At 72.4% G+C, this 57,369-nt stretch carries 52 protein-coding genes, 1 tRNA gene and 1 pseudogene (1 of these 54 only partly in view); 30 read left to right on the plus strand and 24 right to left on the minus strand.

Annotated elements, in window-relative coordinates; all coding sequences use genetic code 11:
* Positions 1-142: 142 nt before the first annotated feature.
* From HHX33_RS20080 to HHX33_RS20110, 8 genes are all read right to left on the minus strand, one after another.
* A complete protein-coding gene (locus tag HHX33_RS20080) occupies positions 143-511 on the minus strand; it encodes a DUF5615 family PIN-like protein (protein ID WP_182875955.1) in 369 nt (122 codons plus the stop codon).
* Positions 508-948, minus strand: coding sequence for a DUF433 domain-containing protein (locus tag HHX33_RS20085; RefSeq protein ID WP_182875956.1), 441 nt, complete (start codon positions 946-948; stop codon positions 508-510). Before HHX33_RS20085 ends, HHX33_RS20080 begins: the two co-directional genes overlap by 4 nt.
* Positions 949-1,042: 94 nt before the next feature.
* Positions 1,043-1,115 (minus strand) — tRNA-Ala (locus HHX33_RS20090).
* 116 nt (positions 1,116-1,231) lie between these two features.
* The gene (locus HHX33_RS20095; protein ID WP_182875957.1) at positions 1,232-1,948 is read right to left on the minus strand and encodes an HAD family hydrolase; all 717 of its coding nucleotides are present in this window, start codon (positions 1,946-1,948) and stop codon (positions 1,232-1,234) included.
* 40 nt (positions 1,949-1,988) lie between these two features.
* Positions 1,989-2,108: a DLW-39 family protein gene (locus HHX33_RS35030; protein WP_208802288.1), complete on the minus strand. Its 120-nt coding sequence runs from the start codon at positions 2,106-2,108 to the stop codon at positions 1,989-1,991.
* A 306-nt stretch (positions 2,109-2,414) separates the two neighbouring features.
* Positions 2,415-2,801, minus strand: coding sequence for an ATP-binding protein (locus HHX33_RS20100; RefSeq protein ID WP_165900432.1), 387 nt, complete (start codon positions 2,799-2,801; stop codon positions 2,415-2,417).
* A gap of 146 nt (positions 2,802-2,947) precedes the next feature.
* Positions 2,948-3,853, minus strand: coding sequence for a helix-turn-helix domain-containing protein (locus HHX33_RS20105; protein WP_182875958.1), 906 nt, complete (start codon positions 3,851-3,853; stop codon positions 2,948-2,950).
* Between the two features lie 77 nt (positions 3,854-3,930).
* Positions 3,931-4,170 (minus strand): DUF397 domain-containing protein, encoded by a 240-nt coding sequence (locus HHX33_RS20110; RefSeq protein ID WP_182875959.1) that lies wholly within the window; start codon positions 4,168-4,170, stop codon positions 3,931-3,933.
* Between the two features lie 295 nt (positions 4,171-4,465).
* On the opposite strand from HHX33_RS20110, the gene HHX33_RS20115 reads away from it, so the two are divergent.
* The 3 genes from HHX33_RS20115 (at position 4,466) to HHX33_RS37290 (ending at position 6,319) form a co-directional block, all read left to right on the plus strand.
* Positions 4,466-4,873, plus strand: a complete 408-nt coding sequence (locus HHX33_RS20115) for an ATP-binding protein (RefSeq protein WP_182875960.1) — start codon at positions 4,466-4,468, stop codon at positions 4,871-4,873.
* 104 nt (positions 4,874-4,977) lie between these two features.
* Entirely contained in the window at positions 4,978-5,799 is an 822-nt protein-coding gene (locus tag HHX33_RS20120) for an SAM-dependent methyltransferase (protein ID WP_182875961.1), read from the plus strand.
* 286 nt (positions 5,800-6,085) lie between these two features.
* On the plus strand, positions 6,086-6,319 hold the full coding sequence (locus HHX33_RS37290; protein ID WP_182875962.1) for an STAS domain-containing protein: 234 nt from the start codon (positions 6,086-6,088) through the stop codon (positions 6,317-6,319).
* Positions 6,320-6,354: 35 nt separating this feature from the next.
* Here the strand turns inward: HHX33_RS37290 and HHX33_RS20130 are convergent, their stop codons facing one another.
* The 3 genes from HHX33_RS20130 to HHX33_RS20140 are packed head-to-tail and all read right to left on the minus strand — an operon-like array spanning position 6,355 to position 8,580.
* On the minus strand, positions 6,355-7,272 hold the full coding sequence (locus tag HHX33_RS20130) for an SRPBCC family protein (RefSeq protein WP_182875963.1): 918 nt from the start codon (positions 7,270-7,272) through the stop codon (positions 6,355-6,357).
* On the minus strand, positions 7,269-7,598 hold the full coding sequence (locus HHX33_RS20135; RefSeq protein ID WP_182875964.1) for an ArsR/SmtB family transcription factor: 330 nt from the start codon (positions 7,596-7,598) through the stop codon (positions 7,269-7,271). The genes HHX33_RS20130 and HHX33_RS20135 overlap by 4 nt, the downstream gene beginning before the upstream one ends.
* 46 nt (positions 7,599-7,644) lie before the next feature.
* Positions 7,645-8,580: an aldo/keto reductase gene (locus HHX33_RS20140; protein WP_220502004.1), complete on the minus strand. Its 936-nt coding sequence runs from the start codon at positions 8,578-8,580 to the stop codon at positions 7,645-7,647.
* Positions 8,581-8,706: 126 nt separating this feature from the next.
* On the opposite strand from HHX33_RS20140, the gene HHX33_RS20145 reads away from it, so the two are divergent.
* The 6 genes from HHX33_RS20145 (at position 8,707) to HHX33_RS20170 (ending at position 15,382) form a co-directional block, all read left to right on the plus strand.
* A complete protein-coding gene (locus HHX33_RS20145; protein ID WP_182875965.1) occupies positions 8,707-10,023 on the plus strand; it encodes an NUDIX domain-containing protein in 1,317 nt (438 codons plus the stop codon).
* Positions 10,024-10,142: 119 nt separating this feature from the next.
* Complete coding sequence (locus HHX33_RS20150) at positions 10,143-10,580, plus strand: CBS domain-containing protein (protein ID WP_111697468.1); 438 nt, start codon at positions 10,143-10,145, stop codon at positions 10,578-10,580.
* Positions 10,577-11,860 carry an ArsB/NhaD family transporter gene (locus HHX33_RS20155; RefSeq protein ID WP_182875966.1) on the plus strand — a complete coding sequence of 428 codons (1,284 nt, stop codon included), beginning with the start codon at positions 10,577-10,579 and terminating at the stop codon, positions 11,858-11,860. The genes HHX33_RS20150 and HHX33_RS20155 overlap by 4 nt, the downstream gene beginning before the upstream one ends.
* 308 nt (positions 11,861-12,168) lie before the next feature.
* Positions 12,169-13,227 carry a PASTA domain-containing protein gene (locus HHX33_RS20160; RefSeq protein ID WP_182875967.1) on the plus strand — a complete coding sequence of 353 codons (1,059 nt, stop codon included), beginning with the start codon at positions 12,169-12,171 and terminating at the stop codon, positions 13,225-13,227.
* A complete protein-coding gene (locus HHX33_RS20165; RefSeq protein ID WP_182875968.1) occupies positions 13,224-13,823 on the plus strand; it encodes a hypothetical protein in 600 nt (199 codons plus the stop codon). Before HHX33_RS20160 ends, HHX33_RS20165 begins: the two co-directional genes overlap by 4 nt.
* A gap of 131 nt (positions 13,824-13,954) precedes the next feature.
* On the plus strand, positions 13,955-15,382 hold the full coding sequence (locus tag HHX33_RS20170) for an alkaline phosphatase PhoX (protein ID WP_244301685.1): 1,428 nt from the start codon (positions 13,955-13,957) through the stop codon (positions 15,380-15,382).
* Between the two features lie 80 nt (positions 15,383-15,462).
* Here the strand turns inward: HHX33_RS20170 and crcB (HHX33_RS20175) are convergent, their stop codons facing one another.
* Genes crcB (HHX33_RS20175) through crcB (HHX33_RS20185) form a run of 3 tightly spaced genes read right to left on the minus strand, consistent with a single transcriptional unit; the run spans position 15,463 to position 16,756 of the window.
* Positions 15,463-15,834 (minus strand): fluoride efflux transporter CrcB, encoded by a 372-nt coding sequence (gene crcB, locus HHX33_RS20175; protein ID WP_138459737.1) that lies wholly within the window; start codon positions 15,832-15,834, stop codon positions 15,463-15,465.
* Positions 15,831-16,184 (minus strand): DUF190 domain-containing protein, encoded by a 354-nt coding sequence (locus HHX33_RS20180; protein WP_182875969.1) that lies wholly within the window; start codon positions 16,182-16,184, stop codon positions 15,831-15,833. Before HHX33_RS20180 ends, crcB (HHX33_RS20175) begins: the two co-directional genes overlap by 4 nt.
* Positions 16,181-16,756 (minus strand): fluoride efflux transporter CrcB, encoded by a 576-nt coding sequence (gene crcB, locus HHX33_RS20185; RefSeq protein WP_182875970.1) that lies wholly within the window; start codon positions 16,754-16,756, stop codon positions 16,181-16,183. The genes HHX33_RS20180 and crcB (HHX33_RS20185) overlap by 4 nt, the downstream gene beginning before the upstream one ends.
* A 424-nt stretch (positions 16,757-17,180) precedes the next feature.
* Between crcB (HHX33_RS20185) and HHX33_RS20190 the strand changes: the two genes are divergently transcribed.
* From HHX33_RS20190 to HHX33_RS20200, 3 genes are all read left to right on the plus strand, one after another.
* Positions 17,181-18,419, plus strand: coding sequence for an ATP-grasp domain-containing protein (locus HHX33_RS20190; protein ID WP_182875971.1), 1,239 nt, complete (start codon positions 17,181-17,183; stop codon positions 18,417-18,419).
* 38 nt (positions 18,420-18,457) lie between these two features.
* Entirely contained in the window at positions 18,458-20,266 is a 1,809-nt protein-coding gene (locus tag HHX33_RS20195) for an AfsR/SARP family transcriptional regulator (protein ID WP_182875972.1), read from the plus strand.
* A 174-nt stretch (positions 20,267-20,440) separates the two neighbouring features.
* Positions 20,441-20,653: an aroma-sacti cluster domain-containing protein gene (locus HHX33_RS20200; protein WP_111697459.1), complete on the plus strand. Its 213-nt coding sequence runs from the start codon at positions 20,441-20,443 to the stop codon at positions 20,651-20,653.
* 34 nt (positions 20,654-20,687) lie between these two features.
* Here HHX33_RS20200 and HHX33_RS20205 read toward each other — a convergent pair.
* A pseudogene (locus HHX33_RS20205) lies at positions 20,688-21,905 on the minus strand (RNA-guided endonuclease InsQ/TnpB family protein); the annotation flags it as partial.
* 149 nt (positions 21,906-22,054) lie between these two features.
* On the opposite strand from HHX33_RS20205, the gene HHX33_RS20210 reads away from it, so the two are divergent.
* The 4 genes from HHX33_RS20210 (at position 22,055) to HHX33_RS20225 (ending at position 27,025) form a co-directional block, all read left to right on the plus strand.
* Positions 22,055-25,129 (plus strand): AAA family ATPase, encoded by a 3,075-nt coding sequence (locus tag HHX33_RS20210; RefSeq protein WP_182875974.1) that lies wholly within the window; start codon positions 22,055-22,057, stop codon positions 25,127-25,129.
* Complete coding sequence (locus HHX33_RS20215; RefSeq protein ID WP_111697457.1) at positions 25,126-26,013, plus strand: S8 family peptidase; 888 nt, start codon at positions 25,126-25,128, stop codon at positions 26,011-26,013. The genes HHX33_RS20210 and HHX33_RS20215 overlap by 4 nt, the downstream gene beginning before the upstream one ends.
* Positions 26,000-26,626 (plus strand): GAF domain-containing protein, encoded by a 627-nt coding sequence (locus HHX33_RS20220; RefSeq protein ID WP_182875975.1) that lies wholly within the window; start codon positions 26,000-26,002, stop codon positions 26,624-26,626. Before HHX33_RS20215 ends, HHX33_RS20220 begins: the two co-directional genes overlap by 14 nt.
* Before the next feature lie 114 nt (positions 26,627-26,740).
* Positions 26,741-27,025 carry a DUF1540 domain-containing protein gene (locus HHX33_RS20225; RefSeq protein ID WP_182875976.1) on the plus strand — a complete coding sequence of 95 codons (285 nt, stop codon included), beginning with the start codon at positions 26,741-26,743 and terminating at the stop codon, positions 27,023-27,025.
* Between the two features lie 72 nt (positions 27,026-27,097).
* Here HHX33_RS20225 and HHX33_RS20230 read toward each other — a convergent pair whose 3' ends face one another.
* The 5 genes from HHX33_RS20230 to HHX33_RS20250 all read right to left on the minus strand — a co-directional run bounded on the left by HHX33_RS20230 (position 27,098) and on the right by HHX33_RS20250 (position 33,520).
* Positions 27,098-28,987 (minus strand): IucA/IucC family protein, encoded by a 1,890-nt coding sequence (locus tag HHX33_RS20230; RefSeq protein WP_182875977.1) that lies wholly within the window; start codon positions 28,985-28,987, stop codon positions 27,098-27,100.
* Positions 28,984-29,577, minus strand: coding sequence for a GNAT family N-acetyltransferase (locus HHX33_RS20235; protein WP_182875978.1), 594 nt, complete (start codon positions 29,575-29,577; stop codon positions 28,984-28,986). The genes HHX33_RS20230 and HHX33_RS20235 overlap by 4 nt, the downstream gene beginning before the upstream one ends.
* The gene (locus HHX33_RS20240; RefSeq protein ID WP_182875979.1) at positions 29,574-30,869 is read right to left on the minus strand and encodes a lysine N(6)-hydroxylase/L-ornithine N(5)-oxygenase family protein; all 1,296 of its coding nucleotides are present in this window, start codon (positions 30,867-30,869) and stop codon (positions 29,574-29,576) included. The genes HHX33_RS20235 and HHX33_RS20240 overlap by 4 nt, the downstream gene beginning before the upstream one ends.
* Positions 30,870-30,886: 17 nt before the next feature.
* Positions 30,887-32,371 carry a pyridoxal phosphate-dependent decarboxylase family protein gene (locus tag HHX33_RS20245; RefSeq protein ID WP_220502005.1) on the minus strand — a complete coding sequence of 495 codons (1,485 nt, stop codon included), beginning with the start codon at positions 32,369-32,371 and terminating at the stop codon, positions 30,887-30,889.
* Between the two features lie 84 nt (positions 32,372-32,455).
* Positions 32,456-33,520: an ABC transporter substrate-binding protein gene (locus HHX33_RS20250; RefSeq protein ID WP_310741450.1), complete on the minus strand. Its 1,065-nt coding sequence runs from the start codon at positions 33,518-33,520 to the stop codon at positions 32,456-32,458.
* Positions 33,521-33,640: 120 nt separating this feature from the next.
* Here HHX33_RS20250 and HHX33_RS20255 point away from each other — a divergent pair, with 120 nt between their 5' ends.
* From HHX33_RS20255 to HHX33_RS20290, 8 genes are all read left to right on the plus strand, one after another.
* Positions 33,641-34,693: an iron ABC transporter permease gene (locus HHX33_RS20255; RefSeq protein ID WP_310741451.1), complete on the plus strand. Its 1,053-nt coding sequence runs from the start codon at positions 33,641-33,643 to the stop codon at positions 34,691-34,693.
* Between the two features lie 46 nt (positions 34,694-34,739).
* Positions 34,740-35,783, plus strand: coding sequence for a FecCD family ABC transporter permease (locus HHX33_RS20260; protein WP_310741452.1), 1,044 nt, complete (start codon positions 34,740-34,742; stop codon positions 35,781-35,783).
* Between the two features lie 28 nt (positions 35,784-35,811).
* Complete coding sequence (locus HHX33_RS20265; protein WP_310741453.1) at positions 35,812-36,651, plus strand: ABC transporter ATP-binding protein; 840 nt, start codon at positions 35,812-35,814, stop codon at positions 36,649-36,651.
* Positions 36,648-39,173, plus strand: coding sequence for a penicillin acylase family protein (locus HHX33_RS20270; RefSeq protein ID WP_182875982.1), 2,526 nt, complete (start codon positions 36,648-36,650; stop codon positions 39,171-39,173). Before HHX33_RS20265 ends, HHX33_RS20270 begins: the two co-directional genes overlap by 4 nt.
* The gene (locus tag HHX33_RS20275) at positions 39,163-39,726 is read left to right on the plus strand and encodes a GNAT family N-acetyltransferase (protein WP_182875983.1); all 564 of its coding nucleotides are present in this window, start codon (positions 39,163-39,165) and stop codon (positions 39,724-39,726) included. Before HHX33_RS20270 ends, HHX33_RS20275 begins: the two co-directional genes overlap by 11 nt.
* Before the next feature lie 17 nt (positions 39,727-39,743).
* Positions 39,744-40,568 carry a (2Fe-2S)-binding protein gene (locus HHX33_RS20280; protein WP_182875984.1) on the plus strand — a complete coding sequence of 275 codons (825 nt, stop codon included), beginning with the start codon at positions 39,744-39,746 and terminating at the stop codon, positions 40,566-40,568.
* A gap of 113 nt (positions 40,569-40,681) precedes the next feature.
* Positions 40,682-41,035 (plus strand): YciI family protein, encoded by a 354-nt coding sequence (locus HHX33_RS20285; protein ID WP_111697446.1) that lies wholly within the window; start codon positions 40,682-40,684, stop codon positions 41,033-41,035.
* Between the two features lie 33 nt (positions 41,036-41,068).
* On the plus strand, positions 41,069-42,313 hold the full coding sequence (locus HHX33_RS20290; protein WP_182875985.1) for an RNA polymerase sigma factor: 1,245 nt from the start codon (positions 41,069-41,071) through the stop codon (positions 42,311-42,313).
* Positions 42,314-43,003: 690 nt separating this feature from the next.
* On the opposite strand, the gene HHX33_RS20295 is transcribed toward HHX33_RS20290, so the two are convergent.
* From HHX33_RS20295 to HHX33_RS20310, 4 genes are all read right to left on the minus strand, one after another.
* Positions 43,004-44,068 carry a glucose 1-dehydrogenase gene (locus tag HHX33_RS20295; RefSeq protein ID WP_182875986.1) on the minus strand — a complete coding sequence of 355 codons (1,065 nt, stop codon included), beginning with the start codon at positions 44,066-44,068 and terminating at the stop codon, positions 43,004-43,006.
* The gene (locus tag HHX33_RS20300; RefSeq protein WP_182875987.1) at positions 44,068-45,864 is read right to left on the minus strand and encodes a glycoside hydrolase family 15 protein; all 1,797 of its coding nucleotides are present in this window, start codon (positions 45,862-45,864) and stop codon (positions 44,068-44,070) included. Before HHX33_RS20300 ends, HHX33_RS20295 begins: the two co-directional genes overlap by 1 nt.
* A gap of 184 nt (positions 45,865-46,048) precedes the next feature.
* Entirely contained in the window at positions 46,049-46,612 is a 564-nt protein-coding gene (locus tag HHX33_RS20305; RefSeq protein WP_182875988.1) for a dihydrofolate reductase family protein, read from the minus strand.
* A 32-nt stretch (positions 46,613-46,644) separates the two neighbouring features.
* Complete coding sequence (locus HHX33_RS20310; protein WP_182875989.1) at positions 46,645-47,232, minus strand: NADPH-dependent FMN reductase; 588 nt, start codon at positions 47,230-47,232, stop codon at positions 46,645-46,647.
* 112 nt (positions 47,233-47,344) lie between these two features.
* Between HHX33_RS20310 and HHX33_RS37295 the strand changes: the two genes are divergently transcribed.
* The 6 genes from HHX33_RS37295 to HHX33_RS20340 all read left to right on the plus strand — a co-directional run.
* Complete coding sequence (locus HHX33_RS37295; protein ID WP_182875990.1) at positions 47,345-50,608, plus strand: BTAD domain-containing putative transcriptional regulator; 3,264 nt, start codon at positions 47,345-47,347, stop codon at positions 50,606-50,608.
* Positions 50,609-50,817: 209 nt separating this feature from the next.
* Positions 50,818-50,907, plus strand: a complete 90-nt coding sequence (locus HHX33_RS20320; RefSeq protein WP_111697438.1) for a potassium-transporting ATPase subunit F — start codon at positions 50,818-50,820, stop codon at positions 50,905-50,907.
* Positions 50,907-52,607: a potassium-transporting ATPase subunit KdpA gene (kdpA, locus tag HHX33_RS20325; protein WP_182875991.1), complete on the plus strand. Its 1,701-nt coding sequence runs from the start codon at positions 50,907-50,909 to the stop codon at positions 52,605-52,607. The genes HHX33_RS20320 and kdpA overlap by 1 nt, the downstream gene beginning before the upstream one ends.
* 59 nt (positions 52,608-52,666) lie before the next feature.
* The gene (gene kdpB / locus HHX33_RS20330; RefSeq protein ID WP_259402681.1) at positions 52,667-54,733 is read left to right on the plus strand and encodes a potassium-transporting ATPase subunit KdpB; all 2,067 of its coding nucleotides are present in this window, start codon (positions 52,667-52,669) and stop codon (positions 54,731-54,733) included.
* A complete protein-coding gene (locus tag HHX33_RS20335) occupies positions 54,734-55,585 on the plus strand; it encodes a potassium-transporting ATPase subunit C (RefSeq protein WP_182875993.1) in 852 nt (283 codons plus the stop codon).
* A 9-nt stretch (positions 55,586-55,594) separates the two neighbouring features.
* Positions 55,595-57,369: the 5' portion of a sensor histidine kinase gene (locus HHX33_RS20340; protein WP_182875994.1), read on the plus strand. Its footprint extends 784 nt past the window's final position; 1,775 of the gene's 2,559 nt are visible here — the first part of the coding sequence; its start codon is at positions 55,595-55,597; its stop codon lies off the right edge, out of view.

The raw sequence follows: 57,369 nt of genomic DNA on the forward strand, positions 1-57,369 counted from the left end.
ATGAAGCGTCGAGAACTCCATGATCACCGATGTGGTCTCACCCGCTTTACCTGCCGTCGAAGATGCCACTCACACCACAGATTCCCAGATCAGGGCCAGCGCCCACCGACTACGCAATCACCCTGGCCCTTCAACGGTGCGCTCAACGGAGAGGCAGCGCCCGTACACGGATGCCTGTCGCGGTGAACGTCGCAATCGCTCCCGCTCGCAAGTGTGGTTCGAGCACATCGAGGTGCCCCAGGATGACGTTCACCATGTCAGGTGGCCGAAGTTCCACGATCTCTCGTACGAGGACAACCGAGGGCTCCTTTGCGCGGGCGTAAGCCAGGAGGGCGCCGAAGTCGGTGTCAGCGGAGACGATGACCCGTGCGTCCGCTGCAGCAAGGGCCATGATCGTCGAATCTGGTGCGCTCGTCGCTTGGAGGTCACGGACGTGCACCGTGTCATGGCCGGCTTTGGCCAACAGCTCAGCGACGCGAGGGGAGAGGTTCTCGTCAACCAGAAAGTTCACGCCGTCTCGCGGAGCCGGTAGTAATGGACGTTTGTGGAGGCAGCAGCGTACTCGAGAGCCTGCTTGATATCCGCACGTTCCAGGTCTGGGTAGTCCGACACGATGTCATCGAAGGACCATCCGGCGGCAACGAGTCGGACCACCGTCTCGACAGTGATGCGGAGTCCTCTGATTGTTGGTCTGCCTTCGAGCTTGTCCGGCTCAGCAGTGATGCGATCGAAGTCCATGGTGTCTCCCCTCATCTCCGATAGTGCCAGGCCGAGCGCGGATCGGCGACCGAGAACCTCAGCCTCGATCCACGCGCCCGAGTCCCGCCTCTGGCGTACCCAGGACACAGGCGACGTGATCACATGTGCTCCATGAACGTCCACCAGCATGCGGTGGACGAGCGACGGCACCAGGTGGCCAAGCAGCTCGACAGCCTCGCGCGGGGACAACTCAAGAGCGGATCGGGCACGCAAGAGCGCGAAGGCCGAATAACGGTCAAAGCCCAGGCGGGAAAACAGCCCTTGACCTGGGCTTTTGAGTGGGTGGAGCCTAGGGGATTCGAACCCCTGACTTCCTGCTTGCAAAGCAGGCGCTCTGCCAGCTGAGCTAAGGCCCCTGGGCGGGCGCGAACTGCGAAGACAGGCAGATCTTCGAGCCCTCCGGTGCGTACACCGTAGCAACAGCCCGTGTGCGAGCGCCACTCGACAGCGCGCGGGGCATGGCTGCGGGGGGTCAGGAGGCGGAGGTGACCACCGAGGGGGCGCCGACCTCGTTGCCCAGGACGAGGCCGGGGAACTCGGCGATGGAGTCGAGGATGTGGGTGGCGCCGCCGCCGAGCAGGCGCTCCCTGGTGTGGACCCCGGTGAGCACCCCGGCGACGATGGAGGCGCCCGCGCGCCGGCCGCAGAGCATGTCGCTCTCGGAGTCGCCCGCCACGGCCACCTGCCGTACGTCGTCGACGCCGGAGCGCAGGACGGCGGTGAGCACCATGTCCGGGTACGGACGGCCACGTCCGGCGTCCTCCGGGCACAGCGCGAGGTCCAGCATGTCGACCCAGCTGAGGGAGCTCAGCACCCGTCCCAGGGTGGCCCGGCTGAAGCCGGTGATCAGAGCGATCTTCAGGCCGGCCTGACGCAGCTTCTCGATCGCCTCGATGGTGCCGGGGATCGGGACCAGGCCGGCCCGCTCGATGGCTCCCTCGTACGAACGCTCGAAGGTGAGGTTGGCGGCCTGCGCCTGTGCCTCGTTGCCGGGGAAGATGCCGCGGAAGACTTCGATCTTCGGGCATCCCCGGGACCTGTGCACATGCACCATCGCGCGGGCATAGGCGCTGGTCCCGGGGACGATGCCCTGCGTGGCGATCGCCTCGGCGAACGCCCGTTCCACCATGTCGGTGTCACCGATCGTGGTCCCGGCCAGGTCCAGACAGGCCAGCTTCACGGGAGTCATTCCCCGCACCTCTGCCACGATCAAGCACCATCCCTGGTGGTCAGTTCTCGCTGCCGGTCGCCTCGGTCCACAGATCGAGCTCGGCCCGGTCGGCCTGCACCTTGCGCCAGACAAGGAGCCCGCCGACGGCGACCAGAGCGAGAACAAGCAGCTTCTTCACGGTGTGACCCCACTTCTTCGACGGTCTCACCTGCCGGGTGAGACAACGCCCGGTTCTACGGTTCCCTGCAGCCTAGCAAGGCTTCGGCGTCCGGCTCGGCCTGCCGGTAATTTCGGTGAACCTGAATACTGGTTTCGGATTTCCTGCCGAGTCCGTCGTACGACTGCGACGACAGGATGACGAGATCAGAACTGCCCAGCTCCCACCGGCGCTAACCCTGACGGCCGGGGCTATGGGCTGTTGGAGGACACGTGGTTTCGGACAGGCGGGGGGCGCTCCGCTCTCAGCGGAAGCCACTCAAACCACTCAGGGAAGGGTCACGCAGAGACGGATGGTCGTTCCGTCGGCCCCGGTGCGCACGGCGAGGTCGGCCAGGCGGTTCATCAGCCACAGCCCCCGTCCGCCGAAGTCGAATTTCGTCGCGGGCTCCTCACGCTCCAGGACCTCGGCCGGGATGCCGGGACCCTTGTCCGTGATCTCGCATACGAGGGAGCCGGCCTCGCTCCACATGGCGATGCCGCGCGGCGGTGAGCCGTAACGGACGGCGTTGGCGACGGCCTCGTGCACCGCGAGGACGAAGTCCTCCAGCACGATGCCCTCCAGACCGGCCTCCTGCGCGGACACCATGACCAGATGTCGTACCCGGGTGACCGAACTTCGGTCGAACTCCAGGCTGAGCAGGCTGCCCGCCACGGTTCTCCACCACCCTTCTGCTTCCCCCGCGCTACTACACCACTTACCGCCCATACGGACCTGACACGTGTTTTCCGGTACGGCTTGCGCCACCGTTCCAGCGGACCGCGGGCAGCGGAGGTCGCGCACGTGACGCTAGCGCATCGTCACAGCTCCGTCAGGAGCAGGCTCAGCATCCGCTTGGTGTCGGCAAGCGGTCTGGCCTGGATGCACAGGCGTTCCATGACCGCGAGATAGCGGTCGATGTCTTCGCGTTTCTCCAGGTAGATGGCGCTTGTCAGCTGTTCGAGATAGACGACGTCGGGCAGGCCGACGCCCGCGAAGCGCAGGATGCTGAACGGCCCGCCCGCGGCCGCGTGCCCTCCGGCGCTGAACGGGATGACCTGGAGCGTCACACGGGGCAGGTTGACCATTTCGAGCAGGTGCTCGATCTGGGCCCGCATCACCTCCGGGCCGCCGACCGGGCGGCGCAGCACGGCCTCGTCGATCACCGCCCACAGGTTCGGGGCGTCCGGCCGGGCCAGCAGTTCCTGGCGGTCCATCCGCAGCCGTACGCGGCGCTCGATCTCCTCCGCCGGGGCGTCCGGATGTCCGAGCCGCACCACCGCCGCGGCGTACTCGGGAGTCTGCAGCAGCCCGGGGACGAACTGCACCTCGTAGCAGCGAATGGTGCTCGCGGCCTGCTCCAGGCCGACGTACGCCTCGAACCAGGAGGGCAGGACGTCGTCGTACTTGTGCCACCAGCCCGGCGCGTTGGCCTGGGCGACGAGGGACAGCAACGCCTCGCGCTCCGCCTCGTCGCTGACGCCGTACAGGGTGAGGAGATCGGCGACGTCGCGGCGGCGGAAACCGACGCGCCCGAGTTCCATCCGGCTGATCTTCGAATGCGAGGCGCGGATGGCGTGCCCGGCCTCCTCCAGCCGGATGTGCTTGCTTTCCCGCAGGCGGCGCAGCTGGGTGCCGAGGAGGAGACGCAGAACGGTGGGACTACGGCGTGACTGTGACGCCAGGTCAGGGAGTTGAGGCACACCCTCCGCAGGGGCCGCAGTCATATGAGGTCCTTTGAGGTGCACCGGTGTTTACGCCCTGTTAACGATACTCTCCCCGTCGTCTCGCGCAAGCGGTGCGATCAGTTCTGCAGCAGATCGTCGAATTCGCCCTCTTTGGCGGAGCGGACGAAAGCGGCCATGTCCTTGACGGGCAGGACCAGGGCGGGGCCGGACGGGTGCCGGGAGTTGCGCAGCGCCACCAGACCATCGGGAAGCGCGGCGATCTCGACGCAGTTGCCGCTCGGATTGCTGTGCCGGCTCTTGCGCCAGCCCACCCGGCCCAGATGAGATGAGGGCATCCCGTTGTAGATCACGGACATGTGGGGCCTCGTTTCGGATTCCCCGCTCATGCAAGGACTTTCAAGCGCTTGCACGTGCATCTGTACTTGCACAGCAGCACCAATGGGAGCAGTATGACTTACTGAGTCATCCCGCCACACGGTCGACATCAACCTCATAAGGCTCTCAATGACTGGTTATCGGACAGACCGCGCTTCACTCGCAGAAGCCGATAGCGGTGCCCGTGATCCCTGGCTGGGTACGCTTGAGCAGGTCTTTCCGGACGGTGTGCGGTGGCCGTGGACCAATGGAACGGAGCCCGACGGCGCACCCCAGGTGGCGGTGCACGAATTCCACCGCGAAAGTCTCGCCGCACGCACCGCGCGCCACTTCACGACGGGTGTGCTGCGCACCTGGTCGATGGACGACGTCTCCGACGACGCCGCGCTCGCGGTCTGCGAACTGGTCACGAACGCCCTGCGGCATGGTCTGCGCCACCAGGCGATCCACCCCGTCCCGGTACGCCTGCTGATGTTCCGCTCGACCCGGGCGCTGCTGTGCATGGTCACCGACCCCAGCAGCGCCGCCCCGGTGCTGCGTGAGCCCGACTACGTGTCGGAGACGGGACGCGGCCTCCAGGTCGTGGCGGGGGTCAGCCGCATGTGGGGCTGGACGCCCCTGCGTCCCGTGGGCAAGGCGGTCTGGGCCGGCTTCACGGCCGAGCGCTCCGGCTCGCACCGCTGACCCACCGGGCCCTCCCCGCCCCCGTCAGGCGCCCACCCGGCCCTTCCCCTCTCTTCAGCCCGATTTTCCTCGGTAGTATCGCCGTCTGGGCTGAACGGAGGATCATGCCGGGTTTCCCCCCGGTCGAGCCAGTGGGTTTCGACCCGTCCATCCCGAACGAGGCCCGGGTCTACGACTACTGGCTCGGCGGGAAGAACAACTTCGCCGCGGACCGCGAAGCCGCGGAGATGGCGCTGCAGATCGCGCCCGAGCTGCCGATGATGTGCCGCGAGGGACGCCAGTTCATGCGCAGGGCCGTACGGTTCCTGGCCGAGGCAGGAATACGGCAGTTCGTCGACATCGGGTGCGGCCTGCCGACCCAGGGCAACGTCCACGAGGTCGCGCAGCGGTACGCCCCCGACGCCCGGGTGGTGTACGTGGACTACGACCCCGTCGTGGTGAACCACGGGCAGGCGCTGGTCGAGGACGACGAGCGCGTGGTGGTGATCCACGGCGACGTGCGCGACCCCGACGGGCTGTTCGCGCACCCGCGGCTGCGCGGGCTCGTGGATCTCGACGAGCCCGTGGCCGTCCTGCTCGTCGGCCTTCTCTCCACCATCAACGACGACGATCTGACGCTCGCCATCACCCGGCGGTTACGCCAAGTGATCGCCCCCGGCAGCTACATCGTCATCAGCCACGCGGTCTCCGACATCCGGCCGGAGGTGACGGACAAGCTGTCCCTCCTGTTCGCCAACGAGTGGGCCGCCAAGGACGACGGCCGCACGCGCCTGCCCACACGGGCGGAGATTCCTCGGCTGTTCGGAGACCTTGAGCTGGTGGAACCCGGCCTCGTCCTGCTGCCGGACTGGCGCCCTGAGCCGGGCAGGCTGCGGCCGCCGAAGAACGCGGTGTGGTCGGTCGGCGGAGTCGGCCGCAAATCCTGACGCGGCGCCCTTGTTAGATCTTCGTTGAATATCAACGTGCCTAACCATTGACAGAAGTAGCGTCGGACGACGACGCTCAGTGAATAATCCAGCTTCCCTAGGGAGGTGGGACAGCGATGGTCATCGCCATGTCCTGCTCCATGACCGCCCGCCCGTGCGCGGCGAGCGGTGGATCGACCACCGGCGTGCTCAGCCGGTGCACTTCGTGACCTCCGCCGCGGATCAGTGCGGAGTTCTCTACACAGACACTTATCTCAGCGTCAGGTGGTCCCCGGCGGACGCGTCGGTGATCATCGATGGCGAGGTCGACGTCTCCAACAGTGAGGCCCTGGCGAGCGCGCTCGCCGTGGCGAGGAAGGCGAGCGGCGAGATCGTCATCGACACGGGCGACCTGCGGTTCATCGATCTCGCGGGGCTGCGGGCCCTGCTGGCTCCCGCCTCCGTCGTCACGCACGACGCCCCACGGCTGCGGAACGTGCCGCCGTACCTGGGCCGTCTGCTGCGGATGCTCGACTACTGACGACCACCAAGGACTACGAAGGACTGCCGAGGAGCTCAGCCGACGAGGTCGCGCGCCAGCGTCTCTATCCGGTCCCGCCACTCCTCCAGCACGGAGGTGTGGCCGGTAGCGCCGGTGTCCGTGACGACCAGCCGCGCGCCGTGTCCGGTGCCCCTGGACAGTTCCCAGCGCACCCGTCGCCCGTCTTCGGCATGAATGGCCCCGGGCCGCTCCGGCCCCGCCGGTGCGACCGTGAACTCCACGTACGCCGGCGTCTCCGCGCCGGGCCCCGCGCCCGGAGCCCCCGGCGTACGGACGGCCGTGACGGTCCCCTCGCCGAGGCGGTCCGGCACCGGGGCGCCGATCGTCGCCCCGGCGGCCCCCACGGCGTTCCAGACCTCCTCCACCGGCCGCGTGAGCTGCCGTTCGAACCGCACCTGCCGGCCGCCCGGCCCGTCCGCTCGTCCGGCCACCGCCTCCGTGAGCCCGAACGCCTCCACGTACGCCTGATGGAGCTCCGGGAAGTTCCCCTCCGGCCACTCGGGTGACCGTCCGGCGACGACCGCTTCCAACGCGCCAAGACAGACCTCCCACCCGGAGGCGTAGCTCGCCGCGGCCGGGCGGTCGTCGAAGACCTGCGTGAAGACGAGCAGGCAGCCGCCGCCCTCCTCCGGCGACAGCTCGAAGCGCAGCAGGTTGTCGCCCTCGCGGGGCATCTCGGGGGTGGAGCGCTGGACGAAGGCGAACACGCGGGGCGGGTCCAGCTCGGTGATCTCGGCGTCCAGCGTCATGCCGCCACCGAACACGATCTTCCCGCCCACCCGCAGGTCCATCTCGGCGACCGTGAACGGGAACCACCGGCCGAGCCGCTCAGGCTCGGTGATCGCCCGCCAGACCTTCTCCCTCGGGTGGGACAGCCTGCGCTCCATCCGCAGCACCGGCCGTCCGTCGATCTCGTCGAGCGTCGCCTTCACGTCATCTCCTCCGGGTCGTCGCCGGGCGTCTCGTCCAGATGCCTCTCCAGCGCGTCGAAGCTCGCCGACCACAGCCTCCGGTACGGCGCGAGCCACGCGTCGATCTCGGCGAGCGGCTCGGGGCGGAGCTCGTACCACCGGCGCTGGGCGTCCCTTCGCACGCGGACCAGCCCGGCCTCGCGCAGCACCTTGAGGTGCTTGGAGGTGCCGGGCTGGGTCAGGCCGAGCCGCTCGGTGAGCTCCCCGACGAGGCGGGGGCGTTCGAGCAGCAGGTCGAGGATCCGCCGCCGCACGGGCTCGGCGAGTACGTCGAAGGTCGCTGGCACGACCCCGAACATACCCGCTCGGCTATATTCCCGCAAGGTTATGTAATCAGCTGAGGATCTCGTCGAGCTCCTTCAGGGCCACGTCGTCCGGCCGCCATCCGGCCGCCGCCGCGTTGGCCGCGACCTGCTCCGGCCGGGTCGCGCCCGCTATCACCGACGACACGGCGGGCCGCGCGAGCAGTCCCCCGATGGCCACGTCAAGCAGGGTCACGCCCTGCCGCTCGGCGAACTCCCGCAGCCTCTCCACCACGTCGAACCGCTCGCCGGTCAGATACTGCGGCCGGCCGGCGAGGCGGCTGCCCTCCGGCGGCCGCTCCCCGCGCCGATACTTGCCGGTCAGCAGGCCGTTGGCGAGCGGGAAGTACGGCAGCAGGCCGATGCCGTGGTGCGTCAGCGCCGGGACGAGCTCCTGCTCCACCCGGCGGTCCAGCAGGCTGTACTCGTTCTGGGCGCTGACGAAGCGCTCCAGACCACCGGTGCGGGCGATCCAGTCCGCGTCGGTGACCTGCCAGGCGGCGAAGTTGGACGAGCCCAGGTAGCGGACCTTCCCCTCCCGCACCAGGTCCGTCAGGACCGACAGGGTCTCCTCGACCGGTGTGGACGGATCGGGGAAGTGCAGCTGGTAGAGGTCGATCCAGTCGGTCCCGAGCCGGCGCAGCGACCGTTCGACCGCCAGGCGGACGTAGCGCCGCGAGGCCCGCGCGCCCCAGTCGGGCCCGTTGGCGCCGTGCACGTCCCCGCCGAACTTGGTCGCGAGGACGACCTGGTCACGCCGCCCCTTCAGCACCTCGCCGAGCAGGGCCTCCGACTCCCCGTAGATGTCCGCGGTGTCGATCAGCGTGACGCCGGCGTCGAGCGCGGCGTCGACCACGGCGCGCGTGGCGTCGAGGTCGATCCTGCGGCCGAAGTTGTTGCCGCCGAGGCCGACGGCCGAGACGACGAGCCCCGAGTCCCCCAGCCGCCGATAGGTCATCTCCGTCATGGTTCCCCTCACAGTCCCCTCACCGTCCGCCTCGCCGGCGGCGGAAGCATCACCTCACCGTATTTCGCGCCACAGGAGAGGCCGTCCGGGGGGCGCACGGCGGACGCCCGCGAGAGGATGCCGGGCATGACCACCGTGCGGCACGCTGTCCGGGCCATCCTGTTCGACGGGGACGACGTCGTCCTGTTCCGCCGGGTACGGCCCGAGCGTGAGCCTTACTGGGTCACGCCGGGCGGCGGGGTGGAGCCGGGCGACGTCTCCCTGGACGCGGCGCTGCGCCGCGAGCTCGACGAGGAGCTGGGCGCCACGGCGGGACCGGCGCTGCACGTGTTCACCCTCGCCGAGCCGGGCCGCCTGAGCACCGTCTTCGCCTGCCGGCTCGTCTCGCTCGACCTGTCGCGCCGCAGCGGCCCGGAGTTCCTCGAACCGGACGTCGGCCTGCACCAGATCCGGCGGGTCCGCCCCGCGGACGTGCGCACGCTGAACATGGTGCCGCCGGAGCTGGGGGAGTTCATCTCGGCGAGCGCCGCCACGCTGCCCGCGCTGCTCGACGCCGCGACGTACGCCCCGGGCCGGTACCGGCCGGTCGTGGACGTGCATCTGCTGCTGACGGACGGGGACAGGGTGCTGCTCGGCCGCCGCCACGGCACCGGGTACGCCGACGGGGAGTGGCAGATCATGCCGTCCGGGCACCTGGAGGACGGGGAGACGGCCGTCGACGCCACGGTCCGCGAGGCGCGCGAGGAGCTGGGCATCGAGCCGTACGGCTGCGAGGTGGTCCACGTGATGCACCATCGCAACCCGGGCGGCACGGCCCGCGTCGGGTTGTTCCTCGTGCCCATGGGATACACCGGCACGCCGGTCAACGCCGAGCCGCACAAGTGCGCGGAGCTGGGCTGGTTCCCGATGGACCGGCTGCCCGAGCGGACGGTGCCGTACACGCGGGCGGGCGTCGAGGCCGTGCGCCGCGTGCTCGCCCACGGCCGGACGGCCGCCGAGTCGAACGGGTCCCGCCCGCCGGTCTTCTCCCTGCACGGGTGGGAGACGCCGGGCGCGGCGGAGGCGGCGGCCGAGGCGGCGCGGTCCGGCTTCGAGGAGGTCACGGTCTGTCTCGTCGGCTGGCTCGACGGCACGCCGCTCGTGCGGTCCGACGAGGAGACCGACCGCCTGCCCTCGACGGTCGTACGGCCGGGGGAGGACGCCGAGGCGGCGCTGGCGCGGATCGCGGCGGCCGGGGCGATCGGGGAGACGTGGTTCGCGGGCGCGGACGACTACGTCTCACCGGCCGGACGCCCCGGGCGGCGGCTGGCCTTCGCCGCCCGCCTGACCACCAGGCCCGAGGGCGTGGTGCCGCTGCCGGCGGGGTCGCTCGGCCGTCTCCCGTACGCCGAGCGGGCGTTCGTCCGCTCTTCGGGACTTCTGTACGGCGTGTCCGGCCGATAGCCTGGTCCGGGGCGTGCCGGGAAGTCTGGTCGGCGAAGGGGTCTCCCATACCCGGGAGGCCGGACCGCCGACCGGAGGGCAGCCGTGAGCACAGCCGTACGTCCTGGGCAGGTGAGATCATGCGTGCCCGGGATCTCCTAGTGCCGTTCCCCACGGTAGGGCTCGACTCCCCCGTGGCCGAGGCCGCGCGTCTCATGGCCGAACGCGAACTGCCGGGGCTGATCGTGCTGGACGAGCACGGCACGCCGGTGTCGATCCTGCCCGGCACGCAGGTGCTGCGCCTGGCCGTGCCCCGCTACTGCCAGGACGACCCGGCGCTGGCCCGGGTGATCGACGAGGCGCACGCCGACGCGTTCGTACGCGCGCTGGGCGGGCGCACGGTCCGGCAGGCGTTGCCGGAGCGTCCGCGCGAACTGCCGGTCACCGACCCGGACGCCACCCTCCTGGAGATCGGCGCGCTGATGGCGCGCACCCGCAGTCCCCTGGTCGCGGTGCTGGACGGCGGCCGGCTGCTGGGCGCGGTCACGCTCTCCGCGCTGCTCAAGCGGCTCGCATGACGGTGACCGCCTGGGTGGCGGCGATCGTCTTCGCCGCCACGTACGTCCTCATCGCGACCGAGAAGATCCACCGGGTCAAGGCCGCCCTGGGCGGCGCCGCGATCATGCTGCTGGTCCACGCGACGGCGGCCGGCTCCGCGTTCTTCTCGCAGGAGTCCGGCGTGGACTGGAACGTCGTCTTCCTGCTGCTCGGCATGATGGTCATCGTCGGCGTGCTGCGGCAGACCGGCGTGTTCGAATACCTGGCGATCTGGGCCGCCAAACGCGCCAGGGGACGGCCGTTCCGGCTCATGGTGCTGCTCCTGGTGATCACGGCCCTGGCGTCGGCGCTGCTGGACAACGTCACGACCGTGCTGCTGATCGCGCCGGTGACGTTCCTCGTCTGCGAGCGCCTCGCCCTGCCGGTCGCGCCGTTCCTGATCGCCGAGGCGATGGCGTCCAACATCGGCGGCACCGCGACGCTCGTCGGCGACCCGCCGAACATCATCATCGCCTCCCGCGCCGGGCTGACCTTCAACGACTTCCTCGTCCACCTGGCGCCGCTGGTGATCGTGCTGACGGCGGTGTTCATCGGGCTGTGCCGGGTGCTGTTCCGCCGCGCCTTCCGGTATGACCCGGAACGGGCCGCCGAGATCATGCAACTCGACGAGAAGGCGGCCATCGAGGACCGGGTCATGCTCGTGCAGAGCCTGTCCGTGCTCGGGGTGGTCGTCGCCGCGTTCGTGCTGCACCCGGTGCTGCACTACGAACCGTCCGTCGTGGCGCTGCTCGGCGCGGGGCTGCTCGTGCTGGTCACCAAGATCACCACGGACGAGGCCCTGCGCGAGGTGGAGTGGCCGACGCTGGTGTTCTTCGCCGGGCTGTTCGTGATGGTCGGCGCGCTCGTCGAGACCGGCGTGATCGCCCAGGTGGCGGCGGCGGCGGAGGCGACCGCCGGGCGGCCGGGCGTGACGGCCATGGTCCTGCTCTGGGCCTCGGCCGGGCTGTCGGCGATCGTGGACAACATCCCCTACGTCGCCACGATGAGCCCGATCGTGGCCGACCTCGCCCAGCACGTGCCGGGCGACCACGACGTCCTGTGGTGGGCCCTCGCGCTGGGCGCGGACCTCGGCGGGAACGCCACCGCCGTCGGCGCCTCCGCCAACGTCGTCATCCTCGGCATCGCCGAGCGCAACGGCGCGCGCATCAGCTTCTGGGAGTTCACCAAGTACGGCCTGATCGTCACCGTCGTCACCGTGGCCCTGGCCACGCCGTACCTCTGGCTGCGCTACCTGCTCTGAGCCCGGCTCAGTGAAGCCGGAGTGCCGGGCGATCGCCCGACAGCTCCAGCGATTTCGCCCATATGCGCATTTCGGCCTGATTTCGGGAATCCGCGTCCCCGGTCCGCTCATCGGACCGGGGAATTGCGCTCGCGAATATGAGTAGGGGGATACTTACGCGAGCCGACCGCGATTCTTCGTAACGTTTCTTCGAGGAGCCCGTCATTCGGGAAGCCCGCCCCCGTTCCCTTCGGACGACCCGGCCCAGCCCGTCCGGGCGACCCCGACCCGTTCCCCTCGGATCACCCCGACTCGTTCCGGAGACGATCATGCCGGTACGCCTGATCGTGGCCCTCGCCGTGGCCGCCGCCACGTTCTGGGCCACGCCGGCGCGGGCCACGAGCTGCCCACCCCCGCCCAACGTGATCGGTCAGACGTACGAGCAGGCGTACGCGACGCTCAACGGCCATTTCGGCTATGGGGTCGTGACCGTCCCCGATCCCGTGCCTCCCGGGACGAGTTTCGTGAGCAGCGCGGTGACGTTGTCGTGCATCGAATTCAAAATCACGGGTGTCCGGGTCTACCTGGAAGGGCAGGTGCCCGACCTGACCGGGATGACGCTGACCGCGGCCACCGCCGAAGCGGAGAAGGCCGGGTTCGGCGTGACCACCGGGCAGCCGGAGGCCACCGGCGAGTGGAAGGTCGCCCAGCAGACTCCCGCGCCCGGCGGGCGGCTCGCCTACGGGCAGGCCGTCAGCCTGCTCCTCGACGGCTCGATCGAGGTGCCGTACCTCATCGGCCGTTCGGTCGGGGAGGCGCGGCAGATGACGGCGGACCTGGGGCTGATGCTCGGAGGGGTGGACGACGCGCGCGACGACCAGATCGTCGAGGACCAGAGCCCGCCCGGCGGAGGCGAGCTGACCATCGGCGACGCCGTCTACGTCGTCCTGAGCGAAGTGTCCCCGGTGAGCCCGCCTGTGAGTCCACCGCTGAGCCCGCCTGTGAGTCCACCGGCGAGCCCGGACGACAGTCCCGCACCGAGCCCCCCGGAGTCGCCGCGGCCGGAGGAGTCGCCCGAGGCGAGCCCTGAGCCGGTGCCGACGGTCCCGTTCTCCGGCGAGGAGACGGGCTCCGACTTCGGTGTGCAACCGTGGCTCGCCGTCGTCGTGGTCGCCGCCGCGCTCCTCGGCCTCGCCGGATGGAAGGCCCGGGACGGCCGGCGCGCGCCCGACCGGGACCACGACCGCCGCCGGGAGGTACGACTCGTCTCCCGCGCCGATCCGTCCCCGAACGTGCGCATCCACGAGAGCCGCGACTCCCGCCCGGCCGTACGCCTCCACGCGGTCGCGGACCCGGGTCGGCAGGAGATCCGGGAAGGCCTGTCATGAACCTGACCATCAACCCGAATCCGGGCACGGCCGCCCTCGCGCTCTGTGACGGCGTGCGCGGCGCGGTGGTGGCGGCGGCACGCGTCGTCCGCGACCCCCAGGTGATGAGCACGATCTGCCGCGACGCCCCGGACCTCGCCGGACAAGTCATCGCTCAGCTGCCCGAGGCCGGCGCCGGCCTGCTCCACGGGATCACTCTCGGGACGGTCCTGGCGGCCGGGTGGCAGAAGTCCCGCGAACTGCGGGCCGCCGCGGTGCGCAGTCACGAGGACGGCAGCCGTGGGAAGACCGCGCAGGTCCTCCTGGCCGCGCACTCGGTCACCTCGGAGCACCGCCCGTACGTCGAGGTCTACACCGACGAGCGCAGGGTGCTCACGATCACGTTCTCCGTCGACCTGACGTTCACGATCGGGCTGCTGTACGCGGGAATCCGCGACGGGCGGCTGGTGACCCTCCATCCCGGCGGGGACTGCGAGGTCGCGGTGAGCTGGGGGATGGAGGGATTCAAGATCGGTGAGAAGAAGGTGCCGATCCGCATCCCAGCCGTCGCCGTTCCCCTCGGCGCCGGAATCCTGCTGGCCCGGCCACCCTCCTGACCGCGTCCCGCGTTCAGCTTCCGGACGCGATCGTCAGGCACTGCTCACCCCTGCGTACCGATGACGAAAGGAAATGTTCAGCCTGGCGGAATTTGATCGTATCGCCTGCTGTATGCACGAAAGGTACGTCTGTGAGCTCCTCCCTCTCCCGCCGTGATCTCATGCGCTCGGCCGCCGCCGGCGGCCTCGGCATCGCCGTCGCGGGCAGCATCGAGGCCATCGCCGGTCCCGCGGCCGCCCAGGCCGTCCAGGCCGGGGTCGGCAAGACGACCGGGTACGGGCCCGTCGTCCCCGACCCCGCCGGTCTGCTCGCCCTGCCGAAGGGCTTCTCCTACAAGATCGTCGCTCAGGCCGGGACGACGAAGCTGGAGTCCGGCGAGCCGACCCCGAGCGACGCCGACGGCACCGGGTGCTTCGCCGGCCGCGACGGCTGGGTCCTGGTGAACAACCACGAGATCGGCGGCAGCGAGCCGTACGGCGTGCCCGCCCTGCCCGGCCTGACCTACGACCCCGGCGCCAAGGGCGGCACCACGAACATCGAGGTGGACCGGAACGGCAACCGGGTGCGCGAGTACGTCAGCGTCGCGGGCACGCACAACAACTGCGCGGGCGGCATCACGCCGTGGAACACCTGGCTGACCTGCGAGGAGACCGAGCAGCGGGCCGGGGGCGCGTTCCAGAAGGACCACGGCTACGTCTTCGAGGTGGACCCGTTCGACCGGGCGGCCAACCGCGACCCGGTCCCGCTGAAGTTCCTCGGCCGCTACTCCCACGAGGCCGTCGCCGTGAACCCCCGCAACTCGGAGATCTACCTGACCGAGGACGCGAGCGGTCCGAACGGGCTCTACTTCCGGTGGGTCCCGCCGAAGCACTTCCACGCCCGCAAGGGCGCGCTGCGCGCGCTGGCGCTCGGCCCGGGCGGCGACACCGCCGGGAAGCTGCAGGCCATGCGGTGCCGCAAGGGCGGCAAGCACATCGCCGACCTGTCCGAGGCGACCCAGCCGGGCACCCGCTACAAGGTCGAGTGGGTCGACGTGCCGGACCGGGACGCCAAGACGACCTCGGTGCGCAAGCAGTTCACCGACGACCAGGTCACCCGCAGCCGCAAGCTGGAGGGCGCCTGGTGGGGTGACGGCGGCGCGTACTTCGTCGCCAGCTACGCCCGGCACGACGACGGCAGCAGGAACGAGCACGACGGCCAGGTCTGGTTCTACGACCCCGAGTCGGAGACCGTCACGCTCAAGACGATCTTCGGTGTCAACCCCGACCCGGAGCAGGACACCCACTACGACGGGCCGGACAACATCACCGTCTCGCCGTACGGCGGGGTCATCCTGGCCGAGGACGGCGAGGGCCTGTCGCACCTGGTCGGCGTGACCGACAAGGGCACGCCCTACCCGATGGCCCGCAACGAACTCAACGACAGCGAGTTCACCGGCCCGACGTTCAGCGCGGACGGGCGCATCCTGTTCGCCAACATCCAGACCCCGGGCTATGTCTTCGCGATCACCGGCCCCTGGACCCAGAAGCACGACGGGCACGGGCACGGGCACCACTGACCTCCCTGAGGCGTCCACCTCACCCCCCGGGTGGGGTGGACGTGTTTCCGGGGAGCACCGCGCCGGGTGACCGGCACGGCTCAGGCGAGGAGGTGGGCGAGGCCGAGCCCGGCGGCGGCGGCGAGGACGCCGAGAACCAGGCTGCCGAGCGCGTTGAGCCCGGCCTCCAGGACCGCACCCTCCTCCAGCAGCCGTACGGTCTCGAAACCGAACGTGCTGAACGTCGTGAACGCGCCGCAGAAGCCGGTGCCGAGCAGGGTGACCATCGCGGCGGGCAGCCCGAGATCGTCCCGGGCGCCGAGCAGCAGCCCGAGGACGAGCGACCCGGACACGTTGACCGCCAGCGTGCCCCAGGGGAACACACTGTCGTGCAGGCGCTGCACCAGGCGGTCGGCCAGATAACGGGCGGGAGCGCCGACGATGCCTCCGAGGAAGACGAGCAGCAGGGTCACGGCTCCGCCCGCCCCGGCTCACGCCCCACGTAGCGGTAGACCTCCACGGAATCGACGATCACCAGGCCCTCGGTCACCAGTTCGTCCAGTTCCGCCACGAACGCGCTGATCCTCTCCGGGACGTCCACGATGACGACGGCGATGGGCAGGTCCTCGCTGAGCGACAGCAGGCGGCTGGTGTGGATGCGCGAGGATGCGCCGAAGCCCTCGACGCCCCGGAACACGCTCGCTCCCGCCAGGCCCATCTCGTGCGCCCGATGGACGATCTCGGTGTACAGCGGCCGGTGCCGGTACTGATCGCTCTCGCCTATCAGGATCGTCAACCGCTGCGCGGGGCCGTGCAGTCTCATTCGCCCCTCCTCCCGCGCCGCCGTACGGGGAGGCCCGCCAGGGCGCGGGCGAGGACGACGCCGCACCACACCGCGATCAGCCCGGCGACCACGCCGGCAGCGGCATACGCGCCGGCCATCGGCCACGCGCCGTGCGACGACCTTTCCACGATCTCCGTCGTGAAGGTGGAGAACGTCGTGAATCCGCCGAGGACGCCGACCCCGAGGAACGGACGGACATAGCGGCGCGGCGGCCAGACGTCGAGGACGAAGACCATCAGGGCTCCGAGCGCGAAGCAGCCGGTGACGTTGGCGAGGAACGTCCCCCAGGGGAATCCGGTGGGCGGCGCGGGAAAGGCCCGGCCGAGCAGAAACCTGGCCACGGCGCCGGCCCCGCCGCCGAGCGCGATCACCGCGAGGACGTCCCAGCCGCGGCGGCGTGCGGGGGCCGCCGGGCGGAACACGTCCCGCTCGTGCCGGAGGTCAACGTCGGGGTCGATCGGCAGGCCGGCCTCTTCCCGATCGCCGCGTACGCGCCGGCTCACGCCGTCCTCCTCGTCCTGGTCACCCGGCCTTCCGGGCTCGTCACCCATCCGTCGATCCCGTACGCCGGTCGCGAAGGGGCGCGAAGGGAGCCGGTCCACACGAGTGGGTCCCAGTCTACGTACCGGCCCGAAGCGGCCACCGGCCGCCGTGGCCGCAGGCGAGCGGCGGATCAGCCGGCTCTGTCCCTAATCGGGAATTTTTTCGGACCACAAATATCATGTTACGGAGAGCCGGTGAGCGGGACATCCGAAAGCCGCCACTTTCCGGAAGTCAATCCCCTCCGACCTGGCCAAACCCAGAAAACCGACATATGGCAATTACTTAAACAATCGGCCATATATGGTTCTATTGACATTAAACCGCGGTCGCCGTTGACTTGTTAAGTATGGGCGTGATCATGAAGATGAGACCGGCGGAGGTGTCGCCGGGACGATCCGCCGGATCCGGCCCGCGCACGACTACGGTCACGCCTTGCTGAGCGCCGCCGGCGTCTCCGGCGTCTCCGGCGTCTCCGGCGTCTCCGGCACGGTCGGCCCCGGCCGGTCGTACGGCCCTCCCCTCACCGTCGACCTGCGCGGAACGCCGGGATCGGTGTCGTGGCGGCCGGTGGACGTTCAGCCGGACACCGAGCCGGACGCGGAGGCCCTGCCCTGCGTCGTGCTGGCCGACCGCGCGGGCTGCGCCGAGTTCGCCGTCCTGCAGGACGCCCTGCACCACCTCGGCGTGCCGAGCGTGCGTGTCGACGCCGAGACCATCGCCTCGCTGCGGCTGTCCGCCACGGTCGGCGCCGGCGAGGCGAACGGTGTCGCGGGCGGTGTCGCGGGCGGCACGACCGGCGGGACGACCGACGGCGGGATGTGCGGTGTGCTCGACCTGGACGGCCGCCGCATCGCGCCGACCGTCGTGTGGGCGCGCCACTTCTCGCCCCGGGCCATGCCCGCGACGGCGGACGCCGTGGAGACCCTCCTCCGCGCGGAGTCCTGGCACGCGCTGGTCCGCCAGCTCTGCTCGCTGGCCCCGGCGAGCCTGCCCGGCAACCGGCCCGGCCGGCTGGAACAGCTCGCCGGTGCGGCGAGGGCCGGTGTCCGCGTCCCCCGTACGGTCGTCACCACCAGCCCGGCGGAGGCGGCGGCCGCCATGGACGGGCCCAGGGTCGTCGTCAAGGTCGTCGAGGAGCACTTCGTCGAGACCGAGCCCGGGCTCCTGACCGGGGTCCTCCCCGAGGTCGCGGCCCGCGAGGAGGTGCTGCGCCGGCCCGCCCTCGACTACCCCGTCATCGTGCAGGAGTACGTCGAGCACGACGCGGAGCTGCGGGTCTACCACGTCGCCGGCGCCCTGCACGCGTACGCCGTCGGTAAGCGTTCCCCCGACTCGCCGTGGCGCGAGGAGGGTGAGGTGACGGTCACCCCGGTCGCCGTTTCGCCCGCGGCCGCCGACGCCGTACGGCGGCTCGCGGGCCTGTGGGGGATGACGTACGGCGCCTTCGACCTGCTGCTCAGGAAGGACGAGGTGGTGTTCCTGGAAGTGAACGCGGACGGCGACTGGCGCTGGTTCGAGGCGAAGGCCGGGGGACACGCGGTCTCCACGGCGGCCGCGCTCGCGACACGAACGCTCCATCTGGCGGCCCTGGGCAACGCCGTGCCCCCGCCGCCGCTCGACCTCGTCGACTTCCTCCTGCTGGGCGCCAGGACAGCCGGTTCCGTCCGGTGACCGGGGTCGCCGCGGAGACCGGGACCAAGGAACGCACCATGGGTGACACGATCTCACCGCGACTGCACTGCTCGATTCTCGGTCCGCTGGAGGTCCACGTGGCGGATCACCGCGCGGTCATCGGCGCTCCGAAACAACGACTGCTCCTGGCGATCCTGCTGTGCCACGCGAACGCGGTCATCCCGTCGGAGCAGTTGATCGACTGTCTGTGGGGCGAGACCCCGCCACGCACGGCGCGCAAGAACCTGCAGGTCTACGTGTCCGCGCTGCGCAAGATCGTGGGCGACCGGATCAGCTTCCAGGGGTGGGGCTACCGGATGCGCGCCGACCGCGAGGAACTCGACCTGCTGCGCTTCCTGGAACTGAGCAGGTCGGGCCGCGCCGCCGTCCGGAGCGGAGACCTCCCGTCCGCCGCCACGCTGCTGGGCGACGCCGTCAGCATGTGGCACGAACGGCCGCTGGTCGAGTTCCGCCACGTCCCGCTCGTCGCCGCCGAGGTGGGCCGCTTCACCGAGCTCTTCCTGTCGGTCTACGAGGACTGGGTGGAACTGGAGATCGAGCTCGGCCGCCACGTCGAGGCCCTGGGCTCCCTCGACGTCGTCGCCGCGCGGTTCCCCGCCCGCGAGCGCGTCGCCGCGGCGAGGATGACGGCGCTGTCGCGGTGCGGGCGGGCCGCCGAGGCATTGTCCCATTTCGAGGGCCTGCGGCGGCACCTCGCCGCCGAGATGGGCATCGACCCCAGCCCGCTGATCAGGCAGCTCTACCAGACCATCCTCCGCGGTGACGGGCCTCCGCCCCCGCGGCTTCCCGGCCTGGCCGGCGCCGCCGCCCGCCCCCGGCCCGTACGGGCCCTGGCGAACCGGCTGCCCCGCGACGTCGACGACTTCGTCGGCCGGGAGACGGAGGTGCGGCGCGTCATCGAGGAGCCCGCCCACGTGACGGTGATCACGGGCGGGCTGGGCGCCGGCAAGACCGCCCTCGCCGTACACGTCGCGCACCTGCTGGCCCTCCGCTATCCGGACGGCGCCGTGGTGATCCCGCTGCGGCGCGACGGCGCCCCCCGGCCGGCCGCCGGCGTCCAGCGGGAGATCCTGGAGAGCGTGGGCCTGGACGTCACCGGCGTGTGCGAGGACGACGCGCTGGCGTCCGTCTGGCGGTCCTGGCTCGCCGACCGGAAGATCCTGCTGGTCCTCGACGACGCGCCGGACGAGGCGAGCGTACGCGTGCTGCTTCCCGGCACCACGTCGAGCCGGGTCCTGGTGACGAGCCGGAGCAGGCTCAGCGGGCTGGAGTCGGTGGCCCGGATCGGTCTAGGAGAACTGTCCGCGAGCGAGGGCGTCGAGTTCCTGAGCCGGGTGATCGGCCGCGACCGGGTGGCCGGGGACCTGCCCGCCGTCCTGCGGATCTTCCGGAGGTACGGGCTGTCGCCCCTGGTCCTGCGCCTGCTGGGGGCCCGGCTCGCCGGGCTGTGGCACCTGCCGCTCAGTCTGCTGGCCGAGCGGCTGGACCGGACCGCGAACGTGCTGGACGAGTTCGTCGCCGGGGACGTGTCGCTGCGCCGGCGGTTCGAGGAGTCCTACGCCCACCCGTCGTGGCCGCACCGCACCGCGTTCCTCGCCCTGGGCGCGCTCGGCGGCCCGGTCTTCGGGCACGAGGAACTCGTCGAGGCCCTGGACCGCGCCGGCGAACCGGGCGAGCGGGTCGTCGAGTCCCTCCTGGAGGCCGGCGTCCTGTCGATCTCGCAGACCCCGGCCGACGCCGAGGTGGTCGCCCACTCCCTGGCGTACGCGATGTCACCGCTCGCCCACCGGTTCGCGGCCGAACTGCACGGAAACCGGGAGCCCTGACGGACCGGGATCATCCGGACCGGGACCGGTGGGCACGCCGAGGCTTCTCAGGGCGGGGCCGAGCGAGGCGAACGCGCGGCCAGTATGGCGGCGGCATGGCGTCGCCATACTGGCCCTGAACCCCTCGTCCCTACCGTTGGCGGCGTACCACAGGCACGACCAGGAGGTGGGCCGTTGAACAGCCACGATGTTCAGACCGGGCCGGCGCCGTTCGACCCGCTGACGGCCCTGCGCGAGGCGGGGCACCCGGTGGACCTGCTCAACGAGCGGCAGCGGCAGGTGTTCGCCGAGCTGAGCAGGCCGGAGGTCGAGCTGCTGAACTCGATCAAGACCCGCCTGGACGAGGCCGCGGGCGAGGTCGAGGGCCAGGAGTTAAAGCTCGTTTGACATCCTCCCCTTCCTGAAGGGAGGGGATTCCGACCGTCGCCGGTCGGGTTTCCTGCTTCACCGCCGGTCGCCTCGTCCGAGAGGGCTCTCGTTGAGGTCTTACACCAGCTCCACAGGCGTTTCACCTCTCCGCCAGCCCGGCGGCGAGGATGTTCCTGGCGGCGTTGACGTCCCGGTCATGGACCGCGCCGCAGGCGCACTCCCAGACCCGGACGTTCAGCGGCATCGACTTCTGCAGTGCCCCGCAGGCCGAGCACAGCTTGGAGGAGGGGAACCACCGGTCGATCACGACCAGTTCCCGCCCGTACCACCCGGCCTTGTACTCCAGCATCGACCGCAGTTGCCACCAGCCGGCATCGGAGATGGCGCGGGCCAGCGAGTGGTTCTTGACCATGGCGCGGACGGCCAGGTCCTCGATCACGACCACTTGGTTATCGCGGACGAGCCGAGTCGACAACTTGTGCAGGAAGTCCCGGCGCCGGTCGCTGATGCGGGCGTGGGCGCGGGCGACCTTGAGCCGAGCCCTGGCCCGGTTCGCACTGCCCGCCGCCTTGCGCGCCAGCGAGCGCTGGGCCTTGACCAGGCGCCTGCGGCCGGCCCGCTCATGCCCGGGGTTGGCGACCTTTCCGTTCTCGTCGGTCAGATCGCCGATCGGGCGGGACAGGGTCACCAGGCTGGTGATCCCCGCGTCCACCCCGACCACGTCCCCCGTGGGGGCGAGGGGGCTGATCGTCTCCTCGACCAAGAGGGACACGAACCACCGCCCGGCCGGGTCCCTGCTCACGGTCACCGTGGACGGCTCCGCCCCCTGCGGGAGCGGACGCGACCACACGATGTCCAGCGGACCGTCCATCTTCGCCAGCGTGAGCCGGCCGTCCCGCCAGCGGAACGCCGAGCGGGTGTATTCGGCCGACGCCCGCGACCTCTTGCGCGACTTGAACACCGGATATCTGGCCCGCTTGGCGAAGAAATTCGCGAACGCGGCCTGCAGGTGGCGCAGCGCCTGCTGCAATGGCACACAGGACACCTCAGCCAGGAACGCCGGCTCCTCGCTACGCTTCCAGGCAGTGAGCATGGCCGAGGAATCCGTGTAGGAGACCCGGCGGCCTTCCAGGGCGTAGGCGCGGGTGCGTTCTTCAAGGGCCTTGTTGTAGACCAGGCGCACACACCCGAACGTCCGGGCAAGCTCACACGCCTGCTCGGGGGTCGGGTAGAAGCGGTACTTGTAGGCCCGCTTCACCGTCTGCGCCATGCCGCACATCATGCCACCCGATCGGTTGAGAATCGCATGTTTGTTCGCATGGAACTCCAACTGGCAGTGAACCGCCGACCCCTGCCCCGCTCCGCGGCGAGCCCGATCCCTCCCCCGCCCGAAGGCGGGGGTCTCCACGGAGGATCTTGATGACTGCCGGGGCGGCCCGCCCTGCGCGCCGGAACGTCGTGGTCGTCTTCATCGACCTGGTGGGCTCGACGGAGCTGGCCGAACGGCTCGATCCCGAGCTTCTCCGGGACGTCCTCGACCGCTACTACCAGGCGTGCACCTCCGGGATCAGCGAGCACGGCGGCGTGGTGGAGAAGTACATCGGGGATGCGATCATGGCGGTCTTCGGCATCCCCGCCGGCCGTGAGGACGACGCGCTGCGGGCGGTCCGCGCCGCCCACGCCGCGTTGCAGGGGGTGCGGGAGCTGAGCGACGGCCTCGCTCCCACGCACGGCATCCGGCTCGACGTGCACTGCGGCGTCAGCGCCGGAGAGGCGGTGGTCATCCCCACCCCGGGAGCGGACCTGCGCGTCATCGGCGACACCGTCAACACGGCCGCCCGCCTGCAGTCGGCCGCGGGCGTCGGCGAGATCCTCGTCGGGGACGAGGTCGCGCGCCTGGTCCGCGCCCAGGCGCGGCTGGAGCCCGTGCCGCCGCTCACCCTGAAGGGCAAGAGCAACCCCGTGCGGGCCTGGCGGGTGACCTCGCTGGAGCCGGACACCGGGGACGACGACGACCAGGTCCCGCTCATCGGCCGCGCCGCGGAGACCGCGCGGCTCCGCACGGCGTACCGGGAGGCGGTGCGGGACCACCGGTGCCGGGTGGTGACCGTGTTCGGCGTGCCGGGCATCGGCAAGTCCCGGCTCGTACGCGACTTCGTCCACGAACTTCCCGCCGAGGTCACCGTGCTCACCGGGAGGTGCCGCTCGTACGGCGCCGGGATCACCTATCGCCCCATCGCGGAGATGATCGAGTCCCTCGGCGACGACTGGCCGGACACGCTGGAGGCGGCGAGCGGCGCCGCCCTTCGCGGCCTGGTGACCGCGCACGCCGCCCGCCCGCCGCGTACGGGAGAGGACGCGGGCGTCGAGGAGATCGCACGGGCGGTGTGCGCGTTGTTCGAGGCGCTGGCCCGGCGCGAGCCGCTGGTGGTGGTCTGGGAGGACCTCCACTGGGCCGAGCCGACCCTCCTCGACCTGATCGACGACCTCACGACGTGGCTGGTCGACGTGCCGGTCCTGGTCGTACGGGTGGCCCGCCCCGAGCTGCTGGAGGCGCGGCCCTCCTGGGGGATCGACGTCGGCCGCGCCGTCGCGTTCGAGCTCGGCGCGCTGGACATGGCGCAGATGGAGCGGCTGGTCGCCGGGCTCGCCGAGCTCCGGCCGCCGGAGGGCGAGGTGGTCGCCCACGCCGTGGCCACCGGCCCGGCCCTGTTCCGGCGGGTCGCGGAGAGCTCCGACGGCAACCCGCTGTTCGCCGAACTGCTGCTGGAGACGCTGGCCGAGGAGGGGGAGGACGCCCCGCTGCCGCGCACCATCCAGGCGCTGCTCGGCGCGCGGCTCGACCTGCTCGACGACGGGGAACGGGACGTGCTCGAACGGGCCGCGACGATCGGCCACGTCTTCACCCTCGACCAGCTCGGCGTCCTCTGCGCGGCGCAGCCGGAGACCCGGTTCGACGTCGACGAGACGGTCGGGCTCCTGATCCGCAGGCGCCTGGTCCGGCGCGGGGAGGCGGCGGGGTCGTTCCACTTCACCCAGACGCTGACCCGCGACACGGTCTACGCCATGACCCGCAAGGACCTGCGGGCCACGTGGCATCTGGCCCTCGCCGACCGGATCTCCGGGCGCTCGGGGCGGGCTGAGGCCGCCGTCTCGTCCTCGTCCGGGGAGGAGTCGTCGCACGGCGACCTGACCCACCATCTGGAGACCGCCTGCCTGCTCAAGCGCGAGGTGCGGCCGGACGACCCGCTGCTGCCGGCGCTGACCGAGCGGGCCGCCCGCGCCCTCGTCGGCGAGGGCACCCGGGCCCTGCACCGCAAGGACCTGCCCGCGGCCATCGCCCTGCTGGAGCGGGGGCGCGACCTGCTGCCGGCCGGGCACCCCGAGCACCGGCCGCTCGCCGTACGCATCTGCGACGCCGGCCTGGCCCGGGGCGAGGCCGACCGGCCGTACGCCGCGCTGGACATGGCCGAGCGGATGCTGCCGGGCGACCCGCGCACCCGCCTCACGTGCGCGGTCCAGCGCGAGACGCTGGCGGTGCGCTTCGGCACCAGGCCCGCCTCGGCCAAGCCGTTCCGGGACCTGCTGGCCGCCGACCCCGGCGACGATCTCGGCTGGTGCCGGTTCCACCACCTGGAGGCGCTGCTGCGCATCGGCGAGGGCCACTTCGGGGCGGCCGAGGCCGCGCTGCGCGAGGCTCTGGCCCGGGCCCGCTCCCTCGGCGACAGGTACGAGGAGAACCGCCTGCTCAGCGGGTTGTGCGAGCTGGCGCAGTGGTCCCCCACCCCGCTGGCGGAGGGGCTTTCCCTGTGCGCCGGTCTGTCGGCCAGGTTCTGCGCCGACCGGGCGATGCTCCTGCCCGTCCTGGTCACCGAGGCGCGCCTGCTCGCGCTGGCCGGTGACGTCGCCGAGGCGTGGGCCGTCCTCCACGCCGCCGACCGGCACGCCCGGGACCTCCACCTCGACCTGGCCGCGGCCGCGGTCCTCCAGGTGCGCGGGCTGGTGGAGTCGCTCATCGACCGGCATGCCGAGGCCGAGGCGCTGTTCCGCCGGGCGGCGGCCGACCTCCACCGGGTGGGCCAGTCCGAGCCGGCCAGGACGCTGGAGCTGTACGCGGCGCGCGAGCTGCTGCGGCTGGGCCGTCACGCCGAGGCCGCGGGAGAGCTGGCGCGGCTGCGCGCGACGGGCGCGCGGCTGCAGGCCCGCGGTGAGCTGACCCTTCTCGCGCTGAGCGCCTGGGTCGCGTCCCTCGACGGCGACCACGGCGCGGCGGGCGCCCTCGCCGCCCGCGCGGAGGAGCTGCTCGCCCGGACCGACGACCCCTGCCTGCGCGGGGACGTGCTGGCCGACCTGGCGAAGGTCCACCACGCGGCCGGGCGCACCGGCCCGGCGGCCGAGGCCGCGGCCCGCGCGCTGCGGGGGTACGCGGCCAAGGGCGCGGAGCTGCCCGCCCGGCGGGTACGCCGGTGGATCGAGGAGGAGAGGCTACCGTGACACAGCCCCCCTGGCGCCGCGAGCGGCGTGAGCAGTTCCCCGGCGTGCCGGCCTGGAGCCTGGCGACCTCACGGCTGGCGCCGGAGGAGTTCGGCGTGAGCCGCCTGGAGGAGGTCACCAGGGAATGGGCGTGGGGCGACGACGGCACGGGGCCCGCCGACGGGGCGGGGGTGCGCGTCTGCGTGCTCGACACCGGGGTGGACGCCTCCCACCCGCGGGTCGGCCACCTGGACCGTTCGCTGGTGGTCGCCGACGACGGTGGGGACCTCACGGTCGTCGACTGCGACCCGGCCGACCCGGTGGGGCACGGGACCGCGTGCGCCGGTGTGATCCGCTCGATCGCCCCGGCCGTCTCGCTGACCTCGGTGCGGGTGCTGACCGACGGCCGGTCCGGCAGCGGCGCCGCCCTCCTGGCCGGTCTGCGCTGGGCCGTCGAGGAGGGGTTCGACCTCGTCAACCTCAGCCTGTCCACCACCAGGAGCCAGTTCCTGCCCGAGCTGCACGAGCTGGCCGACCGCGCGTACTTCCGGCGCTGTCTGCTCGTGGCCGCGGCGCACAACATGCCGGTGGTCAGCTTCCCCTGGACGTTCTCCTCGGTCATCTCCGTGGCCAGCCACGACGAACCCGACCCGATGACCTACTACTACAACCCCGCGCCGCCGGCCGAGTTCTACGCGAGGGGCGTCCGGGTCCGGGTGGCCTGGCGCGGCGGCAGGGAGATCCGCAGCACCGGGAACAGCTTCGCCGCGCCGCACATCACCGGGATGTGCGCGCTCGCCCTGAGCAGGCACCGGTGGATGACCCCCTTCCAGCTCAAGTCCGTGCTCTACCTGGCCGCCAGCAACGTCGTCGTATCCAAGGGAGACGCGCATGTCCGTGCCTGAACGGCGCTCCGACAGCGAAATCACCGAGCGCAGGCTGCTGCAGTCGACCGTCGAGGTCGCCCGGCACGTGTTCGCCTCCGCCGCGGCGTCGGTCTTCCTGGTGGACCAGGAGACCGGCGAGCTGGTCTTCGAGGCCGTGTCGGGTGAGGGGGAGAAGCACCTCATCGGCACGCGTTTCCCGTCCGGCACGGGCATCGCGGGCTGGGTGGCGGCGAGCGGCCAGCCCATGATCGCCGACGAGGTGACCGCCGTGCCGCAGTTCGCCCACGACGCCGCCGAGTCCACGGGATACGTCCCGCACAGCATCATGGCGGCGCCGGTCATCCGGGAGGAGAGCTGCATCGGCGTTCTGGAGGTGCTCGACAGGTCCTCCGACTGGCGGGGCGAGCTCGCCGACGTGGACCTCCTCGCGATGCTCGCCGCCCAGGCCGCGTACGGCCTGGAGCTGCTGCTGCGGCTGCGGCGGTCGGAGGCGGCGCTCCCGGCCGCGGCCGGCGGGGACGACGTGCACCTCCTGCTGCAGCGGATCTCCGATCGGGTGCCCAGGGGCGCCGGGGCCGCCGACCCCACCGCCCTGAAGCTCCTCGCCGTCGCCGAGGAACTGCTGCACTAGTGCTGCTCCCCTGACATGGCTTGGCCGAGTCTGGTGGCGTCGGGGAGATTGCCGACCTGGTCAACAGCGGTATGAGCCGGGCGAAAGCCGTGACTGCCAGGGGGGACGCCGCTCATGGAGATGCCCGTTGTCAACCGTTGCGAGGCCACCTCGTGCGTGTACAACCGTGACCGCAGGTGCCACGCGACCGCCATCACGGTCGGCGACCTGTCCCACGCGCACTGTGACACCTTCTTCACCACCGCGGGGCCGGGTGGCGACCAGCAGACCGTGGGCCGCGTGGGCGCGTGCAAGATGTACGACTGCCGGCACAACGTGGCGCTGGAGTGCCAGGCGCCCGGCATCGACATCGGTTACGTGCAGGACGAGGCCGACTGCATGACGTACGCGCCCGCCTGAGCCGGACGATGCTCAGGCGGACGGTGCTCAGGCGGGCGGGGCTCGGGCGGGCGGGGCTCGGGCGGACGGCGCTCAGGCGGGCGGGGCGTACCGGGCGATCGGGTTGACCAGGTCGCCGGCCGTCTGGAGCGCGGCCGACGGGTCGGCGAGGTCCACCATCTGCCGGTTGTCGCGCAGTTGCAGGCGGTTGAGGCACGAGAGCGCGAACGTCTCCGCGAACAGGTCGTGGCGCCGGAACCGCTCGGCGAGATGGGGCGCCGACCGCCGGTAGTCCGCCGCGCACTCGGCGACCGTCCGCCAGAACACATCCTCGCCGAGCACGCCGCCCGTGGCCAGGATCGCGTTGAGGAAGCGCAGGAAGCAGTCGAACACGTCGGTGAAGATCGACAGTAGGCGCATGTCCTCGGGCACCTCGGCGCGGATCCGCCGCACGCCGGGAGGCAGGTCCGTGTCCGGGTCCATCACCACGATCTCCTCGGCGATGTCCTTGAAGATCACCCGCTCCACCGCGCCGCCGTCGAGCACCAGGATCACGTTCTCGCCGTGCGGCATGAACGCGAGGCCGTACGCGTAGAAGGCGTGCAGCAGCGGGGTGAGATAGGCGTCGAGGTAGCGCCGCAGCCACACCTCGGGCGGCAGGCCCGACTGCTCGATCAGCGCCGCCGCGAACGACCGGCCCTCCTCGTCGACGTGCAGGAGGGAGGCCATGGTGGCCAGGCGCCTGCCCGGCTCCAGGCCCGCCACCGGGCTCTCCCGCCACAGCGCCGCGAGCATCTTCCGGTACGGCGAGTGGGGACGGGTGGCCGACTCGTACAGGCGGTCGCGGTAGCCGGCGGCGGCCCGCTCGCGGATGATCGTCAGGCGGGTCGCGCGGAAGATCTCGTCGTCCCGCAGCAGGCCGGCGAGCCAGTCGTTGATCGCCGGGGTGGCCTCCATGTACGCCGCGGACAGGCCGCGCATGAAGCCCATGTTGAGCACCGACAACGCGGTCTTCACGTAGTGCTTCGACGGCGCGCCGGCGTTGAAGAACGTGCGCACCGACTGCTGGGGGAGGTAGTCGTCGTCGCCGGGGCCCAGGCAGACCAGGCGCCGTGTGGCGACCGCCGCGGCGAAGGTGACCGACAGCTTGTTCCACCACTGCCACGGGTGCACCGGAAGGAGCAGGTAGTCGGTCATGTCGAGGCCGAGACCGGTGAGTGTGCCCGCGAAGCGGGCGAGGGTCTCCTCGCCGAGTTCGCCGCGCGTCAGCCGCTCGTAGTCGATGTCGCCGGAGCAGGAGAACACGCAGTGGTCGCGGTGGGCGGCCAGCCAGATCAGGCGTACGGGGGCGGCGGCCTCGGGGGCGTACCGGTGGTGGTCGTCGATCCCGTAGCCGATCCGGCCGCTGTTGGCCACGAAGCACGGATGCCCCTCGGTCATCGCGGCCTCGATCTCCTGGAAGCCGGCCTTCGCCAGTTCGTCCGCGCCGGCCGCACGCCTGGTCAGCTTGTACGCGAGGCTCGCCAGCGTGGAGGAGATCTCCTCCAGGTAGACGGGGAGGATCTCGTCGGTCAGCCCGAGGGAGCCGCGCATCTCCACGACGAGATCCAGTGCGTCGAGAGGCAGGGCCTCGCCCGTAGTGCGGTGCCGGGTGATCTCGCCGATGTGCCAGTGGTCGAGCGACAGCACCGTGGCGGTGAAGCGATACTCCACGGTGTCGTCGTCGGACCGCACGGCGTACCAGCCGTCGCCGAGCGGGCGCGGAACGAGCAGCCGCTCGTGGGCGAACTCGGCGAGCGCCTTGCGGACCAGCCGCCGGTTGGCCTTCTCCCAGGTCGCCGGGGTGAGGTGGGCGACCGCCGCGACAGGATCGCCGGCAGGATCTCCGGCGAGGCTCCCGGCGGCGTTTTCGGCGGAGTTCTCGGCGGCGTCTCCGGTGGGGGTTCCGGCCGGATCGGCGGCGCGGTTTCCGGGGCCGGTCACCGGTGGATCCCCTCCCCCCGCACACCGGCCGCGACGCTCGCGGCGTGGAATCGCTCGCGCGTGCACACGCTCAGCAGGGCCTCCTTCTCGGGTTTGGCGATCACGCCGACGACCTCGAAGCCGACGGCCGCGTTCAGCGCGTGGACGGCGGTGTTGCGCACGTCGGGCTCGACGACCACCCGCCGCACCGCCGGGTCGGCGAACAGCATCTCCAGCACGGTGGTGATCACGGCGCGGGAGAAGCCGTGCACCGGGGTGCCGGTGGGCGCACAGAGGAAGTGCATACCCACGTCGCCGTCCCGCTCGTCGTACCGGCCCGCCAGCTCGACCCGGGCGGGGTCGTACCGCTCGGCCAGGAAGGCCGGACGCCCGTTCACCAGCCCGAGGTAGGCGTCGCGGTGCGGGTGCGCCACGATCCGGCGGTACTCCTCGGCGACCTCGGCGACGTCCGCGTCCCCCATCATCCAGAACACGGCCTTGGGGTGGGTCACCCAGGCGTGCACGATCTCCGCGTCGGCGTCGGGGTCGAGCCGGCGCAGAGCCAGTTCGCCGACCCCGTCGTAAACGCCGCGGAAGACGATCCCGCTCACGCGACCACCCCCTCGGGGGCGCCGAACTCCTGGAAGGCGATCGCCTTCTCGATGGGGTAGTGCTCGCGGCCGAGGATCTGGGCGATGATCCACGAGTTGCGGTACGGGCCCATGCCCAGGTCGGGAGAGGTGACGCTGTGCGCGTGGGTCGCGCCGTTCTGCACGAAGATCCCCCGCCCGGTGACGTCGACGCTGTAGTTCCTGGCCACGTCGAACCGGCCGCGCCGGTCCCACCGGATGCGGTCCCGTACGGGATCGAGGAAGGCGGGCGGCTCGTAGCGGTAGCCGGTGGCCAGCACGAGGCCCTGGGTGACGAGCGTGAAGTCGCGCTCCTGCTCCAGGTGGCGCAGGCCGAGCGTGTACTCCCCCCGGGCCGCGTCGTAGCCCGCCTCGCGCAGCTCGGTGCAGGTCAGCAGCCGCGCCGGGACCGGCCCGCCGGCGGTCTTGGCGTACAGCAGGTCGTAGATCTCGTTGATCAGCGCCGCGTCGATGCCCTTGTGCAGGCACTTCTGCTCGGCTTCGAGGCGGTAGCGGGTGTCCTCGGGCAGCGCGTGGAAGTAGTCCACGTAGTCCGGGGAGGTCATCTCCAGGGTCAGCTTGGTGTACTCCAGCGGGAAGAACCGCGGCGACCTCGTCACCCAGTTCAGCCGGTAGCCGTGGGTGTCGATGCCGGCCAGCAGGTCGCGGTAGATCTCGGCGGCGCTCTGCCCGCTGCCGACGACCGTGATGCTCTCCTTGGCGAGCAGGTCCTCCTTGCGGGCGAGGTACTCGCTGTTGTGGACGACGCCGCCGCCGAGGCCGCGGCAGGGCTCGGGCACGTACGGCGGGGTGCCGGTGCCGAGCACGAGGTGCGGGGCGCGGTGCTCGGTCCGCTCGCCGGTGTCCGTCAGCGCGTGGACGACGTAGCACCCGTCCGCCTCGTCGTACGTCACGGAGGTCACCCGGTGGCCGAAGCGGACGCTCCGCAGCCGCCCGGCGGCCCACCTGCAGTACGCGTCGTACTCGGCGCGGAGCTGGTAGAAGTTCTCCCGGATGTAGAAGGGGTAGAGCCTGCCGGTCTCCTTGAGGTAGTTCAGGAAGGAGTACGGCGAGGTCGGGTCGGCCAGCGTGACGAGGTCGGCGATGAACGGCGTCTGCAGCGTGACCGAGTCGAGCATCATCCCCGGATGCCAGGCGAAGCCGGGCCTCGCCTCCAGGAACAGCCCGTCGAGCCCGGCGACCGGCTCGGCCAGGCAGGCGAGGCCCAGGTTGAACGGCCCCAGCCCGATGGCGACGAAATCATGGGCGGACATGCGTTTCTCCCTGGTGGTCAGCTACTGGACGGGGCGGCGAGCGGCACGAGGTCGTCCACGTGGCGCTGGGCGTGACCGGCGAGGAGATCGAGGACGTACGCGACGTCGTCCCGCGTGGTCTCCGGGTTGAGCAGGGTGAACTTCAGGTAGTGGCGACCGTCGACGGTCGTCCCCGCGACGACGGCCTCGCCGGAGGCGGCCAGCGCCTCCCGGGCGTACAGGTTGGCGTCGTCGGCCAGTTCGCGGCCCGGGCCCTCCGGCGGCAGGTAGCGGAAGACCAGCGTGCTGAGCGGCGACCGCGTGACGACCTCGAAGCGCGGGTCCGCGGCGACCATGTCGTACGCCTCGCCCGCGAGGTCCACCACCTGGTCGAACAGCTCGCCGACCGCGTCCGCGCCCATCACGCGCAGGGTCAGCCAGAGCTTCAGCGCGTCGAAACGGCGGGTGGTCTGCAGGCTCTTGTCCACCTGGTTGGGGATCCCCCGTTCGGCCATCCGCAGCGGGTTGAGGTAGTCGGCGTGGTGGGCCGCGTGCCGCAGCACCGCGCCGTCCCGCACCAGCAGCGCGCTCGAGCTGACCGGCTGGAAGAAGGACTTGTGGAAGTCGACCGTGACCGAGTCGGCCCGCTCGATCCCGTCGAGCAGGTGCCGCCGTCTGCGGGAGACCAGCAGCCCGCAGCCGTACGCCGCGTCCACGTGCAGCCACACCCCGGCCGCCGCGCACAGCCGGGAGATCTCCGGCAGCGGGTCGATCGAGCCGAAGTCGGTGGTGCCCGCGGTGGCGGCGACGGCCATGACCGTCAGCCCGGCGCGGCGGCAGCGGTCGAGTTCGCGGGCGAGCCCGCCGGGCCGCATGCGCCGCTCCGCGTCGGTCTCCACGGCGACGACCGCCTCCGGCCCGAGGCCCAGCAGGGTCGCCGCCTTGCGCACGCTGAAGTGGCCCGCCTCCGACGTGATCACCCGCAGCCGGGACAGCGGCACCCCGGCGGCGCGGGCCTCCTCGCGGGCGAGGAACAGCGCCTGAAGGTTCGACTGGGTGCCGCCGCTGGTGAAGACGCCGTCGGCGGCGGGGCCGAAGCCGACGCGGCCGGCCGTCCACTCCACCAGGCGGCGCTCGATGAGCGTGCCCCCCGCGCTCTGGTCCCAGGTGTCGAGCGAGGAGTTGACCGCCGACAGGACCACCTCGCCCAGCAGCGCGGGGAGCACCACCGGGCAGTTGAGGTGGGCGAGATAGCGGGGGTGGTGGAAGTAGACGGCGTCGCGCAGATAGACCCGTTCGAGCTCGTCGAGCGCGGCGGCGTGGTCGTGCAACGGCCGTTCGAGGTCGATCGCGGCGATCTCCGGCGCGAGCCGCGCCGGGGCGACGCCGCTGAACGGCCGTTCGGTCCGGCCGACCCGGCCGGCCACGCGGGTGGTCCCGGCGGCCATCGCGCTCCGGTATCCCTCCACGGTGTGGTCGTTGAGCAGATACGACCGCGCGTCTCCGGCGCGGGGATGGGTCATGGTCATCCTTAGTTAGTTAGGCTAGGCAAACCTAAGTCGGTGGAGCGCAGACGGGGGCCCGGGTGATTTCCGGTGAGGTACGGGTCAGCCGAGCTTCTTGGCGTTCCGGATCGCCGTCGCCAGGTTCTCCAGGATCGGCGCGGCGCCCGCGTACGAGAAGCGCGGCACGGGGTCCCAGGCGGCGACCTGGCCGGCCTTGACCGCCGGAAGCTTGGGCCAGGCGGGCTTGGCCTCAAGGTCCTTGGGCTGCAGCGCGGTGGGCCGGTTGTCGAGCAGGATCAGGTCGGCGTCGTACTTGCCGGCGTTCTCCCAGCTGAGGTTCTCGTAGTAGCCGCCGTCGCCGGGCTTCTCGGGCCGGACGACCTCGACCCCCAGCTCGGCGAAGTACATGAGGTCGGTGTTGACCTCCGGATTGGAGACGTACAGCACGTCGGGGCTGCCGGAGGCGGCCATCACCTTGATCCCGGGGTTCTCGGCGACCGCCTTGCGCACGCTGTCGGCCGCGGCCTCGAACCTCGCCTTGGCCTGGGCGACGCCGGGGGACTTCAGGTCGGCGCCGAGGGTCTCGGCGAGGGCGGCGTAACGCTCGATCGTCTCGGTCATCGGCACCCGGGCGGCGCTGACGGCGACCGTGGGGGCGAGCTTGACGATCTTGTCCTTGCTCTCGTCCGGCACGTACCACAGCGCGCCGGGGTCGTACATGTGGGTGACGAGCAGGTCGGGGCGCAGCGCCGCGTACTTCTCGATGTTGAACTCGCCCCAGACGTTGCCGAGGATCGTCACCTTGTCCACGTCCAGGTCGCCCGCCTGCGGCTCCGGCGAGCCGTCGGCACGCTTGGTCTCGCCGAACACGCCGACGAGCTTGTCCTGCAACCCGTAGTCGGCGAGGGCCGCCGCCGTGCCGGTGAACGCCACCACCCGCGCCGGGACCCCCGCCGCCGTGGCCGTCTCCTTCCTGTCGTCGGTGAAGGACCACGCCCCGGCGCTCGCACCGGCGGCGGCGGCGCCCTGGCTCGCGCCGGCGCTCTGACCTGCGGAGGAAGGGGCGGAACCGCCCGATGCGCAGGCCGCCAGCGCCAGCGTGAGAGCGGCGGCTCCGCCCGCGGCGAAGAGCCCGCGACGGGACATGGTGGTGTTCAGGTTTCGCACGGTTCGTCTTTCTCTCGCACAGTCATCCTCTTGGGACAGATCGATTGTTAGGTTACCCTTACCTAAGTTCTTGTCCAGAGGGGCGATCGGAATTCGTCCCCCGCCCCGATGGAGCCGGCCGTGGTCGTCACCGAGTCCTCGCAGATCAGCGGGCCCGCGCGGGTGCCGCGAAAACATCCGGCGAGGGCCCGTCCGGTGGCCACGGTGCTCGGCACAGTGGTCGGGCCGGCGCTCGCGCTGCTCGCCGTCCTCGTGCTGAGCCTCGGGCTCGGCGCCCGGCCGATGTCCCCGGCCGAGGTCTGGCAGGGGCTCGTGGACACCGGATCGGGCGCGTACACGGTGGTGCACGAGATGCGGCTGCCCCGCACCCTGCTCGGGCTGCTCGCGGGCGCGGCGCTGGGCGTGGCGGGCGGGGTCATGCAGGCGCTGACCCGCAACCCGCTCGCCGACCCCGGCCTGCTGGGCATCAACGCGGGGGCCGCCGCGGCGGTGGCGACGGCCGCCGGACTGCTGGGCGTGGCGACGTTCCAGGGCTACGTCTGGTTCGCGCTGGCCGGCGCTGCGGCTGTGTCCGTGCTCGTGTACGGCGTGGGCGGCGGGCGGGCGGCCACCCCGGCGCGGCTGGCGCTCGCGGGAGCCGCGATCAACGCCGCGCTCTACTCGTACGTGAACGGGACGATGCTGCTCGACGCGGCCTCGCTGGAGACGATGCGCTTCTGGACGGTCGGCTCGCTGGCGGGCGCGCAGAGCGGGACGGTGGCCATGGTCGCGCCGTTCGTCGCGGCGGGGCTGCTGCTGGCCCTGGTCCTGGCCCGGCCGCTCAACGCGCTCGCCCTCGGCGACGACTCCGCCCGGTCGCTCGGCGCGCGTCCCGCCGTGATTCGTACGGCCGCCATCGTGGCCGTGACGCTGCTGTGCGGGGCGGCGACGGCCGCCTGCGGGCCGATCGTCTTCGTCGGGCTCATGGTGCCGCACCTCGTGAAGACGCTGACCGGCCCCGACCTGCGCCGGCTGCTGCCCTGCTGCGCGGTGCTCGCGCCCGCGCTGCTGCTCGGCGCGGACGTGCTCGGGCGCATCGTGGCCCGGCCCGGCGAGTTGCAGGCGGGCATCGTCACGGCGGTGCTCGGCGGCCCGCTGTTCCTGTACTTCGTGCGAAGGAAGGTGCGGGCGTGAGGCCGGAATCCGCGTGCGGGCGGGCGGCGTGGGAGAGGTGCGGCCGGTGAGCGTGGTCCGCGCCGCCGCCGGGCGGCCCGTCATGGCCGGGATCGTCGCCGTACGTCCCCGGGCCGTGGCCGTGGGGATCGGCTGCCTGCTGCTGGCGCTCGCCTTCGGCGTGCTCACGGTCGGCGGCGGCGACTACCCGATGAGCCCGGCGGACGTGCTGCGCACCCTCGCGGGCGGCGGCGGCCCGGCCGAGGACTTCGTCGTACGCGAACTCCGGCTGCCCCGGGTGGTGACCGCGCTGGTCGTGGGCGCCGCCCTCGCGCTGGCCGGCGCGATCTTCCAGTCGCTCGTGCGCAATCCGCTCGGCAGCCCCGACCTGCTCGGCTTCACCCAGGGCGCGGCGACGGGCGCGCTCCTGGTGGTGGTCGCGGGCGGCGGCAGCGCGGCCCTCGCGGGCGGCGCGGTGCTCGGCGGCGTCGTCACCGGAGTGGTGATCTACCTCCTGGCCTGGCGCGGGGGCCTGCACGGGCACCGCCTCGTGCTGGTGGGCATCGGCGCCACCGCGGTCCTCACGGGAGTCAACGGCTATCTGCTGACCCGCGGCCGGCTCATGGAGGCGGCCCGCGCCATGCTGTGGCTCACCGGCAGCCTGGACGGCCGCGGCTGGGAGGACGCCCTCCCCCTGCTCGCCGCGACGGCGGTGCTGGTTCCGGTGGTGTTGCTCGGCTGCGCGCGACCCCTGGCGATCACCGAGATGGGCGACGACCTGGCCCGCGGCCTCGGTGTGCGGGTGCAGGGCCTGCGCCTCGTCCTGACGGCGGCGGCCGTGCTGCTCGCCTCCCTCGCGGCGGCGGCCGCCGGACCGGTGTCGTTCGTGGCGCTCACCGCGCCGCATCTGGCCCGGCGGATGACCCGGACCCCCGGGCCCAACCTGCTCACCGCGGCCTGCGTGGGCGCCGCGCTGCTGACCGGCGCCGACCTCGCGGCCCAACGACTGTTCGGAGACCACCAGTTGCCGGTGGGAGTGGTGACGGGCGTGCTCGGCGGCGGCTACCTCGTCTGGCTGCTCGCCGCCCAGCGGAAGGCGGGCCGGATATGACCAGGACGAACGGAAACGGAGTGATGACGTGGTGAGCGGCGCGCTGGAGGCCGTGCGGGGCGACGGGCCCCGGTTGCGCGGCGACGCGCTGACCCTCGCGTACGACGGGCGGGTCGTGGTGGAAGGGCTGGACGTCGCCATCCCGGACCGGTCCTTCACGGTCGTCGTGGGGCCCAACGCCTGCGGCAAGTCCACCCTGCTGCGGGCGCTGGCACGCACGCTCAGGCCGTCCGCCGGGGCGGTGCTGCTCGACGGACGGGACGTCACCTCGCTGCCCGCGAGGAAGGTCGCGCGCACCCTCGGCCTTCTGCCGCAGACGTCGGTCGCGCCGGACGGGATCACGGTCGCCGAGCTGGTCGGCCGCGGCCGGTATCCCCACCAACGGCTGCTGCGCCAGTGGTCGGCGGACGACGAACGGGTCGTGGGGGAGTCGATGGCGGCCACCGGGGTCGCCGACCTCGCCGGCCGCCTGGTCGACGAGTTGTCCGGCGGCCAGCGGCAACGGGTGTGGATCGCGATGGCGCTGGCGCAGGAGACGCCGCTGCTGCTGCTGGACGAGCCGACGACCTACCTCGACATCGCCCACCAGATCGAGATCCTCGACCTGTGCGCCCGGCTGCACGAGGAGCGGGGGCGCACGCTCGTGGCCGTGCTCCACGACCTCAACCACGCCGCGCGCTACGCCACCCATCTGATCGCGATGCGCGGCGGGCGCGTCGTGGCCTCCGGCGCTCCCGCCGAGGTGATGACCGCCGGCCTGGTGGAGGAGGTCTTCGGCCTCCCCTGCCGGGTGATCGACGACCCGGAGACCGGCACCCCGCTGGTCGTCCCCGCCGCCCGCCGCCGTACGGGGGAGAAGGAGGCGTGAGCGTGCAGATCTTCCGCGATCGGTGGGGCATCCCCCACCTGCGCGCGGGCGACGCCCGCGAACTGGCCTACGCCCAGGGGTTCGTCACCGCGGTGGACCGGGCCTGGCAGCTCGAGGTCGAGCGGCTCCGCGGGGCCGGCACCTCGGCGGCCGTCCTCGGCGCGGACGCCGTCCCGTGGGACCGGTTCGTACGGCAGGTCCGGCTGGACGACACCGCCCGGCGCTGCCTCCGGGCGCTCGACGCGGACACCGCGGCATGGGTGGGCGCGTACGTGGACGGCGTCAACGCGGGCCTGCCCGAGGGAGCCCGCCGCGCCCCGGAGTTCCGGGCGGCAGGGCAGGCGGGGAACGCGGCCGGTCACGACGAGACAGAGCCCGGCCCCGCCGGGGACGACGGCGCGGCAGGAGACGGCGCGGCCGCGCTCGTGCCGGGCCGGTGGGAGCCGTGGACGCCGCTGGCGGTCTGGCTGTCGCACCACGTCCTGTTCGCGCACGTCCCGGCGAAACTGTGGCGTGAGGCGGTCACCGCCCGGCTCGGCGCGGAGGCCGTGGCGCTGTTCGCCACCGACGGGCCGGGCACCTCCGGAAGCAACGGCTGGCTGGTCCCCGGCGACCGCACCCGCACGGGGGCGCCGATCATCGCCGGAGACCCGCACCGGATCATCGAGGACCCCGGCTTCTATCAGCAGATCCGCCTGGCCTGCCCGGAGTTCGACGTGGCCGGGCTGGCCGTGCCGGGAGTTCCGGGCATCGCCCACTTCGGGCACGCGGGGACGGTCGCCTGGGCGATCACCAACGCCATGGCCGACTACCAGGACCTCTTCCGCGAACGTCTCCGGCGCCGGGACGGCCGCGTCGAGGCGCTCGGCCCGGCCGGCTGGCGGCCCGCCACCGCCCATACCGAGGTCGTCGAGGTCGCCGGAGGCGAGCCGGTCGAGGTGGAGGTGATCGAGACCGAACGCGGCCCGGTCGTCATGGGCGAGCCACCGCGGCCGTACGGGCCCGCGCGACAGGAGACGAAGGGACGCGCTCCTCGCGACCGGGGCGCCGGGCGGGAAGGCGGGTCGCCTGCCGGCCACGCGGGCGAGTGGGAGGACGGCCAGGACACCGGGCAGGACACCGGGCGCGAGGACGAGCCGGATGCCGGACGCGAGGACGAGCGCGCGGGCGAGTGGGAGGGAGTGAGCCTGCGGTATCCGCCGCGGGTGTTCCACGACCTGGGATTCGCGACGCTTCCCGCCCTGCTGCGGGCCAGGACCGTGGCCGACGTCGACCGGGCGTTCGACCGGTGGGTGGAGCCCGTCAACGTCGTGCTCGCCGCGGACACCGGCGGCGGCCTGCTGCACCGCGTCGCCGGTCTGGTGCCCGTCCGCCACCCGGGCAACTCGCAGCGGGTCGTGCCCGCCTGGGAGCCCGGCCACGAGTGGCGCGGCAGGCACGCGCCGATGCCCCGCCGGGAGGTCACCGGGATCACGGTGATGGCCAACGAACGAGGAATCTCGGCTCCGTTCGGCGTCGAGTTCGCCCCGCCGTACCGGGCCGACCGGATCCGGGCCCTCCTGGAGGCCGCCCCCGTCTGGTCCGCCGGGGACATGGCGGCGATCCACACCGACACGCTCCTGCCCGGCGCGCGGCCGCTGCTGGGGCTGCTGGCCGGGCTGACCGGGCTCGGTCCCGGCGCCGTACGCCTCCGGGACCGGCTCACCGGCTGGGACCGGCGGATGGACGCGGACAGCGCCGGCGCTGCGGCGTACGCGGATGTGCGTGCCGAGGTGGTGTGGCGCCTGGCGGCCCATCCCGCGCTCGCGCCGCTGGCCGATCTGTCGCACCCGCTCCAGCCCGAACAGGCGCACAGCCCGGATACGGGCACTCCCGTGGAAGCTCGTCCCGCACAGGCCGGCGCCGCGAAGGCCCGCCCCATGCCGGCCGCTCGCCCCACGCAGGCCGGCGGCGGGCCGCCCGTCGGCGGTGATCGGGAGGCGCCGGGTGAAGGTGTCGCGTGTCCGGAGGTGTTCCGGCCGTGGCTGGTGGCGGCTCCCCGGATCGCGCACGCCCTGGAGACCCTGCTGACGACCGACCGGCTCCCCGGGCTCGGCCCTGACGATCTGGCCGAGATCGCGCGGGCCGCGCTGGAGGACGTGGCGGCTCGCGGCGAGACCGGCGTCCGGTGGGGTGACCTGCACCGGCTCGTCCCCTGGCGGGCGCTGCCCGCCCCGGCGGCCACTCCGTCGGACCCCTCCGGCGCCGCGCAGGCGGAGCCGGGGATCTCGGGTGACCACGGCTGTGTGCTGTGCACGTCCAGCGTGCCGGGTGTCACCCATCACTGCGCCCGCGGCCCGGCCGCCCGCTACGTCTGGGACCTCGCACGGCGCGACGCGAGTCTCTGGGTCGTCCCGTTCGGCGCGAGCGGCGTGCCGGGCGACCCCCACCACCGTGACCAGCAGCCGCTGTGGGTGCGCGGCCAGCTCGTGCCCCTGGTCACCGACTGGACCCTGCTGACGGAGGAACGACATGATCTCTGAGGCTTCCGCCCGGGCCGTGTACGAGCAGGTGGTGGCCGGGTTTGGCACCGTCCGCATCGTCCCGGTGGACCCGGCGGCCGACGCCGCTTTGATCCACTCGTGGGTCACCCAGGAGCGGGCGAGGTTCTGGGGAATGCTCGACGCGAGCCCCGAGCGGGTCCTGGAGATCTACGACTACCTGGACGGGCTGACCACCCACCACGCCTACCTCGTCCACCGCGACGACCGGCCGGTGGCGCTCCTCCAGACCTACGAGCCGGAGGCGGACCCCGTCGGTGAGTGCTACGACGTCCGGCCGGGCGACTTCGGTGTCCACCTGCTGGTCGGCCCGGCCGCCGGGGAGGGCGAGCGCGGCTTCACCGGCGCGCTGCTGTCCGCCCTCCTGGCGTACGCGTTCTCCGATCCCGCCCACACCCGGATCGTCGCCGAGCCGGACGCCCGCAACGAGAAGGTGATCGGCCGCATGCTGCGGACCGGTTTCACGCTCGGGCCCGAGATCGACCTGCCGGACAAGCGCGCCCGGCTGCTCTTCCTGACCCGAGACGACCGCTGAGAACCAAGGAGTACGCAGTGCTGCTCGACGCCCTTTCCCGGCACCTGGAAGGCCTCGCGGCCGAGCGCGGCGGCGTGCTGGGGGTGCTGCCCGGGCTGGTCGCCGACGACTCCCCCGGCTGGATCCCCGCGGCCGACCTCGTGCGGGAGCCGTACGAGATCCTGCTCACGTTCGTGGACGAGACCGCGGCACGCTGGAACGCGCCGCGTCACGTGGCGGCGGCGCTGCTGTGGAAGACCTACGGCTACTGGCACACGATGCCGATGGTCCTCGGCTGGGCCCTCCACCGGCGGGTGCCCGTGATGCGCCTGGAGGACACGCTGGTCAAGCCGTCGGCGGCGGGGATCACGGTGGCGGCGTCCCGGCTGACCGTGGCCGTGCTCCCCGACGACCCCGCGGCCGGAACCGTCACCGGAATCCCCACCGGAACCACGGCCACCGCCATGGCCGTCGGCGGAACCACCGCTGGAACCATGGCCGCGACCCTGGCGGCACCGGTCTCGGGGCCGTCCGGCACGGTCGTCGTCGAGGACCTGGCGGCGGTCATCAGGGCGGCGATCCTCGACGGGCAGCGTCCGTTCGTGCAGGCGCTGAGCGCGGTGGCGCGGGTGGGTGAGCGCACCCTGTGGGGCTCGACCGCGGAGGCGGTCGCCCACCCGCTGCTCGCGCTCGGGCCGTACGCCGAGGCGGCCCGGCTGCTGGAGGAGATCGGACCGCCGGTCGCCGGGCTGCTCGCGCCCGACGGCGACGGGTACCGCCGCCGCACCTGCTGCCTGTGGATCACACTGCCGGACGCCGACCCCTGCTCCACCTGCTGCGTGCCGGCCGCGCGGACACCCTAGATTCCGGCCGGGAAAGAATTTCCGGCGATCGTGTCCATCCGGCGGGGTCTCATCCGTAGAGGTGGTGTGCGGCGACGCCCGTACGTGACACCCCCAGGGAAGGAAAGCTCGGCATGAAATACATGCTTTTGATCAACAGCAGCTCCGAAGGCCCGGCCGAGGAGGTCGAGGGCGCGTCGTTCGACGACTGGCTCGCCTACGACAAGATGGTGCGGGACGCCGGCATCCACGTGTCGGGGCACTCCCTCGCCGACCTGACCACCGCGACGACCGTCCGGGTCGCCCCCGACGGGCAGCGGACCATCACCACCGACGGACCGTTCGCCGAGACCCGTGAGGTGCTCGGCGGCTACTACGTGCTCGACGTGCCCGACCTCGACGCCGCCCTGGACTGGGCCGCCCGCTGCCCCGGGTCGCGCGGCGGCGGGTCGGTCGTGGTGCGGCCGGTGGCCGAGTTCGACATCTGACGCGTTCGGCATCCGACGAGTGACGATCCGACGATGACGGACGGCCGGGCGGCGACGGCGGTGGAGGCCGTGTTCCGGGAGGAGCGCGGCCGACTGCTGGCCGCGCTGGTGCGCCGCTTCGGCGACCTCGATCTCGCCGAGGAGGTCACCGCCGAGGCGATGGAGGCGGCCCTGGTGCACTGGCCGGTGGACGGCGTGCCGCCGAACCCGGGGGCGTGGCTCGCGACCACCGCGCGGCGTAAGGCGGTCGACCGCCTGCGGCGGGACACGGCGTACGCCGCCCGGCTGGCCATCCTGCAGGTGGAGGCGGAGCAGGCCGCGCCGCCCGCTCCGGAGATCGGCGCCGGCGACGACCTGCCCGACGAACGGCTCCTGCTGTTCTTCACCTGCGGCCACCCGGCCCTGCCCGCCGAGGACCGCGTCGCGCTGAGCCTGCGGTGCCTCGCCGGGCTGACCACCCCCGAGGTCGCCCGGGCCTTCCTCGTCCCGGTCGCCACGATGGCGAAGCGGATCGTCCGGGCGAAGAAGAAGATCCGCGAGGCCCGGATCCCGTTCCGTGTGCCCGGTCCGGACGAACGGCCGGAGCGGCTGGCAGGGGTGCTCCAGGTCGTCTACTCCATCTTCACGGAGGGGTACGTCGCCAGTTCGGGGTGCGACCTGCAGCGCCCCGACCTCGCCGAGGAGGCCATCCGCCTGGCGCGCATCCTGCGCCGGCTGCTGCCGGCCGAACGGGAGGTCTGCGGCCTGCTGGCGCTGATGCTGCTGGTCCACGCCCGCCGTGACGCCCGGACCGGGCCCGGCGGCGGGCTGGTGCTCCTCGCCGACCAGGACCGCGGCCGCTGGGACCGTACGATGATCGAGGAAGGGCTGGCCCTGGTGCCCGTGGCGCTGACCGGCGGCCCGGTGGGGCCGTACGGCGTGCAGGCCGCGATCGCCGCCCTGCACGACGAGGCGGCCGACGTCACCACGACCGACTGGCCGCAGATCGTAGCTCTGTACGACGTCCTGTTCACGCTTACTCCGTCGCCGATCGTGGCGCTGAACCGCGCGGTCGCGGTCGCCATGCGCGACGGGCCGCAGGCCGGGCTGGCGCTCCTGGAGCAGCTCGCGGAAGAGCCCCTGCTGCGGGATCATCACCCCTATCACGTGGCATGCGCCGACCTGCTGTCCCGGCTGGGCCGGAAGGGTGAGGCCGCCGTAGCGTACCGGCGGGCCCTCGACCTCGCCGGCACCGAACCCGAACGCGCTCACCTGCGCCGGAAGCTGGCCCCGGAATGAGCCCGAGCCCTGATCAGCCGCGGCTGGGTGTGGGGGTGGGGTTGTAGGTCGGAGTGCCGCTGGCTGTGGGGGTCGGATTACTGCTGGGTGTGGGGCTCGGGTTGTAGGTCGGAGTGCCGCTGGCTGTGGGGGTGGGGTTCCTGCTGGGTGTGGGGCTCGGGTTGTAGGTCGGAGTGCCGCTGGCTGTGGGGGTCGGATTACTGCTGGGTGTGGGGCTCGGGTTGTAGGTCGGAGTGCCGCTGGCTGTGGGGGTCGGATTACTGCTGGGTGTGGGGCTCGGGTTGTAAGTCGGAGTGCCGCTGGCTGTGGGGGTCGGATTACTGCTGGGTGTGGGGCTCGGGTTGTAAGTCGGAGTGCCGCTGGCTGTGGGGGTCGGGTCGTCGATGGGGCTCAAGGTGGGGAGCGGCTCCGGCCGGGGATTGATGGTGAGGACGGGGCTTGGGCTGGGACTTGCCGGTATGGCGTGGGCGGCGTCCGCATTCACCAGGTCGCCGGCGAAGACGGCGAGAAGCGCGGTCAGGGAGAGCAGAAGCCCGGACCGTGTGATCGTTGTGTAGTGCATGGGCGCAGGCTGACTCCCCGCACTTGGAAGTCACTTGTGAGCAGCCGCATGCGCTGGTCGCAGCCGTGGGCGCGCGTTCGCGCGGCGCCACACGCACGTTCCATCCGCTGTTCCCCCGGGCGGGCGGGTTAGGACCGCGTGGCGTCTTCCAGGGTGATGACGACCTTGACGTCCTCGGGTTGCGCGGTGAACGCGTCGGCGAACGACTCCAGCGGCACCCGGCGGGTGATCAGCCGGTTCAGCCAGGCGTGGTCGGCCTGCGCGAGGGCGTCGGCCGCGGCGGCGTAGTGACGGAGATTGGCGTTCACCGACCCGATGAGGACGTCGTTCTCCAGCACGATGTCGCGGTTGAGGCTCCCGGCGTCGATCGTGAGCCGGCGCCCGGCGGAGGAGACCCCGGTGAGGCAGACGATGCCGTACGGCGCGGTGTTGAAGGCCACCCCGAAGATGACCGGTCCGGCGCCGGTGGCCTCGATGACGACGTCGGGCCGGATCTTCGCGGAGACCTCGCCCGCGTCGCCCGTGTGGTAGTCGGCGCCGAGGTCGCGCACGAGTTCCGGTTTGGGGCCGTCGGTGACCCGGTCGAGGACGTGCACCTCCAGGCCGCGTCGCACGCCGAGCAGCGCGGCCAGCAGGCCGATCGGCCCGGCGCCGGTGACCAGCGCCGTCTTCGGATGGAACCAGGCCCGGGCGCCGACCTTCTCGACCTCGTCCCAGGCCTTGGCGACGACGCTGGTGGGTTCGAGCAGCACCCCGACGTCCGCCAGCGCGGGATCCAGCTTCACGGCATAGCCGGGCTCGACCACCCAGGCCTGGCTCGCGTACCCGTCCAGGTCCTTGATGCCACGCTCGGTGTATCGGCCGTTGCGGCACATGTCGAACTGCCCGTGCGCGCACGCGCCGCACGGCACCGGGTCGGGCCGCCGGACCACTCCGACCACCAGGTCGCCCGGGGCGAAGCCGCTGCCCTCGGGCGCCCGCCGCACCCTGCCCAGCGACTCGTGGCCGATGACCAGCCGCTCGCGGCCGGGTGGGGCCGAGCCGTAGTCGCCCGCGGCGATCTCCTTGTCCGTGCCGCACACTCCGACGGCGAGGCCGTCGACGAGCAGGTCGCCGTCTCCCGGCTCCGGGTCGGGGACGTCGACGGCCGCGAGGGAGTCCTTTCGCAGCGGGACGACGGTGAGAGCGCGCATCAACGCCCACCTCCAAGGTGCTCGGCCGGGTCCGCTCCGGACAGGTGACGGGCCGCGTTGACCAGCCCGACGTGGCTGAACGCCTGCGGCGTGTTGCCGAGCTGCCGCCGGGCGACGGGGTCGTACTCCTCGCTGAGCAGCCCGAGGTCGTTGCGCAGATCCAGCAGCCGTTCGAAGAGCTCGTACGCCTCGCGGTGCCGCCCGATGCCGTACAGGGCGTCGGCGAGCCAGAACGTGCAGGTGACGAACGCGCCCTCCGCGCCGGGCAGGCCGTCGACGTCGCCGTCGGCGCCGGGCCGGTAACGCAGCAGGAAGCCGTCGGAGCACAGCTCACGCCGAACCGCCTCCACGGTACCCCGCACGCGCGGGTCGTCCCAGGGCAGGAACCCCGCCCGGGGGATCAGCAGCAGAGCGGCGTCGAGGCCCTGCGACCCGTAGAACTGGGTGAACGTGTTCCGCCCCGGGTCGTAGCCGCGGTCGCACACCTCGGCGTGGATCTTGTCCCGGGTGGCCCGCCACCGGTCCACCGGCCCCTCCAGGCCGAACCGTTCGACGGCCCGCACGGCCCGGTCCATGCCCGCCCAGGCCATGACCTTGGAGTGCACGAAGTGGCGGCGGTCGCCGCGCACCTCCCACAGCCCGTTGTCCGGGTCGTCCCAGTGGCCCTCCAGGAAGTCCAGCAGCGCGCGTTGCAGGTCCCAGGCCTGTTCCTCGGACTCGATGCCCGCCATCCGGGTCAGGTGCAGCCCGTCGAGGACCTCGCCCCACACGTCGAGCTGGAACTGGCCCGACGCCGCGTTGCCCACCCGCACCGGAGCCGACCCCTCGTAGCCGGGTAGCCAGTCGATCGTGTATTCGGGCAGCCGGCGGGTGCCGTCGATGCCGTACATGATCTGCAGGTCGGCCGGATCGCCGGCCGCGGCCCGCAGCAGCCACTCCCGCCACGCCTTGGCCTCCGCGACGAAACCGGTGCCGAGCAGCGCCTGCAGCGTGAACGTCGCGTCGCGCAGCCAGCAGAACCGGTAGTCCCAGTTGCGCGGGCCGCCGAGCTGTTCCGGCAGCGAGGTGGTGACCGCGGCGACGATGCCGCCGGTCGGCTTGTAGGTCAGCGCCTTGAGGACGACCAGCGAGCGGCGCACCGCGTCCTCCCACCGGCCCTCGTAGCGGAAGCCGCGCAGCCACGACGTCCAGAACGCCTCGGTGTCGGTGATGGCCCGCTCGGCGTCCACCGGCTTGGGCGTGCGTTCGTGCGAGCGCCGGTAGGTCAGCACGAACGGCACCCGCTGCCCGGCGGCGACGGTGAAGTCGGCGTAGGTGGTCATGTCCTCGCCGCGCAGCGGCACCGGGGTGCTCAGCCAGGCGGCGTCCGGCCCGGCGACCGCGACCAGTTCGCCGTCCCGGCTCCGCACCCAGGGCACGATGTGGCCGTAGTCGAACCGCAGCCGGAGCGCCATCCGCATCGGCACCCGTCCGCTCAGGCCCTCGACCACGCGTACGACGTCGGCCGCCTCACCGCGCGGCGGCATCGCGTCGATCACCCGTACGGAGCCCTCGGGGGTGTCCCACTCCGTTTCGAGCACGAGGGAGTCGCCCCGGTAGCGGCGGCGCGTGCAGAGCCCACCGGCGGCGGGGGCCACCCGCCAGAAGCCGGCCCGTTCGTCGCCGAGCAGGGCCGCGAAGCACGCCGGGGCGTCGAACCGGGGCAGGCACAGCCAGTCGACCGACCCGTCCCGGCCGACCAGCGCCGCCGTCTGCAGATCACCGAGCAGTCCGTAGTCCTCGATCCGCAAGGCCACCGCGCGCCCCCACAGCCGTCCACCACTCCTGAACCGGCGCGCTACCCCGGCAAAGGGAACGTATGTACTGCGCAACGAAACTGTGCGGCGGAAGGGCGGCGCGGAGGCGGTGCCGGACGGGCAGGAGCTCCCGGAAGGCGCTCCTGCCCGTCCTGCCCGTCCTGCCTGAGGGCCCGCCGAGCCGTCAGCCGCGCCTGGGCTCCAGGCGCACGGCGGTGACTCCGCAGTCGAACGGCGTCACGGAGACGACGCGGAAGCGCTTCTTGTCGCCGCCGCCGGGGAACACCGGCAGGCCCGCCCCGATCGCGGTCGGGTTGACGAACAGGTTGAGCTCGTCGATCAGGTCGGCGGCGATCAGGCTCGTCACCAGCGTGCTGCCGCCGTACGTGATCAGGTCGCCGCCCGGCTGGGCCTTGAGCTTGCCGATGGTCTCCGAGAGGTCGCCGCCGGCCACGACGGCGTTGTCCCAGGGCGACTCCGCGAGGTCGTTGGAGATGACGGTCTTGGGCGTGTTGTTCATGAAGTCGATGGCCTCCTGGGTCTCCCCCTCGGGACCGGACGCCCAGGCCGGGATGAACCCCTCGGCGAGCCGGCGGCCGAGGACGATGTGGTCGACGTTCTCCATGAGCCCGGTGATGTAGGCGCCGAGGTCGTCGGTCCACGGGAAGGTCATCCAGTCCATCTCGCCGTGCGGGCCGCCCATGTAGCCGTCGATGGTGGTCTGGACCTGAAGCTTGAGCTTGCGCATGATTCGTTCCTTCTTCTTCGCTGGGTGAGAGGTCAGGCGACGTACGGAGTCCTGGCGCGGGCCTCGCTGAGCGCGGCGGCCCACCAGGCGAGCTGGTCGAGCATCGTCGTGACGCTGGTGTTGCAGGCGGCGCCGTCCTTGGGCCAGCTTCCGTCCGCGGCGAACAGGTCCCAGTAGCACGGAAGGCTGATGGTGCCCTGGAGCGTCACCGCGTGCAGTTCGGCGAAGATCTGCCGCAACTGCGCGACGGCGTGCAGGCCGCCGGACTCCCGGCCATAGGAGATGAAGGCGACCGGCTTGGCGTGCCACTCCTGGTAGTACCAGTCGATCGCGGTCTTGAGCGACGCGGGGAAGCTCTGGTTGTACTCCGGGGTGACGACGGCGAAGGCGTCGGCGGCGGCCAGGCGTGCGCCCAGCTCCGCCACCTCCGGCGGGACGAGGTCGTCGTGGTCGCCGAGGGTCGCCGGGACGCGGGTCTCCGCGAGGTCGATCAGGTCGATCTCGAAGTCGCCGCGCCGCCGCGCCCGGGTGGTGAACCACTGCGCCACCGTGGGGCCGAACCTGCCGCTGCGGGTGCTGCCGATGATGACCGCCAGCACTGGTCTCGTGGTGTCCGGCATCCTCGGCCTCCCTTTTCCCGCTTCGCCGTCCGGCTGATGTCCCCGACTCTCGCAGGGGGCGTTTACGGTTCGTTTACGGTGTCCTCTCGCCCCCGGCGTTAGGGTGCGCAGCATGCGTTTCGGAGTCCTGGGTCCGCTCGCGGTGTGGACGGCGGGGGGCGAGCCGGTGGCGGTGCCCGGCGCGAAGGTGCGCGCCCTGCTCGCCGTGCTGCTGCTCAACGACGGGCGGCCGGTCTCCGCCGACCGGCTGATCGACGACCTGTGGGGGGACGACCCGCCGCGGCGCAATCCCCTCGGCGCGCTGTCGGCCAAGGTCTCCCAGCTCCGCAGGGCGCTGGAGGACGCGCAACCCGGGGCACGTGAGCTCGTCGTCTCCCGCCCGCCGGCCTACCGGCTGCTCCTGGACGACGAGGCGGTGGACGTCCGGCGCTTCCACGCGCTCACCACGCGGGCGCGGCAGGCCGGCGACCCGAGGGCCGGGGCGGCCCTGTTCGCCGAGGCGCTGGCCCTGTGGCGCGGCCCCGCGTTCGCCGACTTCGCCGACGAGCCGTTCGCCCAGGCCGTGATCGCGAGGCTGGCCGAGCAGCGGCTGACCACGCTGGAGGACGCGGCCGAGGCCCGGCTGGCGCTCGGCGAGCACGCGGTGCTCGCCGCCGAGCTCGGCGACCTGGTCGCCGCCCATCCCCTGCGCGAACGGCTGCGGGCCGCGTACATGCGGGCCCTGTACGGCGCCGGACGCCAGAGCGAGGCGCTGGAGAGCTACGAGGAACTACGCCGCCTGCTCGGCGACGAGCTGGGGCTGGACCCCGGCCCCGAGCTCGCCGCGCTGCAGCGGGCGATCCTCACCCAGGACCTGCAGGCGCCGCCCGCACCGGACCGGCGGCCCCGCTCGAACCTGCCCGCCCCGCACACCGAGCTGGTCGGGCGGGAGAGCGCGGTCGCCGAGATCGGCGCGCTGCTGCGGGACGAGCGGCTGGTGACGCTGACCGGCCCGGGCGGCGTGGGGAAGACCCGGCTCGCGACCGAGGTCGCCGGCGGCCGGCGGGACCTGCCCGACGGTGTGTGGCTCGTCGAGCTGGCCGGGGTGAGAAACGGAGCGGGGAACGGGGTGCGGAACGGCCTGCGGGCCGGTGCGGTGGCCGACGCGGTCACCGCGGCTCTCGACATCAGGGAGGGCGACCACGCCGACCTGTCCGCGGCGCTGCGGTCCAGAGACCTCCTGCTCGTCCTGGACAACTGCGAACACGTGATCGACGAGGTGGCGGCCCTGGCGGAGCGCCTGCTGCGGACCTCCCCCGGCCTGCGGATCCTCGCCACCAGCCGGGAACCGCTCGCCCTGGCGGGGGAGGTCGTGTGGGACGTGCCGCCGCTCGACGTCCCGGGACGCGACGCCGGACCGGGCGCGCTGGCGGAGTCCAGCGCCGTGCGGCTGTTCGTCGCGCGTACGGCCGCCGCCGTGCGGGGCTTCACGCTCGACGACGGCAACGCCGCGGCCGTCGGCCTGCTGTGCCGCCGCCTGGACGGCATCCCGCTCGCCCTGGAACTGGCCGCGACACGGGTCCGCGCGCTGGGCGTGCAGGGGGTGGTGGACCGGCTGGACGACCGGTTCCGCCTGCTGGCCACCGGCCACCGCGGCGCCCCGCCCCGGCAGCGGACGCTCATGGCGATGATCGACTGGAGCTGGGAGCTGCTGACCGTCCCCGAGCGGACGGTGCTGCGCAGGCTGGCCGTACACGCCGACGGATGCACGGTGGAGGCCGCCGAGTCCGTGTGCGGCGGAGACGACCTCGACGTGCTCACCCTGCTCGTACGGCTGGTCGACCGCTCGCTGGTCGTGATGCTGCCGACCCCGGAGGGACCGCGTTACCGGTTGCTGGAGTCGGTGGCCGCCTACTGCGCGGACCGCCTGGCGGAGGCCGGGGAACGGGAGCGGATCCGGCGCCGGCACCGTGACCACTACCTCGCCCTCGCGGAGCGGGCGGCGCCCCTGCTCCGCGGCCCCGAGCAGCGCCGGACGCTGCGGCTCCTCGACGCCGAGGCCGCCAACCTGCGCGCCGCGCTGGACCACTGCCTGGCGGACCGGGACGCCGCCGCCGCGCTGCGGCTGACCGGCGCCCTCGCCTGGCACTGGTTCCTGCGCGGGCGGCTGACCGAGGCCCGGCGCTCCCTCCAGGCCGCCCTCTCCCTCGCCGAGGACGGCTCGGCGGTCAGCACGGGGCACGTCGGGGAGGACGGCGGGGAGGACCTCGCGCGTCTCGCCGACGAGGTCCGGATATGGCTGGCCGGTTTCGCGGCCCTGCAGGGCGACGCCGCCGGCGGCGCGGCGGTCGCGGACCGGCTGGACGCCGGCCGGAGCAGGGCCGTGTGGTTCCTCGCCCACACCTCGCTCGGCTACCTGGACCTCGCCGACAGCGAGAAGCTGCTGGCCCGCGCCCTCGACGCGGCCGCAGCCGAGGGCGACCGGTGGGCGGAGGCCGCCGCCCTCATGACCCGTGCCCAGCTCGCCCACGTACGCGGCGACCTGGCGGCACTGGAACGCGACGCGGCACGGAGCGCCCGGATGTTCGCCGAGATCGGCGACCGCTTTGGCCGGATGGGCGCCACGGGCTGGCTGGCCGCCCTGGCCGAGGCCACCGGCGACCACGCGCACGCCACCCGCCTGCACCGGGAGGCCCTCGGCATGGCCGAGGAGCTCGGGCTGTGGCCGGAGGTCGCGACCAGACTGTGCTGGCTCGGCTGGATCCACACCCAGCAGGGCGACCACGCGGCGGCCCTCGACGACGGCGCGAGGGCGCTGCGCCTGGCCGGTGAGCAGGGATACCGGCCCGGCGAGGTCTTCGCCGGGACCGTGCTCGCCTACGCCTCCCGGCGCGGCGGCGACCTCGACACGGCCGAGACACACCTGCGGCGGCTGCTGGAGGCCGCGCCGTACCCCCCGGCGCACGAGGACGACCCGCCGTCCGTACACGTCCCGATGCTCCTGGTGGAGCTGGGTTTCGCCGCGGAACTGCGTGGCGACGCCCGCGCCGCGCTGCGCCTGCACCTGGAGGCGTTCGACCTCGCGGCGCGGCTGGACGCGCCGCGCGACCAGGTGGGCGCGCTGGAGGGACTGGCCGGGGCACTCGCCCTGACAGGCGACCACGCCGGGGCGGCCGAGGTGCTCGGCGCCGCGGAAGCGGCCCGCGACGCGAACCGGCTGCCCCCCGCTCCGGCCGAACGGGCCGACCTCGACCGCGTCACCGCCGCCTGCCGCGACGCCCTCGGCGAGGAGTCGTTCACCGCCGCCCGTGCCCGCGGCTCCCTCCTCGGCCCCGAGGCGGCGCGCGCCCGGCACGGCCGCGGCCACCCGTATCGCGCGATACAGCGATCTTCGTAGTGGCGACGTCAATAATCCCGCCATAGGCGTATATAAAGCGTCAACGGGCGCAGAACCCCGCATTTTTCGTGATTCGCTGACTGGGAATCGCCCATCTGAGGGCGGCATGATGCGAATCGAGGAGTGAGGATGACCGACGTCGTCTTCGCCGCCCTGACGATCGCGAGTTTCGTGATCCTGGGCCTGGTCGTGAGCGCGGTGGAGCGGTTGTGAGCGCCGTCAACGCCGCCGGTCTGGCCGTGGTCGCCATCCTGTTGGTCTTCATGGTCGTGGCCCTGCTGTTCCCGGAACGGTTCTGATGACCTTTCCGACGAACCCCGCCGTCAGCGCCGTCCTGGTCACCGGGACCGTCCTCGTCGCCCTGGCGCTCTGCTACCGGCCACTCGGCGACCACATGTTCCGGGTCTACACCGGCACCCGGCACTGGCGGGTCGAGCGGATGGTCTACCGCCTGGTCGGCGTGGACGCCGACGCCGAGCAGGGGTGGCCGGCGTACGCCCGCGCCCTGCTCGCGTTCTCGGTCGTCTCCGTGCTCGCCCTCTACGCCCTGCAACGGCTGCAGGACCACCTGTTCCTCAGCCTCGGGATGCCCGCCGTGCCGCCGGACCTGGCGTGGAACACCGCGGTCGCGTTCGTCACCAACACGGACTGGCAGGCGTACTCCGGCGAGTCGGCCATGGGCCACGTCGTGCAGACCGCGGGCCTGGCCGTGCAGAACTTCGTGTCCGCGGCGGCCGGCCTCGCCGTGGCGGTCGCGCTGGTGCGCGGGTTCGCCCGCGCGAGGAGCGACACGCTGGGCAACTTCTGGGTCGACCTGGTGCGCGGCACGATCCGGATCCTGCTGCCGATCGCGTTCGCCGCCGCGATCCTGCTGGTGGCCGGGGGAGCGCTGCAGAGCTTCGGCGGCCACCACGGCTGGACCACCCTCGCGGGCGGCGGGCAGACCCTCACCCCGGCCGGCGCGGCCGGCCAGGAGGCGATCAAGGACCTGGGCACCAACGGCGGCGGCGTCTTCAACGCCAACTCCGCCCATCCCTGGGAGAACCCCACCGCCTGGACGAACCTGCTGGAGATCTTCCTGCTCCTGGTGATCGCGACGTCACTGCCCCGGACCTTCGGGCGGATGGTCGGCGACAACCGGCAGGGCTACGTCATCGTCTCGGTGATGGCCGTGCTCGCGCTGATCAGTATCGGGGTGACCCAGACGGCCGAACTGCAGGCGGCAGGGACCGTGCCGCAGGCGACGGCGGGTACGGCGCCGCAGTGGGCCGGTCAGGCGGCGGAGGGCCGCGAGGCCCGCTTCGGCGTGCCGGACTCCGCGCTGTTCGCCAGTGCGGCGACCCTGACCTCCACCGGCTCGGTCGACTCCGCCCACGACTCCTACACGGCGTTCGGCGGCGGCATGCTGATCGTCAACATGCTGCTCGGAGAGGTCGCGCCCGGCGGCGCCGGCTCCGGGCTGTACGGCATCCTCGTCCTCGCGGTGATCACCGTCTTCGTCGCGGGTCTGATGGTGGGCCGCACCCCCGAGTACCTGGGCAAGAAGATCGGCTCCCGGGAGATCAAGCTGGCCTCGCTGTACTTCCTGGCGACCCCGGTCGTGGTGCTGCTGGGCACGGCGGTCGCGATGGGCACGGGAGCGGGCCGCGCGGGCATCGGGAACGGGGGCGCCCACGGCCTGTCGGAGGTCCTCTACGCCTTCGCCTCCACGGGCAACAACAACGGCTCGGCCTTCGCCGGGCTGTCGGCGAACACGCCCTTCTACAACACGGCCCTCGGTCTGTGCATGCTGCTCGGCCGGTTCCTGCCGATGGTGCTGGTCCTGGCGCTGGCGGGGTCCCTGGCCCGGCAGGCGCCGGTCCCCGTCTCGGCGGGCACGCTGCCTACTCACCGCCCGCAGTTCGCCGGCCTGCTCGCGGGGGTGACGGTCGTCCTCGTCGCCCTCACCTTCCTCCCCGCGCTCGCGCTCGGGCCGCTCGCGGAAGGCCTGTCCCGATGAGCCCCCAGATGAGCCTCCGGACGACACGCGGCGGCTCGCCCGGGCGCGCCGGCGGGGGCATGACCGGCCTCCGGCAGGCGGCCCACGCGCTGCCCGGGGCGGTGCGGAAGCTGAACCCCGCCACCATGTGGCGCAACCCGGTCATGTTCATCGTCGAGATCGGCGCGCTCTTCACGACCGTCCTCGCGGCCGCGACCCCGTCCTTCTTCGCCTGGGCGATCACCGGATGGCTGTGGCTGACCGTGCTGTTCGCCAACCTGGCCGAGGCGGTGGCGGAGGGCCGCGGCAGGGCGCAGGCGGCGGCGCTGCGCGCCGCGAGACGCGACACGGTCGCCCGCCGCCTCGTCGACCCGGCCGACCTCGCCAAGTGGGAGGAGGTCGGCGCGCCGGACCTGCGCCAGGGAGACCACGTGATCGTGGAGGCGGGTGAGACCATCCCCGGCGACGGCGACGTGGTCGACGGCATCGCCTCGGTGGACGAGTCGGCCATCACGGGGGAGTCGGCGCCGGTCATCCGCGAGTCCGGCGGCGACCGCTCCGCCGTCACCGGCGGCACCCGGGTCCTGTCGGACCGGATCGTCGTACGGGTCACCCAGCGGCCGGGCGAGAGCTTCCTCGACCGGATGATCTCCCTGGTCGAGGGGGCCGACCGCAGGAAGACGCCCAACGAGATCGCCCTCAACATCCTGCTGGCCGCTCTGACGATCATCTTCCTGGTCGCCACCGCGACCATGCAGCCGCTGGCCGTCTTCTCCCGATCGGTCAACCCCGGCGTGGCCGACTCGATCGCCCTCACCTCCGACGGGGTCACCGGCGTCGTGCTGGCGGCGCTGGTCGTCTGCCTCATCCCCACCACGATCGGCGCGCTGCTGTCGGCCATCGGCATCGCCGGGATGGACCGCCTGGTCCAGCGCAACGTGCTCGCCATGTCGGGCCGGGCGGTCGAGGCCGCGGGCGACGTGTCCACGCTCCTGCTCGACAAGACCGGCACGATCACCCTGGGCAACCGGCAGGCGGCGGCGTTCCTGCCCGTGCCGGGTGTGCCCGCGCTCGAACTGGCCAGGGCGGCGCAGCTGTCGAGTCTCACCGACGCCACCCCCGAGGGCCGTTCCATCGTGGTCTACGCGAAGAACGCGTACGGGCTGCGCGAACGGGAGCCGGGCGAGCTCGCCCACGCCGGGTGGGTCCCCTTCACGGCCCAGACCCGCATGTCCGGCGTGGACATGGACGGCCGGCGGATCCGCAAGGGGGCCGCCACCGCGGTCATGAAGTGGGTGCGCGACAACGGCGGCCATCCGACCGCCGACGCGGGTCACCTCGTCGACGGCATCTCCGCCTCCGGCGGCACCCCGCTCGTGGTGGGCGAGGTGAGCGGCGGCGCGGCCCGGGTGCTCGGGGTCATCCACCTCAAGGACGTGGTCAAGGAGGGGATGCGCGAACGGTTCGACGCGATGCGCCGGATGGGCATCAGGACCGTGATGATCACCGGGGACAACGCGCTGACCGCCAGGGCCATCGCGGAGGAGGCCGGGGTCGACGACTTCCTCGCCGAGGCCACCCCCGAGGACAAGCTGGCCCTGATCAGGCGGGAGCAGGAGGGCGGTCGGCTGGTCGCGATGACCGGGGACGGCACCAACGACGCGCCCGCGCTGGCCCAGTCGGACGTCGGCGTCGCCATGAACACCGGCACCAGCGCCGCCAAGGAGGCCGGCAACATGGTCGACCTCGACTCCAACCCGACCAAGCTCATCGAGATCGTCGAGATCGGCAAGCAGCTGCTGATCACCCGCGGCGCGCTGACCACGTTCTCGATCGCCAACGACGTCGCGAAGTACTTCGCGATCATCCCGGCGATGTTCGCGGCCGTCTACCCGGGCCTGGGCGCGCTCAACGTCATGCGCCTGGCCAGCCCGCAGTCGGCGATCCTGTCGGCCGTCGTCTTCAACGCGCTGGTGATCGTCGCGCTGATCCCGCTGGCCCTCAAAGGCGTCCGCTACCGGCCGAGCAGCGCCTCCACCCTGCTGCGGCGCAACCTGTGCGTGTACGGCGTGGGCGGGATCGTGGTCCCCTTCGCCGGCATCAAGCTGATCGACCTCGTCGTCCGCCTCCTTCCGGGGATGTCCTGAATGAAACACCTGCCCAGTCCGATCCGCCGGCACCTGGCCGCCGTCCGCGCGGTGCTGGTGCTCACCGTGGTGACGGGGATCGTCTACCCACTGGCCGTCACCGGGGTGGCCCAGGTCCTGTTCCGGCACCAGGCGAACGGCAGCCTGATCGAGCGGAACGGCCGGATCGTCGGCAGTTCGCTCATCGGCCAGTCGTTCACCGACGCCGCCGGCGCCCCGATCCCCCGCTACTTCCAGAGCCGGCCGGCCGCGCCGGGTCACGTCTACGACACCACCTCCAGCGGTGCGGGCAACCTCGGGCCGGAGGACGTCGTCGACGCCCTCCCCGCTCCGGGCCGGAACGGCCGGACATCCCTGCTCACCCAGGTCTGCGCGCGCTCGCTGGCGGTGGGCCGGCTGGAGGGCGTCAGCGGCGCCCGCCCGTTCTGCACCCCCGGCGGGGTCGGCGCCGTGCTCAAGGTCTTCCCCGCGACCGGCGCCGCGACCAGGGTCGTCTCGGTCAACCAGGCCTGCCCGGCCACCCCGTTCGTCCCCCGCTACCAGGGCGTACGGGTCGAGTGCGCCCGGCCGGGCGAGGACTACTCCGCGGGCCGCACCGTGCCCGTCCGGGGCGCCGTCGCCCGGGTCGCCGTTCCCCCCGACGCGGTCACCGCCGGGGCGTCGGGCCTCGACCCGCACATCTCCGTGGCGTACGCCGTGCTGCAGGCGCCGCGCGTCGCCAGGGCCCGGGGCCGCACAGTGGAGAGGGTGATGGATCTCGTCCGGCGGCACACCGTGAGCCCGTGGCTCGGCTACGTCGGCCGCCCGGCCGTGAACGTGCTCGAACTCAACCTCGCCCTGGACGAGGAGTAGGAGGCCGCGGTGGCACGCGGACGGCTGCGGATCTACCTGGGCGCGGCGCCGGGCGTCGGCAAGACGTACGCCATGCTCGACGAGGGCCGCCGGGGCCTGGAACGCGGCCGGGACGTCGTCGTCGGGCTCGTCGAGACGCACGACCGCCCCCGGACCGCCGCGCTGCTCGCCGGCATGGAGGTGATCCCCCGCAGGCAGGTGGTCTACCGGGGGGCCGTCTTCGGCGAGCTGGACGTCAAGGCCGTCGTCGCCCGCCATCCGAAGATCGCGCTGATCGACGAGCTGGCGCACACCAACACTCCCGGCTCCGGGCACGCCAAGCGGTGGCAGGACATCGAGGAGATCCTCGACGCCGGCATCGACGTGATCTCCACGGTGAACATCCAGCATCTGGAGTCGGTCAACGACGTCGTCTTCCAGATCACCGGCATCCCGCAGCGCGAGACCGTGCCGGACGAGGTGGTGCGGCGGGCCGACCAGGTCGAGCTGGTCGACATGTCGCCCGAGGCGCTGCGCCGCCGCATGGCGCACGGGAACGTCTACCGGCCGGAGAAGATCGACGCCGCCCTCTCCAACTACTTCCGGGTGGGCAACCTCACCGCCCTGCGGGAGCTGGCACTGCTGTGGGTCGCCGACAAGGTCGACGAGCAGCTCGACCGCTACCGCGCCGAGCACGGCATCGCGGGCACCTGGGAGGCGCGCGAGCGGGTGGTGGTGGCCCTCAGTGGCGGGCCGGAGGGAGACACCCTGCTCAGGCGGGCGGCCCGCATCGCCGACCGGACCAAGGGCGCCGACCTGCTGGCCGTACACGTGACCACCGGCGAGGGGCTCACCGGCGCGCACCCGGCGCACCTGGCACGTCAGCGGGCGCTGGTGGAGAGCATGGGCGGCACCTACCACCAGGTCGCCGGCGCCGACATCGCGCACGCGCTGCTCGACTTCGCCCGCGGGGTCAACGCCACCCAGCTGGTGCTCGGCGCGTCCCGGCGGGGCCGGACGGCCCGGCTGTTCTCCCCCGGCGTCTCGGTGATCGCCACCGCCGACTCCGGCTCGATCGACGTGCACATGGTCACGCACGAGGAGATGAGCAGGGGACGGCGCCGGGCGCCGCGCCGGGAGGCCGCCCTCACGCCCATCCGGCGGCTGGCCGGCTGGGCGCTCGCCGTCCTGGGGATGGGCGCGCTGACCGCCGTGCTGCTCCCGTTCCGCGACGGGCTGCGGCTGCCCAGTGAGATGCTGCTGTATCTTCTCATGATCATCGCGGTTGCCCTGGCCGGGGGCCTGCGGCCGGCCCTCACCGCCGCCGTCGGCGGGTTCCTGCTGCTCAACTGGTTCTTCACCGCGCCCGTGCACACCTGGACGATCTCCGACCCGGAGAACGTCTTCTCGCTGGTCGTCTTCGTGCTCGTCGCCGCCACGGTCAGCGCCGTGGTGGATCTGGCGGCCCGCCGTACCCGTGAGGCCGCGCGGGCGGGCGCGGACGCCGCGCTGCTGTCCACCCTGGCCGGGCACGTGCTCCGGGGCGACGCCGCGCTGCCGTCCCTGCTCGCCCGGCTGCGGGAGACCTTCGGCCTCACCTCGGTCACGTTGCTCGAACGCGTCGGCACACCGGTCCCGGACGACCGCGGCGACCCGCGGGCGTGGCGGATCGCGGCCACCGCGGGCGGCACGCCCTGCACCAGCCCGGCCGCGGCCGACACCGACGTCGTCGTGGACGAGGAACTGACGCTCGCGGTGCGCGGACGCCTGCTGGACGCCGCCGACCGCCGGGTGCTGGAGGCGTT

The organism is Microbispora sp. H10670 (assembly GCF_014161385.1).
Taxonomy (GTDB): Bacteria; Actinomycetota; Actinomycetes; order Streptosporangiales; family Streptosporangiaceae; genus Microbispora; species Microbispora triticiradicis.

Coding starts and splice junctions, on each gene's coding strand:
- kdpA (WP_182875991.1), top strand. CDS start 50,907: ATGACCTTTCCGACGAACCCCGCCGTCAGCGCCGTCCTGGTCACCGGG.
- HHX33_RS20310 (WP_182875989.1), bottom strand. CDS start 47,232: ATGCCGGACACCACGAGACCAGTGCTGGCGGTCATCATCGGCAGCACC.
- HHX33_RS20105 (WP_182875958.1), bottom strand. CDS start 3,853: ATGACTGCGGCCCCTGCGGAGGGTGTGCCTCAACTCCCTGACCTGGCG.
- HHX33_RS20160 (WP_182875967.1), top strand. CDS start 12,169: ATGCCGGTACGCCTGATCGTGGCCCTCGCCGTGGCCGCCGCCACGTTC.
- HHX33_RS37295 (WP_182875990.1), top strand. CDS start 47,345: ATGCGTTTCGGAGTCCTGGGTCCGCTCGCGGTGTGGACGGCGGGGGGC.
- HHX33_RS20150 (WP_111697468.1), top strand. CDS start 10,143: ATGCGTGCCCGGGATCTCCTAGTGCCGTTCCCCACGGTAGGGCTCGAC.
- crcB (WP_182875970.1), bottom strand. CDS start 16,756: ATGGGTGACGAGCCCGGAAGGCCGGGTGACCAGGACGAGGAGGACGGC.
- HHX33_RS20285 (WP_111697446.1), top strand. CDS start 40,682: ATGAAATACATGCTTTTGATCAACAGCAGCTCCGAAGGCCCGGCCGAG.
- HHX33_RS20290 (WP_182875985.1), top strand. CDS start 41,069: ATGACGGACGGCCGGGCGGCGACGGCGGTGGAGGCCGTGTTCCGGGAG.
- HHX33_RS20240 (WP_182875979.1), bottom strand. CDS start 30,869: ATGTCCGCCCATGATTTCGTCGCCATCGGGCTGGGGCCGTTCAACCTG.
- HHX33_RS20165 (WP_182875968.1), top strand. CDS start 13,224: ATGAACCTGACCATCAACCCGAATCCGGGCACGGCCGCCCTCGCGCTC.
- HHX33_RS20140 (WP_220502004.1), bottom strand. CDS start 8,580: ATGACGGAGATGACCTATCGGCGGCTGGGGGACTCGGGGCTCGTCGTC.
- HHX33_RS20195 (WP_182875972.1), top strand. CDS start 18,458: ATGGGTGACACGATCTCACCGCGACTGCACTGCTCGATTCTCGGTCCG.
- HHX33_RS20220 (WP_182875975.1), top strand. CDS start 26,000: ATGTCCGTGCCTGAACGGCGCTCCGACAGCGAAATCACCGAGCGCAGG.
- kdpB (WP_259402681.1), top strand. CDS start 52,667: ATGACCGGCCTCCGGCAGGCGGCCCACGCGCTGCCCGGGGCGGTGCGG.
- HHX33_RS20145 (WP_182875965.1), top strand. CDS start 8,707: ATGACCACCGTGCGGCACGCTGTCCGGGCCATCCTGTTCGACGGGGAC.
- HHX33_RS20095 (WP_182875957.1), bottom strand. CDS start 1,948: ATGACTCCCGTGAAGCTGGCCTGTCTGGACCTGGCCGGGACCACGATC.
- HHX33_RS20305 (WP_182875988.1), bottom strand. CDS start 46,612: ATGCGCAAGCTCAAGCTTCAGGTCCAGACCACCATCGACGGCTACATG.
- HHX33_RS20295 (WP_182875986.1), bottom strand. CDS start 44,068: ATGCGCGCTCTCACCGTCGTCCCGCTGCGAAAGGACTCCCTCGCGGCC.
- HHX33_RS20225 (WP_182875976.1), top strand. CDS start 26,741: ATGGAGATGCCCGTTGTCAACCGTTGCGAGGCCACCTCGTGCGTGTAC.
- HHX33_RS20120 (WP_182875961.1), top strand. CDS start 4,978: ATGCCGGGTTTCCCCCCGGTCGAGCCAGTGGGTTTCGACCCGTCCATC.
- HHX33_RS20210 (WP_182875974.1), top strand. CDS start 22,055: ATGACTGCCGGGGCGGCCCGCCCTGCGCGCCGGAACGTCGTGGTCGTC.
- HHX33_RS20275 (WP_182875983.1), top strand. CDS start 39,163: ATGATCTCTGAGGCTTCCGCCCGGGCCGTGTACGAGCAGGTGGTGGCC.
- HHX33_RS20245 (WP_220502005.1), bottom strand. CDS start 32,371: ATGACCCATCCCCGCGCCGGAGACGCGCGGTCGTATCTGCTCAACGAC.
- HHX33_RS20110 (WP_182875959.1), bottom strand. CDS start 4,170: ATGTCCGTGATCTACAACGGGATGCCCTCATCTCATCTGGGCCGGGTG.
- HHX33_RS20180 (WP_182875969.1), bottom strand. CDS start 16,184: ATGAGACTGCACGGCCCCGCGCAGCGGTTGACGATCCTGATAGGCGAG.
- HHX33_RS20335 (WP_182875993.1), top strand. CDS start 54,734: ATGAAACACCTGCCCAGTCCGATCCGCCGGCACCTGGCCGCCGTCCGC.
- HHX33_RS20155 (WP_182875966.1), top strand. CDS start 10,577: ATGACGGTGACCGCCTGGGTGGCGGCGATCGTCTTCGCCGCCACGTAC.